Raw genomic sequence first — 57,671 nt, forward strand, 5'->3', positions numbered from 1 at the left:
AAATGGCGAAAGTTTTTGTTTTGGCGACGAAACTCGGGAATCTGGGCTAAATGCGTCTGTAAGGACATCGGCGAAACGAGGGAAAACCCGAATTTACCCCACCTGCCTCATAGTGCGGTTAATCTGCAACATCTACGATGTTTCGCCCGATACGCCTTTTTCCATTCGGGACTTGGTGCTGCACTTCCTTGGGGCCGGCCAGGAGAATGAGCTACCCTTACCGCCCGAGTTGCATGTGTAAGGCGGGCATCGTTGGCGCTGGAAGCAACCTGCTACTCGCCTTCTGCCGTACCACTAGTTTCCTCCGGCTTCCACTAACCCCACTTTTATGCAGCGTACTTCCGCTTCCACGCAATCATCCTGGCTGGGCACGGGTCCGGCACTCCCCACGTTTCCAGCCCTCACCCAAAACACCCAGACCGATGTAGTAGTGGTGGGTGGCGGTATTGCCGGCCTCACCACGGCCTACCTGCTGCTGCGCGAAGGCAAAAAGGTAATAGTGCTGGAAAGCGGCGAGCTGGGCAGCGGCGAAACCGGCCGCACGACGGCCCACCTTTCCAACGCCCTCGATGATGGCTACACGCGCCTGGAGCAGCTCTTTGGCGAGAAGGGAGCCCGGCTGGCCGCCGAAAGCCACGGCAGCGCCATCGAGCAGATCGAAAAAATAGTGCGGGAGGAAAAAATTAACTGCGACTTCACCCGCCTCGACGGCTACCTGTTTCTGCCCAAAGACGGCAAGCCCAAAGAGCTGGACGACGAGCTGGCGGCGGCCCACCGCGCCGGTCTCACCGGAGTGCAGCGCCTGGCCGACTCGCCGACCAAAGGTTTCCGGACCGGTGAATGCCTGGTATTTCCCAATCAGGGCCAGTTCCACATTCTCAAATACCTGCATGGTTTGACGGAGGCCATACTTGGGCGGAAAGGGCAGATTTTCACCAACTCCCACGTAACGGAGGTGAAAGGCGGGGCCGAAGCCACGGTGACGGTGGCTACCGGGGCCACCGTAACGGCCAAAGCCATTGTGATGGCGACCAATACGCCCGTCAACGACCGGGTGGTGATGCACACCAAGCAGGCCTCGTACCGCAGCTATGTTATCGGGGCCCGGATTCCGAAAGGCTCGGTTACGCTGGCGCTGTACTGGGATACGCCCGAGCCGTACCACTACATCCGGTTGCAGGAAGTGAAAGAAGGGCCGCGCGGCGGCACGACCAATTATGACTTGCTGCTGGTAGGCGGCGAAGACCACAAAACCGGCCAGGGGAACCCCGAGGAAAGTCTGCGTTGCCTGGAAGAATGGACGCGGGAGCATTTCCCCATGATTCAGAGCGTGGACTACCGCTGGTCGGGGCAGGTGCAGGAACCGGCCGACAGCCTGGGTTACGCCGGCCCCAACCCGCTCGACCAGGAAAATGTGTACATCATCACCGGCGACTCGGGCCACGGCATGACCCACGGCACGCTCGGGGCCCTGATTATTACCGACCTGATTACAGGCCGCCAAAACCCCTGGGCGGAGCTCTACGACCCCGGCCGCGTGACCCTGAAACCGGCTTCAGCCTACGAATTCGTGCGCGAAAACCTGAACGTGGTGCTTGAATACACCGAGCTGCTGACCGGTGGCGACGTAGCGAGGGAGGAGGAAATCAAGCCCGGCAGCGGGGCCGTGCTGCGCGAGGGCATCACGAAGGTGGCCGTGTACCGCGACGAGCAGGGCCAGACCCACAAGTGCTCGGCCATCTGCCCCCATCTGGGCTGCGTGGTGCATTGGAACGAGCTGGAAAAAAGCTGGGATTGTCCCTGCCACGGCTCCCGCTTCGACGCGTTGGGCAAGCTGCTCATCGGCCCTGCCAATAGCGACCTGACTCCGTTACAGGCACCGGCCGGGTAACTTTCGGGGCCAAAAAGCCTTACAACACGCCAGCCAGCCCGCTGATGCTGAGGGCCACCACGGCCGTATTGAAGCCAAACCACAGGATGCCGTGCAGCAGCGCCAGCCGCCGCAGCGGCCGCCCGCTGATGCTGATATCGGCCGTTTGGGCCGTCATGCTCACCACGAAGGAGAAGTAGGCGAAATCGAGGTAATCGGGCGGCTCCGGCCCCGGAAACTCCAGGCCACCGGTATCGCCGTGGGTAGCGGCATCGTAGTAGAGGTGGGCGTAGCGGAGCGTGAATACATACCGTGTGGACCAGCAGCCAGGCAATGGCCACGGCCGCCACGGCCAGGCCAATGGGCAGCTTCAGCTCGGCCTGGCCCAGCGCGTGTACCGAACTGAGCAGCAGCACCGCCAGCAGGCTGCCCAGCGCGGCCACTACCACAAAGACGAAGGAGAGCAACCGGCTGGCATCTTCCCGCCGGGCCGTGTCACGGATATGGCCGACATCGGCCGTGGTAATGGCCGCCCAGATCAGCAGCAGCGAGGTGAGCCCGAAGGCACCCAGGCAGCTACTACGCGGGCAGCGGGCGGCATAGCAGCGGAGAGCAGCCCCCAGGCCGCCGCGCCCAGCCCAAGCGCCAGCCCCAGGCGGGTGAGGGCCGAAAGCTGGCCGGTGCGGTGGATAAGGCGAAAAACAACGGACGACATAGGCAGCAGCTAAGCCCCAAAAGTGCGCAATTAAACAGGGAATGCGCGGGAGCTACGGCACCGGAAACCGTTCCGGGTGGGGCAGCTTTTTTGTTACTCTGCCTTACTGGCTGCCCCAAACCAGATGATGAAGGCCGTGGTGCCGGCCGGGGTGGTTTCGAGGCTGAAGGTGAAGTCGTGTTGCAAGAGAATGTCGCGAATCATGGTGAGACCGATGCCCTGCCCGTCGCGCTTGGTGCTGAAAAACGGTGTAAACAGCCGGCGCTGCACCTCGGGCGCGATGCCCGCCCCGTCGTCTTCGATGCGCAGCAGGGGCGGGTCGAGGCTGGTACGAATGGTTAGGTTGCCATCCTCGCCGATGGCCTCCAGCGCATTCTTGACGATGTTGAGCACGGCCTGCTCGATCTGCTGAACGTCCAGATTCACCCGCAGCGGCTCGGGGGCCAGGTGCCAGTGCCAGGCAATGCGACGTTTCTCACTCTGCACCAGCATGAGGCGGTGAATGGAGCGCACCAACTCATGCACGTCGCAGGGGCGGCGCGTGGGCGGCGGCAGGCGTACCAGGTCGGCGAAGTTGGCAATGAAGTTGGCTAGGTGAGTATTGCGATTGATGGAGACTTCCAGGGCCTCCGCGAAGTCGGTTTGGTCATCGGGGCGCAGCTGCGGGGTGTAGTGGCCGAAGCTTTGCAGAATGGAGTTGATGGCCCCGATGGAGTTGTTGATTTCGTGCGACATCATCCGGATCAGCTTCTCGTAGGCCTGCTTTTCCTGCCGAATCAACTCCTGGGTCAGCTCCTCCAGCATAATGAAGTTGCGGGTGAAGCCCCGGTCGAGGAAATGGGAGCAGTGCGCCCGGTAGGTCTGGATGCCCGAGAGCTGCACCACCTGGGGCTGGCCGGCCCGCAGCGTGCCCAGCACCGTGCCCCACTCACCGGGCAGCGCGGCGGGCAGCTGCTTCAGCAGCTGGGCCTGGGGCAGGCGCAGGCACCGCTCCGCGGCGGGGTTGGCGGCCTCAATACGGCCATCAAAATCGAGCAGCAGGATGCCCGCCGGTGAGGCCTGAATCAGCCGTTCGAGCAGGTAGCTTTTCTCGTGCTGGGTGATGCGCTCCTGCCGCAGCTCGTCAATCATGTGGTTGTAGACAGTGATGAGCTGGTCCATTTCGCGCTGGCCCACGGGCACGAACTTCATGGAGAAGTCCTTGGCCCGAATGGCTTCCGTACCCGCCGCTATCAACTGAAACGGCCGCACGAAGCCCCGGTAGAGCTGCACGGTGAGCACAATGGAAACGAGCAGCAGCATTTCGGTGGCCACAAACAGCACCGCATTGGAGCGCATCATCTGTGCGGCCAGCGCAATGAGCACGCCGTGAATGATGATGACAAACAGCAGGAATTTGACGCGTAGGGTCATAGAGGAAGACTGGGCAGCTAGAGCTACAAAGCTAGTTCCCCTCCTTAGTTTCAAGGAGGGGTTAGGAGTGGTTTACTAGAGCTACAGCATCCGGCCCCGAATTAAACACCACCGCAATTGCCGTCAAAACTCCGTCCAGCTGTTCCAGCACCAGCCTGTTCTCAAACCGCAGCACCCGCAGCCCCAGCCCATTCAAATAAGCCGTCCGCTCCACGTCATTGGCCTCGCCGCTGACGCTGAAATGCCCCGCGCCATCCAGCTCCACGACCAGCCTTTCGGCCGGGCAGTAGAAATCGACGATGTAGGAGCCGATGCCGTGCTGGCGGCGGAACTTGCTGCCAGCCAGCTGGCTCCGCTGCAACGCCCGCCAAAGGGTTGCTTCGGCTGGGGTGAGATGATTACGTAATTGTTGGCGGTGGTCTTTCTGGCTCGGGTGGTTATAGATGGGTTATGGCATTGTGGATAGTTTTAGGTGGTTCAGACTACTCGTTCTGTCGTTTCAACCACCCCCGACATGGGAGACCCGAAAAGCCTGACGCTACTTGTTCAATGAGTGAACCACCCCTAGCCCCTCCTTGAAAAAAGGAGGGAAACTAGCTTCCTAGCTCCTTGCAGCTTTCTAGCTTTCTGGCCCTCACTGCGCGGCGTCGAAGGGAATGGCATATTTCTCCAGCCGCCGGTACAGCGCCCCGCGGCTCAGGCCCAGGGCTTTGGCCACGCGGCTCACGTTGCCGGCGTAGAATTCCATCGACTTGCGGATCATCTGCACCTCTACTTCTTCCAGCGTCATCGAGCCCACGGGCGGCAGCTCGCCGGGCGCGGCCGTTTTCACGGACGCTTTGGTAAACTGGGCCTGGAAGTCGTCGGGGCTCAGCTCATCCTTACCGCTGACGAGCACGGCGCGCTCCACCAGGTTTTTCAGCTCCCGGATGTTGCCCGCCAGCGGCAGCTCGCGCAGCCAGTGCAGGGCCTTGGTGCCCACTTTCAGCGACGGGCGGTTGTAGGTGGTGCGCAGGTTGCTCACGAAGTGGTTTACCAGCAGCGGAATATCGTCGGGCCGCTCGCGCAGGGCGGGCAGGCGCACGGTTATCAGGTTGATGCGGTAGTAGAGGTCTTCGCGGAAACGGCCCTCGCGCACCAGCTCGGCCAGGTTGCGGTTGGTGGCGCAAATCACCCGGATATCGAGGCTGCGGGCGCGGCTGTCGCCGAGCACCTCGTAGGTGCGGTCCTGCAGCACGCGCAGCAGCTTCACCTGGCTACCCATATCCAGCTCCCCTATTTCATCCAGAAAAATGGTGCCTTTGTTGGCCAGCTCGAAGCGGCCCACCCGGTCGGCTTTGGCATCGGTGAAGGCGCCGCGCCGGTGGCCAAACATCTCACTCTCAAACAGCGAAGCCGAAATTCCGCCCAGGTTCACCTTCACAAACGGCCGGTCGCGGCGGTGGCTGTTCTGGTGAATGGCCTCGGCAATGAGCTCCTTGCCCGTGCCGCTTTCGCCTTCTATCAGCACCGAGGCATCGGTGGCAGCCACCTGGCCCACGTGGCGCAGCACGTGCAGCAGCTGGCCGTCGGCCCCGATGATGTTGCGAAAGTTGAACTGCCGGTCCAGGTCGCGGCGGCTGAGAGCGGTGCCGGTTTCGGCGGGGCGCTCCTGCAGGCTCAGGATGGTGCGGATGGTCTGGAGCAGGGAGTCATTGTTCCAGGGCTTGGTCACGAACTCGGCGGCCCCGGCCTTGATGCCTTCCACGGCCAGCGTGATGGAGCCCCAGCCGGTTATCAGAATCACGGGCACCTGCGGGGCTACCTCCTTCACCTGGCCCAGCAGGCGCAGGCCATCGTGGCCGGAGGTATCCAGCGAGTAATTCATGTCCATCAGCACCAGGGCCGGGGGCGCGGTGCGTACCAGGTGCAGCGCCTCCTCGGGGGTGGCCACGCCTTTGGTAGCGTAGCCGGCCTGCTTGAGCAGCAGCCCCAGCGACGTCCGGATGGCCAGGTCATCATCAACAATAAGAATCATAGGGCGAAAATCAGGCTTAAAGTAACGCATAGTCCCGCACCAACGCCGGACGCCGCCCAGCAAGCAGGCAGCAACCCGACACCGGTTCACCTCGGACCTAAACCAGTTTGGGGCGGACCCGAACTGGTTTAGGTCCGAGGTGAACCGGTTGGCAAATGACCCGAACTGGTTCGGGTTAGAGGCGAACCAGTTGGCAAATGACCCGAACTGGTTCGGATCAGAGGCGAACTGGTTGGCCAGTTTGGCTAACCAGTTTGGGTCGGACCCGAACTCAGTCTTCGCGCAGCGACACGGCCGGCAGAATACCAGCGGCAATCCGGCTGGGCTGAAACGCGCACACCGCCGTCAGGACGTACACGAGCATGGTGGCCAGGGCAATGGCCAGCAGGTATACTTCGGGGTCCAGGCCGAAAACGCCCAGCAGCGGAAACTGCACGGCCAGCAGCAGCCCTCCAAACACGCCCAGGGTGGTCACCACCAGCATTTCGCCCAGAAACTGCCCGCTGATGCTGTTGCCGGTAGCGCCCAGGGCCCGGCGCAGCCCAATCTCCGCTTTACGCTGGCTGATGTTGTACCACAACACGCCAAACAGCCCCAGAGCCACGTTGATAATCAGGAACAGGCCCACCAAAGCCAGGGCCACCAGTGGGGTCAGCATCACCTTCATTTTGTCTTGGCGGTTTTCTTCCAGCGTAGTCATGTTGGCCTTCCAGCCTTTGGTTACGCGGGCTATCTTGCGCACCAGCTGCTGTTCCAGCACCGCGCCACTGCCGGCCTGCACCTGAATCAGCAGCAGCGGATCTTCCCGGGAGCCGATGCGGGTGTCCCCCTGCAGCACGCGCCGGCAGAAGATGGCGGGCTCGTTGGCGGCAAAGTCGCTCCCGGAGCGGTAGGTATCCACGAGGCCCACAATCAGCCACTCCTCCGGGGTCCGGGTATTGGTCAGCACTTTGCCCACGGGCGACTCGCTACCGAACAGCGACTCGGCAAACTTGCGGTTGACGACCACGGGCGTGCGGCGCGCGCCATCGTCGCGCCTGTCGAACCACCGCCCCTCTACTGCCTTCAGGCCCAGCACCCGCGCCAGCTCATCGTCGGCATCGTAGCGCTCCGTCAGCGGCCCCTGCTTGCCCTTGTAGTGGTACTCGTCGGTATTCATGTTGTTGAAGGAAAAAGGCGTGTTGTCGCTGGTCTGGGTGACGGCCACCACGCCGGGCGTACCGCGCAGCTCCTGCAGCAGCAGCAGAAACGTACCGTTGCGGTCGGTGGTGTCTAGGCCGGGAGTCACCCGCGACTCCCACACGTTGGCCGATTCAAAGCCCATGGGCTGGCGGTAGTTATAGTAGTTGCTGACCAGCAGCACGCTCACCACGAACAGCACGAAAAACGACAGCAGAATTTCGGTGATGAGCAGAAAGTTGGACCGCTTCCGGTTCCAGATCAGAATGAAGATGTGACGTATCATGGCGTGGGGTATTACTCGGTTCAGGACTACTTGCTGCCGCCTTTCAGGGCCTGCACCGGCTGCAGGCGCGACATCTTAAAGGCCGGATACACCCCCGACAGCACGCCGAAAAACAACGTGGCCAGCAGGGCCCAGCCGAAGATCCGCCAGTTCAGCTCGAAGTGGGCGTAGGCCAGAATCTGGGCGCCATCGATAAGCTGCAGGGCCACGTAGGCCAGTAGCAGGCCCAGCAGGCCGCCAATGGCCGTGAGGAAGATGTTTTCGACCAGAAACTGCCCGATGAGCGTACCGCCGGTAGCCCCGAAAGCCTTGCGCACCCCGATTTCGGAGGAGCGGTCCATGATGCGGCTCACGTTGATGTTGACCAGGTTCAGGGCCGGCAGCAGCATAAACAGCAGGGCGATACCCGACAGGATGGCGTAGAGAATGGTGAGTCCGTCGGAAGCGTAATCGGTCAGCGGGTTCATCAGCTGCCGCGAGTAGGACGCCAGCAGCTGGTCGGCGTGCAGGTCGAGGCGCTCCATACCTTTGGGATCGTCCAGCGGCACCCGCCGGGCCATCTGGTCGAACTCGGCCTGCATGGCGGGCACGTCGCCGGCGGTTTTGGCCATAATGATGGCGGAGAAGTCGCCAGTGAGCTGCACGCGGCGCAGGTCGTCGGGGCTGGTCGTTATCGGCACCCACACGTCGGCGTAGGAGCTCAGGCGCATAGCGGGCACGTTGTCGACCACGCCCAGCACCCGGTAGTTGGTCTGGTTGATTTCGATGGTGCGGCCCACCACGCCCGTATCGGTGCCGAAATACTTGCGGGCCGTCGACTGGTTGATAACAGCCACGCGGGCCGCCGACTTTACCTCGGCCGGGGTGTAGGGCTTACCTTCCCGAAACGTGAAATCCAGGATCTGCCAGAATACCTCGTCCGTGTATTTCAGGTCGAGGTCGAGGCGGCTGTTGCCCACGTAGCTGGGCGTAGAGTGGAAGTTGGAATAGATGGTCACCTTCTCCGGCGTGCGCAGGGGGCGCACGTAGGTATCGAGCAGGTAGTAGCTGAGCGGCGAGTTCTGGTTGCCGCCATTTTTGTACTTAATGTGCAGCAGCTGCACGAATGTCATCCGGTCGAGGCGCGACTCGGGCGCGTGAGCCCCCACCGTGTGGTCGAACAGGGCCACTACCACCAGCAGCACCATCAGCGTGAAGCTGATGCCGAACAGGCTGATGAAGGTGAAAAACTTGCGGCGCAGTAGCACCTTCCAGGCAATTTTGAGGTAGCTAAGCAGCATAAGACTGGGGCTGAAAAGAGAAAGAATGAAGCACGGCCAGCTGCCGCTGCAACAGAGCGCGGGCTTTGCTGAGCTGGGATTTGGACGTGCCTTCCGAGATGCCGAGCAGCGCGGCAATTTCGGCGTGGCTATAGCCCTCCACGGCGTAGAGGTTGAACACGGTGCGGTAGCCGGCGGGCAGGGCCTGAATCAGGCGCAGCAGGTCAGCCGTATCCAGGTTGCTTTCGGCCGCGGCCGTAATGGTAGCCACCCCGTCGTGGCACTCGTCGATGTCGAGGTGCAGGGGCTGGCGGCGGCGCAGCTGGCCCAGGGCCTCGTTGATCATGACGCGGCGCACCCAGCCCCGGAAGCTGCCTTCGCCGCGGTATTGCGCCAGGGCCCGAAACACTTTCACGAAGCCCAGCACCAGGGCCTCTTCGGCATCTTCGGGGTGGCGCAGGTAGCGCAGGCACACGCTCAGCATACCGGGTGAGAGCCGGTCGTAAAGCACTTTCTGGGCCCGGGGGTTGCCGCGGCGGCACTCGGCCAGCAAGTCAGTTTCCGTAAGCTGAGACAAGGAAGGAAGCAACGTAGCCATGATGCGGGAAGCGAGGAAATGCGGTGGATAAGGGCTGAGCGGCGGGCTTTAGCTCACCTGGCTGCCGTCGAAGAAGCGGATGACGCGCTCCGTTTTCTGGGCCTGGTGCTCGTCGTGGGTTACCATCACGATGGTCACGCCCTCGTGGCGGTTCAGGTGCAGCAGCAGGTCCATTATTTCCTCCCCCATTACCGAGTCGAGGTTGCCGGTGGGCTCATCGGCCAGAATCAGCTCGGGGTTGCCGGCCAGGGCCCGGGCAATGGCCACGCGCTGGCGCTGCCCGCCCGACAGCTGACTGGGGAAGTGGCTGGTGCGGGCGCTGAGGCCTACTTTATCGAGGGCGGCGTGGGCGCGCTGCCGCCGCTCCTGGCCACTCACACTACGGCGGTAGAGCAGGGGCAGCTCCACGTTGTCGAGCACCGAGAGGTCGTTAATCAGGTGGTAGCTCTGAAAAACGAACCCGATTTTCTGGTTGCGCAGCCCGGCCAGTTCCTTGTCCGAGTACGACGTGACGGGGCGGCCCGCAATTTCTACCTGCCCCGACGAGGGCTCGTCCAGCAGCCCAATGATGCTGAGCAGCGTGGACTTCCCGCAGCCCGAGGGCCCCATAATCGACACGAACTCGCCCTTATTGATGGTCAGGTTCACGCGGTTCAGGGCCACGGTTTCGATGGTCTTGGTCTGGTATACTTTCTCGATATCGGTCAGCTTGATCATAGCCGGGGCCGGGGCCACAGCTACGCCTGTAGCAGCGGGGTCAAACAGGTTGCTTTGCGCAGTCGTGAAGTTCATGAGTCGGAGCGGTTAGTGGTCGAAGAAAGTTCAGGCGAGGCAGCCGGCTGTCCGTGTCCGTTTTTATGCGGTGGGGTGGCTGGGTAAGATCTGTACAGCCAAGGGCTGTGCCAATTTTGTAAATACCTGTTTTTCAGTTTTCTACAAACAAAACGCACTCAAAATCCCATTGAAACTGTGTCCAAAACCGGACAGAGTGTTCAGAAATGGAAGGCTGGGCGGGCGACTTTGACTTGTAGGTGCACCCGTAGTAGAGCAGCCTAAAGCGGGGCCGTAAAATCTGACGAACACGCCTGGTAGCCAGCTTTTTATTGGCTTAAAATATCTATCTTACTATTTGCATATTCTTCACCCTCTAACCCCATTTTCTATGCCGACCACAGCCACCAGCGTCCGCGACGAAATTCGGCGCGCCAACGATACGTTTGAAGCCAGCTTCGAGCGGGGCGATGCCGCCGCTATTGCCGACCTTTACACCAGCGCCGGCGTGCTGCTACCCACGGGCCTGGAGCCCATAGAAGGCGCGGCCGGCATTCAGGCCTTTTGGCAGGGAGCCATGGCAATGGGCGTTAAGCAAGTGAAGCTCAAAACCCGCGACATTGAGGAGCTGGAAGACACGGCCATCGAGCTGGGCACCTACACGCTTTTCGATGCCAACCGGCAGCAGATGGACCAGGGCAAATACCTGGTGGTATGGAAAGAGCAGCAAGGCCAGTGGCGGCTACACCAGGACATCTGGAACACCAATATGCCCGCACAGAACGTGGCGTAGAAATCACGTCTGTCATTGCGAAGCGGAGCCGAAGCAATCCGTCCTCTGAAATATAGAAAGCTGCCTGAAGTGAAAAGCCCTTTACTACTCGGTAGTAAAGGGCTTTCTGGCAAAAGGGTACTTGGTGCTGCGCAGCGGACGGATTGCTTCGCGTTGCTCGCAATGACCGGAATATCCGCTTACCGCGCAGCAGTGGCTACCAACGATTCCTGGCGCTCAAAATCGTAGAGCGTGAGGGCCCGCAACCGGTAGCGGGCCACCCAACAGGCCCGCAGCGCGGCAATGTAGGCGCGCTTCGACTGGTCTTTTTCCGCCAGCGCAATGTTCAGGTCGGTGAGGCTGATACGGCCCACCTGATAGGTGGCGCGGGCAATGGCGTAGCGCTGCTGGGCCAGCGAATCGGCCTGGGTCGACAGCGCCAGCTGCTCGTGGAGGCTGCCGAGCTGGGCTGCCTGCGTCACCACGGTTTGCTCGAAGGCGTTTTGCTCCTGAGCCACGGTGTGCTGTACCTGCTGGCGGTTTAGCTCGGCGGTTTTTACGATGGATTTCTGCCGACCCCAGTCCACCAGCGGCATCGAAAACGCCAGGCTCACCTGCTGCTGGTTCTGCGGGTTGGCGTAGGTTGCCCACAAATCCGGGGCGCTATTTACGTAGCCCAGGTTGGCCGTGAATGTGGCCTGCAAGCCGGTGGTACCTTTGGCCTGGGCCACGGCACTTTCGGCCTGCAGCACACGGCGGCGAAAGGCCAGCGTTTCGCGCCGGTTTTGGCGGGCCAGGGCCAAGGCGTGCTCCGTGGCAATGCGCAGGGCGGGCGTTGCGGCCGGCACGGTCAGGCGCAAGGAGTCGGTGGCCAGGCCCGTGTAGCTTTGCAGGTTCACCGCCGCATTTTGGGCCTCAAGCTGGGCTTGGCCAAGGGCTTTTCGGGAGTTCAGCAAGTTCAGCAGCAGCAGCAGCAGGTCGCTTTGGCTCAGGCGCCCCAGCCGAAACCGCTCCTTGCCCAAGCGCAGCATTTCCTCATTGGCCTGCACGTTTTGGCGAGCCACCTGGGCATTTACCTGCTGCAAGAGCACATCAAAATACAGCTCCGTAATGCGCTGGGCAATCGTCTCGCGCTCCTCCACATATTGCCGCCCCGACTCTTCGTAGCGCAGGGGCTCAATTTTGCGCGCCCAGCGCAGGCTATTGTAGCGGCCCAAAGGTTGGGTGAGGCCAAGGCTGAAGGGTTGGTTGTTGTACATGCGGGCGCTGCGGTTGAAATCGTCGAAGCGCTGCACTTCGGAGCGCACAAACAGCTGGGCCCCGGTAAGGCCAATATTCTGGCTCATAGTCACAGCCAAGTTGGAGTTATTGATGCGCACGGCCCGGAAGTCGGTAGTACCATCGGGTTGCACCACCGGGGCAATTACGCGGCTAAAGTCGGGCAGCGTACCCTGCAAGCCCAGCTGCGGGCGGTAGTTCGACTGGTAAGTGTGGTATTGCCAGTAGCTGGTTTCACGGTCAGTAAGAGCTTGCTTGGCAATGGAAGACTGGGCCAGCGCCTGTTCTATCACCTGCTGTAGGCTCAGCTCGCCACCGGTCTGGGCCAGGGCTGGGGGGCCGACCAGCAGCAGGCTGCCCACACAGCTCAGTAGCTTCACCCAACGTGTAAAAGTCGTTTTCATGGCGCGGCGGCTTAGTTCTTAAGGATAAGGGAAGGCGTGTCCGCGTACTGCTTCAACTCGCTGAGCACGATTTCGTCGCCGGGCTGCAAGCCACTGATTATCTGCACGTAGTCGAAGTTGCTGACGCCGAAGCGTACGGTGCGCTGCTGCGCTTTGCCCTCGTGCACCACGAATACCGGCTGCTCTTTGCCCCCCTGGTAAAATGGCCCATTTTTGACCCGTATCACGTGGTGCTGGGCCTTGGTCACCACAAACACATCGGCCCGCAAGTTGGAGCGCAGTACCGGGCTGTGGTCTTCGGTCAGCTTGGCATAAAAGGTCACGACGCCCTTTTCTACCGCCGGGCTCACCGTCGTGATGGTGCCGCGCAGGTCGGTGCTGTTCACGCGCACCACCACCGCGTCGCCCAGGTGCAGGGCGTCGGCATAGGTATCGGAGATGGTAGCGCGCACCCGAAAGCTGCTCAGGTCAGCCACGCGGGCCAGCGGGTCGCCCTGGTTCACGGTGCTTCCGATGCCCTCATTCACCCAAGTGAGCACGCCGGGTTGCTGGGTGCTGATGTTGGCCTGGGCCAGCTTGCCGGCCAGCTCCGCAATGCTGCGGTCCTGAATCTGCATGGTGAAACCCAGCTCGCGCACATCGGCGGCGTTGGCCGCGCGCTGATTGCGAATCTGCTCGTGCAGGCGCTGCAACTCCAATTGGGCTATTCTCAGATTCAGCTCGCCCTGGCGCACACTCTCGGCCGTGCCGCCGCCCACTTTCAGCAGGTACTGCTCGTCGCGCAGCGCCGACTGCAAGCTGCGCACTTTCACCTGCTGCACTTTTTCCTGCGACTGGAGGTCGTTCAGGGCTTTTTCCAGGCTGAGCTGCAGCTGGCCGTTCTTGTTGCGGTTTTGCTGCTGTTCGTCCTGCAGCTTGGCCAGCGCCGTGCTGGTCACTTCCTTATCCAGCTCCAGAATGGTCTGGCCGGCGCTTACCTTCTCCCCCACCTGCAAGGCCACCCGACGAATAGAGCTTTGGATCGGGCTGGTGATAACCGCTTCACGGCCGGGAATAATGAGGCCCGAGGCCGTAAGCGAAGCCTCCACATCACCGATTTCGGCTGTGGTAAGCAACAGCTGGTCGCGGCCAATACTGGGCTGCAACACCGAGCGAAACGCCAATAAGCCCACCACCACCAGGGCCAGGGTAGCCGCAGCTAGCAGCCAGCGGCGGCGCTGCCGGCGAGTGTGCGTGGCGGAGGAAATGGGTCTGTCCATTTTCGTGCAGGAAGAGGATGATTTCCCACAGAAGAAGCCAAGGCCCGTGCCAACCACGTAACCATCTGAATTATTGATAAATACATAAAAATTCACATCTACTGTGATGCAGAATATTGTCCAAAACCGGACAGATTGTTCGGAAGTGAAAGGCCTGATATCCGCTGCTGGCAGCCCCCAAAAAAACACCGCCCGCTGTGCGAAGCACAACGGGCGGTGGATGGCTACAGCTAGCAAAGTGGTTGGACTCTGATAGCTAGGGTCGGATGTTAGCGGCGGCGTAGGCGGCGCAAGGCAAACGCTACGCCCCCGGCCAGCAGCAAGCTGGCTCCACCATCAATAGGGGCCGTGGTGGCCGAGGGCCGGGGGCCGCCGTTGCCGGGGCCTTGTGCCAACACGGGCAACTGGCTAACGGCTAATACGACCACACACAAGGAAACGCGACAAATTAACAGCTTGATCATTCTCTCAGATTTCTAGTATTGTTCTATCAGTTTAGGTCTACTGCACCACCAGCTTGCGGGTGAGGACTCCGGCGGCACTACGCACTTGCAGCGTGTAGATGCCAGCAGCCAGGCCCGTTGTGGGCACGCTCGCGCGCAACTCCCGACCAGCGGCCGTTGCGGTTTGCTGCCACACCCGCTGACCCACGCTGTTCACCAAAACCAGCTCGGCCTGCCCGGTCACGCCGCTAGCTACCACCGTTACCGGGGCTTTGCTGGCAGCTGGGTTAGGATAGAGCTGTAGCTCGCCAGTCCAGGCGGCTGCCTTGCCACCGGCCAATACCGTGGCCTGGTGCAGGTGCAGCACAAAACGAGTAGTGCTCAGGCCCGCGCCGAGCGGCACGGTGTAGGCGCCCTGGCGCAGGTCGTGCCACTGGCCGCTGAGCTTATCTTCCAGCCACACCGGCTCCGTAGCCGCAAAGTTCAGCAGCTGAGCGGGAGCGAAAGTGTAGGTACCGGCCACTGCCACATGCACGCCCAAAGCCAGGCTGCGGGGAGTAGCGCCGGCGGGCAAGCCCTGGATAGCCAGGCCTTCGGTGCCAACTGACTGATAGAGCGTTGGCTGGTCGCCGCCGTTGAGTTGCACTTTTAGCGCGTCATACTGCGAGTCGAAGCCCGGAGTCGCGCCGTTTTCCTCATACACGTAGAAATCGTCCTGGTTGGCAGCGCCGGTAGCGCCCGCGCGCTGCAGCGTGAGCTGGAGCAAGGGCCGCGTTTCGGTCTGGGCCGGACGAGCGTAGGTAGGGTCACTGAAAGTTGTTTCGCGCGACGCGTTGGCAAATGCTACGCTGCCCGAAGCCCCGGCCGTGCTTACGCGCACGAAGAAGGCCTGGCCCATGGGCAGGATGTTGGTACCCACGCCGTTGACGTAGGCCGTGTATCCCCCGTCGTACTGGCCAGTGGAGCGGTACACGTACGCGGCGGCATCCACGTTGGTGCGGCTCACCCGGTTCCAGTCAATCGGCGACGGATACGGATTACCGATCAGCTGCCAGCCCGCGTCGGCCTCCGTGCTGCGCGTCAGGCCGCCAACGGCTACGGCGCCCGTAATCAGCGTAGGGCCCGTCAGCTCGAAGAAGTTGCCCGCCGGCTGGTTGATCGTCAATCCTCGGCTGAGGGTCAGAGACTGGTTGGCCGCGGCCGGCGAAGCCCAGCCCTGGTCGAAGCTGGAACTACCGGCTACAGTACCCACCCGCGTCTGGTCGTAGGCAAACACGGTGGGGAAAGGCGTGACTGCGCCCGGCGCGGCGGCCGAGTTGTACGTGGCGTTGATCTGCATCGGGCCGGGGTTCTGCGCCCCGGGAAGAACCGGGAAAATGGCCAGGTTATTAAGCGTCGCGCCGCCAACCGCCGGCGAGAAGTGGCGGTATCCAAAACCGGAGTTACTGGCCACGTCGATGTAGCGCTGCACGACGGTGGCTCCTGTAACAATGCCGCCGTTGTTGTACACCATGGCCGTGCCCACGTTGTTCGACAAGATCAGGAAGCGTTGGCTATTGGTGTTCAGATTGCCGGTCAGCGTCAGCAAACGCTGAATTTCTACCTGCCCGCCTAGTGTAGCACCAGCGCCACCCACGGTCAGGTTGCGGAACTGGGTGATGGTAGTGCCGCCCACGGTTTGCGTGGTAGCGCCCGTTAGTACTACGCTGGCGTTGTCAACGGCGGTGAAGGTGCCGTTGTTCACAAAGTCACCGGTTACGGTGAGGCTGCCGCCATTGCTGATGGTGAGCTGACCACCATTTTTTATCGTGATGGTGCGGGCCGTAGGCGTGGTGCCGGTCACCACGGGGTAGCGCGTGAGGCCCGTCGTAATAGTTACGTCGTCGGCGGCCGTGGGCACTACGCCGCCCGACCAGTTAGAGCCCAGCGTCCAGCTCGTGGAGATGTTGCCGGTCCAGGTGAAGTTGCCGACCACCGGGCTACGGTATGCCACGGTCTGCTGCACGCCATTGGCCCCAGCCAGAGTGTAGAGATCCGTGCCGAGCGTCACCGTCTTGGTTTCGCTTAGCAGAATGGGCAGGCTGGTACCCGTGCTCCAGGTATTGGCAGTCGGGTTGTAGACATACACCGTGTTGAAAAACGTCGGGTTGTTATTGAAGTAGTTGTCTTTGCCGCCTACTACATAGATGTTGCCATCGGCTCCGAGGGTGGCACCGGCTTGGTTGACGCCCACCGGCAACGGTGCCAGCGTGGTCCAGGTATTGGTGGTGGGGTTGTAAGCTACGTGTGAGGTGATGGCCGTGGCCCCGGCATTGCTACTTTGCGTGCCTCCGATGATGTGCATGGTGCCGCTGGCATCCTTCACAGCTACGTGGCCGTGCCGCCCAACCGGCATGGGCGCGCCAGTACTCCAGGTGTTGGTGGCGGGGGTGTAAATCTGGGTTCCGGTATAGGAAAGGTTCCCGCCAGCGTCATAGCCGCCGAAAACATATATTCTGCCGTCGGCTCCCGTTGCCGCGCCAGCCAGCCACACCGCCACGGGAATGGCGGCAAGCGGTGCCCACACATTGGTGGTTGGATTATAGCGGTAGCAACTGCTGGTAAAACCATTGATATCTACCCCGCTGAAGCTATATACCAGCTCATCCGTGCCCACGGCCGAGGCGTGCCCACGGACTGCGCTGGGGTTATTAGCCCCAGCACTCCAGGAGTTTGTGGTGGGGTTGTAGATTTCCAGGCTGCTGTTCAGGGCAGGGGCGCTGTTAAGATCACCGATGTAGCCACCCCACACGTAGAGCTTGCCGCCCGTGGCGGTGGCGGCGTGCTGGCTGCGGGCGAGGCTCATGCTGGCCACGGCCGTCCAGGCGGCCGTGGTGCGCGATGGAGCAACGCTGCCATCGGCCGCGCGCCGGCTTATGGCGCGCATGGCAGGCATATTGCTCGTTAGGCCGGGGTAATATTGCCCGGGAACAAGTTGGCGGCTAGTATTTTGCTGGGCAAACGCCGACTGATAGGCGGGTGCTGCCAGCACAATAAGTGCCAGTGCGGGTAAAATCTTTCTCATAAGCTGCGGTGTGGAAAAAGAGATAAGAAGACGGGTATAAAAGCGGGGAAAACAGAACAGGACGAAATTGAATTTTTCAAACCCAGATGCAATAATATCACGATATTATCGAAATCTCATCATTCATTCCCGAAGATTTATCCACCCGGCTACTTCATCAGATAATGACCCGCTATCGATAGGAATAGTAGCGCTACCGGCGCAGGCTTCTGCCGAAAAAACTACTCCGCTTAGCCTATTATTACCGAGCACCCACGGGTGGCCTACCCCCAGAACAGGGCCGGAGTGTTGGCAGACTTTTGCCTGGTTTCAAGGTATACTCAGAGTGTGTTCGGGAATTGGTGAAAACCACCTTTGTGTCCTGCTCATCCGGCGTCTGCGGAGCGCAGCAGAGTCGAACAATCGTTACCGCTTCGGCAAAAAGCCGCTAACGGCGCGGTGGAAATGCTTCGATAAGCGGACGCCAGATCGGGCAGGACACGAAAAGTAAAATCCCAAACAGGCTCTTACCGGTGAGGTGCTACCTACGCTCGGGCGAGCAGGGCTAGCCCAGCAGCTGATAAAGCACGCAGTAAGCGGCCCCATTACTCGCCCCAACACGCACCCTCCCGGCCGGGCTGCGGGCCGACAGCCGCTTCCCAGGCATACCACGGTACGGAAAGTCTGCCCGGCGGCGCACTCTGTAATATTTCTTCAACCTTTGTGCTCTGCCCGCTCCCAGTACTCGGCCCACGACCCGCCCATCGCCACCGGGTCCGCAGCCGGGTGGTCGTGCCATTTGCCAAATTCAGCCCCAATGACTATGTCTAGCTCCCAGGAAAACGCGCCTCTTTCGGGCCTCTACGCCTCTTCCCTCAGCCTAGTCACCGACCTCTACCAGCTCACGATGAGCTATGGCTACTGGAAGCAAGGCCTGCAAGACCGGGAGGCAGTTTTTCACCTGTATTTCCGGCGCCCCCCGTTTGGCGGGGGCTACGCCGTGTGCGCCGGTCTGGCCTACGCCGCCGACTGGCTCAATAACCTGCGCTTCGCGGAGGCCGACCTGACCTACCTGGCCAGCTTACGCGGCAAAAACGCGCCGTTGTTTCCGCCGGAGTTTCTTGCCTACCTGCGCGACCTGCGCTTCACCTGCGACGTGGATGCTATGGCGGAAGGAACGGTGGTGTTTGCCAACGAGCCGCTGCTGCGCATTAAAGGCCCTTTGCTCCAGGCCCAGCTCCTGGAAACGGCTCTGCTCACGCTGCTCAATTTCCAGACGCTGATTGCCACCAAGGCGGCCCGAATTCGCGAGGCGGCCGGCGACGACCAGGTATTCGAGTTTGGCCTGCGCCGCGCCCAAGGCTTCGACGGGGGCCTGGGAGCCAGCCGCGCCGCCTACCTCGGCGGGGCCGATGGCACCTCCAACCTGCTGGCGGGCCAGCACTTCGGCATTCCGGTGCGCGGTACCCACGCCCACAGCTGGGTGATGTCGTTCGAGGATGAAGAAGCAGCGTTTGAAGCCTACGCCGACGCCTTCCCCGACGATGCCGTGTTCCTCGTCGACACCTACGACACGCTGGAAGGCGTGCGCCGGGCCATCAGTGTGGCGCGCCGCATGCGGGCCAAGGGGCACGAACTGGGCGGCATCCGCCTCGACTCCGGCGACCTGGCCTACCTCAGCCGCGAGGCCCGCGCCCTGCTCAACGAGGCCGGATTTCCCCATACGCGCATCGTGGCCAGCAACGACCTCGACGAGAACCTCATCACCAGCCTCAAGCAGCAAGGCGCCCAGATTGACACCTGGGGCATCGGCACCAAGCTCGTCACGGCCTACGACCAGCCGGCGCTGGGAGGCGTGTATAAGCTGGCAGCCCTGCGCCGGGCCGACGATTCGGGCTGGGAGTACACGGTCAAAATATCGGAGCAGCTGGCCAAAACGAGCATTCCGGGCATTTTGCAGGTGCGGCGCTACGAAACTGAGAAGGGCCAGCCCCGCGCCGATATGCTCTACAACTCGGCCGAGCCGCTGCCGGAAAATCTCACCATCGTGGACCCCGTGGACCCTACGCGCCGCCGGCCCATCCGCAGCACGCAGTACCGGGAGCTGCTGGAGCCCGTGTTCCGGGCCGGCAAGCTGGTGGCACCGCTGCCCACCTTGCAGGAAAGCCGCGCCAAAGCCCAGCGCGAAATAGCCAGCCTCGACCTCAGCATCCGGCGCTTCCTGAACCCGCACGTGTACCCCGTGGGCCTGGAGGAAAGCCTGAACACGTTCCGGATGAACCTGATTTTGGAGAAGCGGCCGCAACGGCCGGCGTAGGTAACCTAAACGAGAGTTGCCAAACCAGCCAGCGCTGGCTAGCAAGGCTACACTTGCCTCTCCTTATGAGTATGAAGTACTGGTTTTTGCTGGTGGCTGGTGGCGCTCTGCTTTTTCTGCCCGGCTGTGACTACGACGACGACCGCCTCACCATTAAGAACCGAGGCAGCTCGAGTATCTGCGTGGAAACAGCGCAGGACACAGTACCGGACCACCCGGCTCTTAACCAGCCGGAGTACTACTTAAGCAATACCATTCAGCCGGGCGCTTCAGTGCGCCAAACGCAGATTGGAAGCAATGGATGGCCTTTCGCAGTAGACCGGAGTAAGGATAAGCGGCTCAACTTATTTATTTACACCGCCGATTCGGTACGTGCTTACCACAACATGAACAGCTTGAATGAGAAGCGGGTGTATCGACAGTTGTCCTTTTCGCTTGAGCAGTTGGAAGCCAGCAACTGGACAATCGTAGTGAAGTAAGACGAACTCATACATAGCACATGCAGGCAACAACCGTTGCGGCTATTCCAGTCCGTCCTTGTTCGCATAGAAATTTCAGCCCCAAACTCTGCACACTATCGGATAAAGCCTGTACCACTACCCGCTATTCCTACCGCTACTTTTGCATTGTATTCTTTGTAAAAACTCATGCGCCGCTGCTTCTATAGAAGTTTCTGTGCCTAACCATTTTCTTTTCATGCCTACGCTCCTCTTCAAAACCAGCATCAACTGCGCCAACTGCCTGCGCGCCGTCACTCCTTTCCTCGATGCCGAGGCCAGCATCCAAAAGTGGCAGGTTGACACCACCGACCCTGCCAAAATTCTGACCGTGGAAGGGGAGAATCCCATTCCTGAGCTTATCATGAAAGCCGTGGCCCAGGCCGGGTTTGATATTGAGCCCTTGGCCGCTTAGCAGTATCACGCCGGGCACCAGCTGAAACCAGCCAAACCACAGACGACCAGAAAGCCCCAACGTGTACATACGGCGGGGCTTGCTGGTTTAACGGAGCTTGACTCGTTTCAGAGGACGGATTGCTTCGCTTCGCTCGCAATGACATAGGACTTACGCAAAATGCTTTCACGCAGTGTTTCGCAGGGTTAAACCGCAGTGTTTCGCAGTATTTAACGTCCTCGCACTGCGAAACACTGCGGTTTAACCCTGCGAAACACTGCGTGAAATGGCACCAGGCGGGTTTTGCGTAAGTCCTATGACAATTAAGCGTAACGTAATTCTCCCGCACCTACTTTCAGCACAATACCCGGTTCGGCGGTGATGTGGCCGGCTACCCGGGCTTCGTAGCCACTGGCCTGCAGGTGAGCGGCTACCGCGGCGGCCTGGGTTTCTTCCGTGACGAGCAGCATGCCGTTGCCCATATTCCAGTACAGATAAGCGTCGGCGGGGGTGATGCCGGCCAGCTCGGTGAGCTGCTGCATGGCGGGCAGGGGCTCGAACAGGTTGGTCAGCTCGGCACCCAGGCCGTTTTTGAGGACGCGCTTGAAGTTGTCGGCCAGGCCGCCGCCGGTGATGTGGGCCGCCGCGTGCAGGGGCAGGCCCGCATCCAGCACCCGCGCCACGCCGGGCGAGTAGATGAGCGACGGGGCTAGCAGCACCTCGCCCCAGGTCGTCAGTTGGTTATTGGTTTTTGGTTCCTGGTTTTTGGCTCCATCACCACCAATTCTTAATTCTTCATTCTTAATTATTAACTCCTCCTGATAAGGCGCCAAATGCCAGTTGTCGCCGAACAGGTTTTGGAGGGTGCGGCGGGCCAGGGAAAAGCCGTTGGAGCGGAAACTGGGCGAACGAAGCGCAACTACGGCCATACCGGCTTTCACGGCCGCGCCGCTCAGCGGCCGCTCCAGACTCGGGTGCAGACTGCCGATGGCCGTGGAGCACCAGTTGAAGTTCATTTTCGCGCCCGGCCAGCCACCGATGCGGTTGCCCAGCTCGGCAATTTCGCCGCCTGTAATAGCCATTTCCGCGAAGTTGCAGGCGTCGTGCAGGCCGCGCATCAGCGCGTCAATCACGCCGTAGTCGAGCGTGTTCACGTCGATGATGTTCGACAGGTTCGTGGGCACGAAGCCGCCCACGATAAGGTCGTCGGCGGTCATGGCCACCAGGTCGTAGCCCAGGGTATCGAACCTGCCTACCCGCTCCGCCACCTCAATCTTGGTCCCGATGCCGTCGGAGGAGATGCCCAGCCGGGCGTTGCCGAAGCGGATTTCGTTGGCGAAGCCGCCTTCCAGATCCTGGGCCGCCTCGCCGGGCTTGCCGGCCCGGTTGGCGAAGGTCTTCTTCGACCAGGCGTAGGCGTTGCGGGAGCATTCGTTGCCGAGGTCGATATCGTAGCCGGCGGGTTTCTGGGAAGAGGACATGCGTCGTAAGTGTGTTTACTTTTTTGAACGTCATGCTGAGCTTGCCGAAGCATCTCGCGTGCTGACGTATGATTACTTTGGCAACATCAGCACGCGAGATTCCTCGGCTTCGCTTGGAATGACGTTCTTTTTGGAGTTCAATTCCACTTTAGTGCTCCGTGGGTTCCGGGGCTTTGGCGCTGACGGAGGGGACTACGTCGCCGCGGTCCTTCTTGTCTTTGGTGCGGTGGCTGGTACGCTCCTCCTGGATGTGACGCAGGTACTTGGTCACGTCGCCGGTGGGGTAGTGGCCGGTGAAGCAGGCGAAGCAGCTGCCGCCGTTGCCCTTATCCTCGGCAAACAGCTCCTGCAGATCCTCCACCGACTGATAAATCACCCGGTCGGCACCGATATAAGCGCAGATTTCCGCCTCCGTGTGGTTGGCCGCAATCAGGTCGATGCTCATGGCCATGTCGATGCCGTAGATGCAGGGACTGACGATGGGCGGGGCGCTGGAAATGAAGTAGACCTCGGACGCGCCGGCATCGCGCAGAATCTGCACGATGCGCCGCGACGTGGTGCCGCGCACAATGCTGTCGTCGACCACGGCAATCTTCTTGCCCTCCACGAACTCGCGGATCGGGTTGAGCTTTTTCTTGACGATATCCTCCCGGCCCGCCTGGCTGCTCACGATAAAGGAGCGGCCCATGTGGTTGTTCTTCACCAACGCCCGCCGGTAGGGCACGCCAATGGCTTCGGCCAGCCCGGACGCCGCGAAGTAGCCCGACGAAGGCACGTCAATTACCATATCGGGCTGAATACCCGACTCGATAACCTTACGGGCCAGCAGCTTACCCAGCCGCACCCGCTCCCGCGCCACCAGCCGGCCGTGAATTACGGAGTCTTCGCGGGCGAAGTAGATGTGCTCGAACACGCAGAAGTGCTTGGGCAGGTTGTACGGATTCTTGTAGTGAACCTGGAAATTCTTGTCGATGAACACCGCCTGGCCCGGCCCCACGTTCTTGATGAAGTCGAAGCCGAGGTAGTCGAAGCAGGTGCTTTCGGAGGCGAAGGCGTAGATGGGGCCTTTCGGCGTTTCGCGGCGGCCCAGCACCAGCGGCCGGATGCCCAGCGGGTCGTTGAAAGCCAGCAGGCCGTGGCCGGCAATAACGGTGATGGTGGCATAGGCGCCTTTCACCAGCTCCTGGGTGGTTTCCACGGCGTCGAAGATGTCGACCACCGAAATATGGTCGAGGTCCTTGAGGCGCAGCTCCGAGGCGAAGGTGTACATGATCAGCTCCAGGTCGTTGCTCGTCTTGGGCAGCACGTGGTACTTCTCATGCAGGCGCTTGGCCACCTGGCGGAAGTTGATGACGTTGCCGTTGTGCACCATCGAGAGGCCAAACGGGTAGCTGGTGGTGAAGGGCTGGGCCAGCTCGGAGTCGCCGGAGCCCTGGGTGGTGTAGCGGGCGTGGCCGATGCCGATGTTGCCTTTGAGCTTCTTGAGCTGCTTGGGCTTGAAGACGTCGGAAATCAGGCCGTTGCCCTTGCAGAGGTGGAAGTTGTCGTCGAAGGTGGCAATGCCGGCGGCGTCCTGCCCGCGGTGCTGCAACGCGGTGAGGCCGAACACGATGTCGTGGGCAACATCATCGGGACCGTAAAAACCTACTATTCCGCACATGAGCTTCGCAATTAAGAATTAGGAATTAAGAATTAGGAATTGCAGGCGGGAAACGGGCAGCCGTTTCGTTAGCCTCACTTCTTAATTCACTGTTTATCAGCCAGGCTAACGTCTGGGCGTACAGCTGATGCTCCACGGCCAGGCCGCGGCGCTCCACTTCGGCCAGCGTGGCGGCCCCGCGCAAATCCACGGCCTGCTGGGCGAGGATGGGTCCGGTGTCGAGTCCTTCGTCAACCAGATGCACGGTGATTTTGGTTTCCGGCAGCTGATTATCGAAGGCCCACTCGTAGGCGTGCAGGCCCTGGTGCTGGTGGGTGTCGGCGGGGTGAATGTTGAGAATGCGCCCGGCAAAGGCCCGGATGAAGGTGGGCGACAGAATCCGCATGTAGCCCGCCAGCACGATGTAGTCGGGAGCGTAGCGGTTCAGCAGCTCCACCACTTCAGCATCAAACTCGGCCCGCTTCTTCCCCTGACTGGCCAGGCTGGCCGTGGCACAGCCCAGCGCCGCGGCCGTAGCGAGGCCGGGGGCGGCGGGTTTGTTGCTGAACACCACCGCTACCGCGGCCAGATCCTGGAGTATTCCCTTCTGCACGGCCTCGACCAGCGCCACCATATTGGAGCCCCGGCCCGAGAGCAGGATAGCTACACGCGCCGCCCTACCCTCTCGGGCCAGCATCGGAGCGGCGCTATGTTCCCCTTCCTGCTTCACCGTACTTCGCTGAAAATACCCATTGGCTCCGGCCGCTGGCCGATATCGGTACGGAGGTACGCATCCTGAAACGTAACCTTTTCGGCTTCCCGGTACACGTGCGCCACCGCATCTTCCAGCTCGGGCGCGTGCCCGACCAGCACCAACACCCGCCCGCCGCTGGTCACCAGCTGGCCATTTTGCTCCCGGGTAGCGCCGTGGAAGGCGAGGATACTCGGATGCAACTGGTCGAGGCCGGTGATGGGGAAGCCGGTGGGGAAGCCCGCGGCGGGGTAGCCGCCCGAAGCCAGCACCACGCCTACGTACTGTCCGGGCCGCTGGCGCACCACGGTCTGGCTCAGCCGGCCGTCCAGCGTAGCTTCGATGAGTTCGAGCAGACTGCTTTCCATAGCCGGCAGCAGCACTTCCGCTTCCGGGTCGCCGAGGCGGACGTTGTATTCGAGCAGCTTCGGGCCCTGGGGCGTGAGCATGATGCCGAAGTAGAGGAAGCCGCGGAAGTCAAACTGCTCGTTCTGCAGGCCCCGCAGCGTGGGGTCGATGATATCAGTGCGGATGGCGGCCAGCACGTTGTCGTCGGCGAACGGGACGGGGCAGTAGGCGCCCATGCCGCCGGTGTTGGGGCCCTGGTCGCCGGCCAGCAGCTGCTTGTGGTCCTGCGACGGGGCCAGCAGCCGGATACGGTTACCGTCGGTAACGCCGATGATGCTGATTTCGGGGCCGGTGAGCTTTTCTTCGAGCAGGAAGCTGAACCAGCCGGTGTGCTCGGCCTGCAAGTCATCCAGCGCGGCCTGGGCTTCGGCTACCGACGAGCACACGTACACGCCCTTGCCGGCGGCCAGCCCGTCGTATTTCACCACCACCTGCCCATTCAGCTCGGTGGCTTTGGCGCGGGCATCGGCCAGCTTATCACTCCGGTACTGCCACGACAGGGCCGTGGCTACGCCGTGCCGCCGCATAAAGTCCTTGCTCCACACCTTGGAGCTTTCCAGTATCGCCCCGGCCCGGCCCGGCCCAAACACGCGGATGTCGGAGCCGGCGAAATAGTCGACCACGCCCGCCGCCAGCGGGGCCTCGGGCCCGACCACAATGAGCTGCACGCCGTGCTGCCGACAGAAGCTCTGGATGGCGGGAAAGTCGGTGGCGCTGATGTCGGGGTGGCTATTAGGGATGCCGCCGTTGCCGGGCAGCACGTGTACCGTGGCCCCGTCGCGGGTCAGCTTCCACGCCATGGCGTGTTCACGGGCTCCGCCGCCGAGGAGAACTATGGATTTGGGACTGGTGCTCATGTGATGTTCTCGTGTTGGTTCCCGCAGAGGGCGCAGAGGGTTTCGCGGAGGTTCGCAGAGTCGTTCTTGATTACAGCACCCGCAGCTCGGCGTCGGCCGCTCTCAGCTTGGCTTTGGTGACCAGGATTTCCTTGGAGAGCTGCTCGCGCAGGCGGGGCAGGTTCAGAGCGCGCACGGCCGCTTGCGCCGCATTATCGGGGCGTACTACGGTCAGGTTGGGCGTGCCACTGGACATGATCACCGATGAGTTCAGGTTCATGGCCAGCTCGGCGTAGTCCTTCCACGGCGGGCAGCTGATGACGGGCACGTTCACGTTGGCGGCCAGCGCCCCGCCGAGGCCGTTGGAGAGGCCGGCCACGGCGATGATGACACCGGGCTCCACCGAGTTGTTCCATACTTCGGCCATACCAGCTATTTCCTCGCCGTTCTTGTGGGCCGAGGTCACGCGCAGCTGGGTGAAGATGTTGTAGGCTTCGAAGTTCTGGCGGATCTTCAGGCAGTGCTCCTTGTCGGCGGCCGAGCCCATGACGATGTTCACCCAGGCGTCCTTCATGATGCCGGCGCGCACGAGGTTGCCCACGAGACGGGCCCGCACGTCGCCGCCGGTGGGCAGCGGGGCACCGGTGATGCGCTCAAAGATGTCGAGGTAGCGTCGGCTGGCTTCCTGAGCCACTTCCGGAGTGAGGGCGCGGGGGTACTGCCCATCCTGCTTGTTCTGAATCAGCCACTGGCGCACGTACTCCTTGTCCATCTGCTCGGCCGTTTCGGGGTTGCGGGCGTAGTGCTCGGCGCTCCAGAACCGCGACGAGTCGGGCGTGTGGATTTCGTCAATCAGGATCAGCTCCCCGTTCAGCAACCCGAACTCGTACTTGGTATCGACCAGGATGATGCCGCGCTCGGCCATCCAGGCGGAGGCAAAGTTGAACAGTTCCAGCGACTTCACCCGCATCTGCTCGTACAGCTCGGCCGCTACCCAGCCCTCCCTCACCAGATTCTCGGGCGTGATTTCACGGTCCGAATCCTCCTTGGTGGTTGGCGTCACGATGGGTGCCGGGAACTGCTGGTGCTTGGTCAGCCCGTCGGGCACCGACACGCCCGAGAAGGTGCGCTGGCCTTTCTGGTAGCCGCGCAGCATGGAGCCGGTGATGTAGTTGCGCACAATCATCTCCACCCGAATCGGCTCGGCCTCTTTGGCCAGGGTCACGTTCGGGTCGAGCAGCTCGATGACGTGGTTGGGAATGATGTGCTGGGTTTTGTCGAACCAGAAAGCGGCCAGCCCGTTGAGCACCGCGCCCTTGTGGGCAATGGGCGTTTCCAGCACCGAGTCGAAGGCCGACAGCCGGTCCGTCACCACGATGAGCCGCTCGCCGGAAGGTGCGCGGTAGGAGTCGCGGACTTTGCCGCGGTGCAGAAGTTCGAGCTGGGGAGTAGCGAAGTGGTTGAGAGTGTTCATATCGGGACCCCTCCCCCCGGCCCCCTCCCCAAAAGGGAGGGGGTGCCAGACGAGGATGTGCGGAGCTGGTTTTGGTGGTGAAGGAACTTAGGTTTGACGCTAGTTGAGATTTTGCAATCAGGCCTGGATGTGAGCCAGACGGCTTTGAATCTGTTGCAGCACTTTTCCCGGGTGATCCAGAATGTCCTGGTTGCTGAAGCGGAGCACCTCGTAGCCCAGCTCCTGCAACACAGTGGTGCGGTCCTTATCATAAGCGGCCTGTTCAGCATCGGAATGGATTTCTCCGTCCGCTTCCACAATCAGCTTCGCCGACAAACAGACGAAATCCACGATGTAGGAGTCAATGGCGTGCTGCCGCCGAAACTGCGCACCCAGCTTCTCGCGCCGCAGCTCCTCCCAGAGCTTTGCTTCAGCCCCGGTGGGCTGTTTGCGATTCTCCCGCGCCCAAGGCCCCAGCGTTTTCCACTTCCCCGCGGTGGTAGTGAAAACATGCTCCTGCGCCGTCTGAAACGCAGCAACGTCGCCTTCAACAGCCTCGCCAGCCGTCTGGCTCCCCCTCTCCTTTGGGGAGGGGGCCGGGGGGAGGGGTCCACGGATGTGCGCCACAATATTCCGGAACAGCTTGAGCCCGTCGCCTTCCTCACTCAGGGTGGGGTTCTGCCGCTTGCGCCGGGCCCAGTCGGGGTGGTTGTAGAGCGAGAGGAACGCCTCGGGATGCGGCATCAGCCCGAACACCCGGCCGGTGGGATCGGTCAGGCCGGCGCAGTTCAGGTCGGCGCCGTTGGGGTTGTGCGGGTACACGTCGGTGGGCGAGCCGTCGAAATCAACGTAGGCCAGGCAGTTCAAAGCCTGGGCTTCGATGGCGGCCAGCGTGTCGGCGCCCCGGATAATCAGGCGGCCCTCGCCGTGGCGCACGGGCACTTCCAGCGTGTCGATGCCTTTCAGGAAGGGCGAGTTCGACTCGGGGTTTACTTTGAGCCGCACCCACCGATCCTCGTATCGTCCCGAAGCATTATGGGTCAACGTCACTTCCGGCGTCACGGTGCCGCTCAGGTTGGGCAGCAGCCCGAGCTTGACCAGCACCTGGAAGCCGTTGCAGATGCCCATGACGAAGTTGCCGTCGGCAATGAAGTCACGGATGTCGTCGAGCAGGGTGCGGCCCTCGGCGTTTTTGCGGTAGCGCAGCTTGTTGGCCAGCACCACGCCCGAGCCCAGATCATCGCCGAATGAGAAGCCCCCGGGGAAGTTCAGGATGTCGTAGTCGTGGATGCTGACGTGGCCGTGCAGCACCTGATTCAAGTGTACGATGGTGGCTTCCGCGCCGGCCAGCGTATAGGCCGCGGCAAATTCCTCCTCGCAGTTGATGCCGAACCCGGTCAGAATTAGCGCTTTTACTGGTTTTTGGTTATTGGTTTTTGGTTTTTGGTCGGACGAATGGTCCTCCGCACTTTGTAGTGGCTCGGTGGATTCGTGGCCACCGTCCACGCTCTTAAAGCCGGGCAGCTTGATGTTGCCTTCGGCATCCACGACCTCATAGCCCGGATCTTCGTGCTGGGGCCGTGGGGGCGTATTCTGGTCGGGCAGTTTAGGTTTCTCTTCCATCTGTTCTACTACGCGTTACTGCGCGGCTGCGTGCTGGCCGAAGCCGATAATTCGATTCACCGGGCCGTTGGTCCACTCGTGCCGCAGGGCCGCCGTACTAGCCGCAATAACAGTCTGGCCGCCGTGGCGCACTGTGAGCTGGCCGTCCGCCGTCACCACGCCCAGGTGGGTGGCGCGAGCACCGAAATGCTGCTCAAACGCCACCACGTCTTCCGGCGCCACCGTAGCCACAAACCGGGAATGAGACTCGGCAAACAGCTGCACGGGCACGGGTAGCGCCCCATTCACCAAAAGAGCGTCAGGCTCCCCCTCCCCACCGGATGTCGCGAATGAAGCGAGTGGGGGGCTGGGGGGTGGGGCTGGCAGCTCCACCGCCGCCCCGCAGCCGTACCCAAACGTAGCCTCCGCCAGCGCCACGGCCAGGCCGCCATCCGACAGGTCGTGGCAGGACTGGATCAGCCCTTTATCATTGGCTTGGCCCAGCAGAACATAAAGGGCTTTGGCCGGCCCGAAGCGCACCTGGGGCACGTTGGCGCCCAGCTCGCCGAAGAGCTGGTAGAACTCCGAGCCGCCCAGCTCGTCGTAGGTTTCACCGAGTAAGTAGATAACGTCGTCGGCCTGCTTGAAGTCGGAGGTGATGGTGCGGCGCACGTCCTCAATTTTGGCGGTCATCGAGTACAGCACCGTGGGCGGCACCGAAATCTTGACGCCGTCGGCCTTGAAGTCGTTTTTCATCGAGTCCTTGCCCGAGGTGAGCGGGATGCAATAGGCCGCCGTGGCGTCGCGCAGGGCTTCGCACATCCGCACCAGCTTGGCCAGCTTGAGCTTACCGTCGGGGTTGCTCACGGGGTCGTACACCGAGTCGGGCACGCAGAAGTTGTCGTTGACGGACCAGAAGTTGCCGTCGCCGTACGTGAGGTTGGGCAGCTTGCCGCCCACGGCCACAATCTGGCGCACGGCCTCGTCGAACGCGCCGGCCGACATGTGGTAGGCGTCCAAATCCCCGAAGCGGGGCAGAATGCCGTTGCTCACGGCCACGCCTTCCCAGCTCTCGAAGTTGAAGCGCACCACGGCCGCATCCTGCGGGGCCTGGCCCGTGGCGCCCATCAGCGGCTTGATGATGGTGCGGCCCTTCACCTCGTGGTCGTACTGCCGGATCACCGACTCGCGGGAGCAGATGTTGAGGCTGCCGAGCAGGCGGGTGAGGACGTCAGTGTAATTCAGGTCAGCCGCCAGTTTTGGCTCGGTGGCCTCCGGCTTGCGCCACTCGGCTTCCAGCACTTTGCGCGGCACGCCTTCGTGCAGAAACTCCATATTCAAGTGAGCCACCGGCGCACCGTCGAAGCGCACGTCGAGGTAGCCGTCGGCGGTGAAGTAGCCGATGTCGGTCAGCTCCACTTCCATTTCCCGGCCCAAAGTCAGCAGGTCGTCCAGCTTAGCAGGTTCCACGGCCAGCGAAAACCGCTCCTGCGACTCCGACACGAATATCTCCCAGGGCCGCAGCCCCGGATACTTCAGCGGCACCTTTTCCAGCTCTACCACCGCCCCGCCGCTGATGGTGGCCAGCTCCCCAACGCTGGAGGACAGGCCGCCGGCGCCGTTGTCGGTACTGCACCTGATCAGACCGCGCCGCGTAGCCAGGATCAGAAAGTCCATGGCCAGCTTCTGCGTGATGGGCGAGCCAATCTGCACGGCCGTGGCGGGCGAAGTTTCGTCGAGCTCGATGCTGCTGAACGTCGCGCCGTGGATGCCGTCCTTGCCCACCCGGCCCCCGGCCATGATGATGCGGTCCTGGGGGTCAATCTTCTTTTCCCACGAATCGAGCCCGGCCAGCTGCATCGGCATCACGGCGCCGGTGCCGCAGTACACCAGCGGCTTGCCGGCGTAGCGGTCGTCGAATACAATGGCCCCGTTCACCGTCGGCACCCCCGACTTGTTGCCGCCGTCTTCGATGCCCTTGCGCACACCTTCGAAAATGCGGCGCGGGTGGAGCTGATTGGTCAGCAGAGTACCCGAAAACTCGGGGTTGCCAAAGCACAGCACGTTGGTATTGAACAGCAGCCGGGCGCCGCCGATGCCGGTGGCCAGCGGGTCGCGGTTGTTGCCCAGAATGCCGGTAATGGCCCCGCCGTAGGGGTCGATGGCCGAAGGGGAGTTGTGGGTTTCCACCTTCCACACAAACAGCGACTCCGGGTTGATGCGCACGGCCCCGGCGTTGTCGCTGAACACCTTGATGAGCCAGTCGTTGCCGTTGGCCCGCAGCTGGCGGTCTACTTCGGCGGTGGCGTCTTTGATGTAGGTCTTGAACAGGCCGTCTACTTCGTGCGTCGCGCCGGTGTCGGCGTCGGTGTACTTGATGAGGGCCGAAAACTCCTTGTGCTTGCAGTGCTCCGACCAGGTTTGGGCAATGATTTCCAGCTCGCAGTCCGTCGGGTCCTGGGGCAAGCCGGCGGCCTGGCGCTGGGCGCTGATGGCCGCGTAATGGTCGCGCACGGCCCGCATTTCCGCCAGGTTCAGGGCGTAGAGGTTGTCTTTCGACAGCTTCACCAGCTCCTCATCGGTGAGGCTGGTCAGCGGGACGAGGTCCGTAATGGATTCGGCCCCGCCACCGGGCCGCGGCGTGTAGTCGCGGATGTCGGTGATGGGGCCGGTTTCGAAGCGGTGGATGAGCTTGTTGCCGAGCAGCTCCTGGGCCAGCTGGCGCAGGCTGCTTTCGGGCAGGGCCGCTTCCAGGAAGTAGAGCCGCTTGCTGAAGATATGCTGGGTGTGGATGTCGAGCGGCTCGTTCAGGAAGTCGCCGAGGGCGTTCTGGGCCGAGATGCCTTCGTCGTCGGTTACGCCGGGCAGCTTGGCGACGAGGATGTAGCTCTGGTAGTCGGGGCCGTGGCGGAACTCATTCAGGACCACGTCGTGCAGCACCGGGTCCTGGAGGCAGTGGGTGGCGAAGGCCTGAAGCTGAGCGCGGCTCAGGGGGTAGCGCACCGTGTAGAGCGCCGTGCTTTGCACCCGGCCGGTGGTCAGGCCGAGGTGGCGCTGGGCGGCTTCGGCGATGCGCTGGCCCTCGCCATCGTGTTGGCCGGGCTTAAGCAAAAGCTGAATGGTTCTTGGGGTCGATTCCAAAAGGAGGTGTTTGTCTATTTTTCGGGTTTCCCACGCGTGGCACCAGCGCCACCGTGAGGAAGCATACTCTGGACTGAGTACGCCGAAAATGCCTTGCTCCGACGCCGGTTGCGCCGCAGTAGGTTTAAGAAAACGCTTTGTCGGGCCGACTGCCCGGCTTTACCACCGGAATACCTGCCCGGCACAGCGGGCACTCATCGGGTGCGTAGGTAGCCGCCGTTACCGGCAGCAGGGCAAAGTTCGGAAAACTTAGCTCAGCATTGCCCCCCGTGCGGTCAATTAAACTCACGACGGCCAAAATTTCTGCGCCCAGGCTGGTCAGCAGGCGGGCTACTTCGTTGGTGCTCTTGCCGGTAGTCACCACGTCTTCGGCAATGACAATTTTCTGCCCCGGCTCCACCGTGAAGCCGCGCCGTAGCGTCATCTGGCCCGTGTCGTCGCGCTCCGTAAAAATACCCGGGACGCCCAGCTGCCGGGCCAGCTCGTAGCCAATCACCACGCCGCCCATGGCCGGCCCCACCACCACGTCGGGCTGCAGGCCCGCGGCCCGTAGCTGCCGGGCCAGCTCCGCCGCGGCCGGCGCGGCCAGATCGGGGCGGCGCAGAAACCGGGCGCACTGCACGTAGGTATCGGAATGCAGACCAGACGACAGGCGGAAGTGCCCGCGCAGCAGCGCGTCTTCCTGCAGCAGCTGCTGCTCCAGGGTGGCGGGGGAGAAGGTGGTTGGGATGGAAGGCAAGGAGTAGGGAGTTCCTGGTTTGGTTGAAAAAGGACGTCATGCTGAGCGCAGTGAAGCATCTCGCGTGCTGACGGCAGATTAGTAATTCAACGAAGCGGGCGAGATGCTTCGACAAGCTCAGCATGACGCCATTTCAGCATGACCTTATGCATAGTACTACACCGCTACCGGCCGAAACTGGTTGATCTGCGCGACCAGCTCCCGCGCCGTGGCGCCGGCATCCGCCGCCTGCCACAACGCCCGCGACGTATTGATGAGCAGCCCTGAACCATCCGGCCGCAGGCCGGCGCGGAGAGTTGCGGCCAGATCACCGCCCTGGGCACCCACGCCGGGCACCAGAAACCACTGCTCCGGGCTCAGGCTGCGCAGCCGGGCTACGGCCGCGGCATTCGTCGCGCCTACCACCAGCCCGATGCCGCCGTGCTCCTCGTCGAGCTGGCGGGCCACGCCCGCGGCGCAGTCGGAAAGGTAGCCGCCCCGGGTCAGGGCCACATCCTGGAGGGAGTGCACGGGTTGGTTGGAGGTTTTGGCCAGCACGAACACCATCTTGCCGGGCCGGGCGAAGGGCACGATGGCGTCGTCGCCCATGTAGGGGTTCACCGTCACGCCATCGGCCCCTACCACGTCGTAGGCGAAGCGGGCGTAGTGGTCGGCGGTGTTGGCAATGTCGCCGAACTTGCCGTCCAGAATCACCGGAATACCGGCGGGAACACGCCGCACGGTTTCGCGCAGCAGCTTTACGCCGTCTTCCCGGCTCAGGAAAAAGGCCAGGTTGGGCTTAAAGGCCGCGGCATACCCGCTGGTCTGGTCAATAACTTCGGCCAGCCGGTGGGCGGCCTGGGTGTCGTCACCCACGGGGTCGAGGCCCACGCACAACAGCGTATTGGCGTCCTGCACCCGGTGAATCAGCTTTTCCATCGCGTCGATATAATTTCAGGTTTGAGGTTGGCGCATTCGGCCGCCAGCCGGGCCGTCAGGCCGGGTTCCAGCCATTCGCCGCTGGCAATCTGCACGGCGCTGGCGCCCACGCGCAGGTAGTCGGCGACGTGGCCGGCCGTGAAGATGCCGCCCGTACCGAAAATCGGGAGCGTAATCTGCTCGTCGTGGGCCAGCTCATACACGCAGCGCAGCGCCACCGGGCGCAGCGCCTCCCCCGACAGGCCACCTACCAGCGGCTCGGCCGTGGCATCGTCGGGCAGGTGGAGCGACTTCAAAATATTGGTAGCGGCCAGCGCCGTGGCACCGCCCTGCTGGGCCCCCAGAGCCAGGCCCCGGATATGGTCGGGCCACGGTGGCAGCTTCACCACGATACTGGCCGCCGGACCCAGCTCATTACGCACGGCCTCGGTAGCCTCGCGCACAAACCGGGGCGTGATGTCGGCCCCCTGGCCCGTCTCCGAGCAGGTGATGTACACTTCCACGCCCGCAATCTGGCGGCCGACTTCGCGCTGCAGGAAGCGGGCAATCTTGCGGAAGCCGGGGATACCCGGGGCCGTGATGCTGACCAGCACCGGCACACCGTAGCGCAGCAGGTGAGGCAAATGCTCCTGCACCAGAATTTCGGCGCTTTCGGTGCGCATGTTGGTGGCGTTGAGCAGGGTTTGCTCGTTCACCTGCCAGATGCCTTCCTCATAAAGTCCTGGTCGGGGCTCCATGGTGACGGTACGGGTGAAAATAGCGCCTAGCCGCTCGTAGCCGGCCCCTTCCAGCTGCCACGAGGCGGCCGCCAGACACACGGGATTTTGCAGCGTGAGAGTTCCTAGTTGCATGATTTCGCTCGTTAACTACCGGTGCCATCCAGAGCTGACGAATACTGCTAAGCGTGAGACGGCAGCCTCTTTTTTCACCAAAATTCTACCGCAATACGTCTCAGAACAGCCTCCGTCAGCTCAGGACAGCATGTTTTATTGCCTCACAATCAGCGCCCAGCCCAAAGCGGGCTACTGTAAAAGCAAAGCGCCCGGTGGTGGCCGGGCGCCCTGTTAACCAGTTCGTTAGATAACGTTGTCGCGGTTGATCAGGAACGGTACGCAGTCCCGGATGTCCGTCTGGCCGAGGATGAACTGGGCTACCCGGGCCATCCCCACGCCGGCACCCGAGTGCAGCTTCACATCATGCTCTTTGTGGAAATCGATGTACCAGTCGAAGTCCGACAGCTTCATGCCCTGCCGCAGCAGGCCTTCCAGCATGGAGGACGTCACCAGCTTGTGGCGCAGCTTCTCGGCGTCGAACTCGCGCTCGGCGGAGCCGGCCGATTCGCCGGCCAGGGGCAGCAGCAGGTCGGAGGAGTTTACCACGCGCGGGTCGTCGTCGTTGTTGCGCATATTGAAGAACTTGATGTCGGCGGGGTAGTGCGTCACGAACATCGGGCCCATCAGCTCGGTCAGGCGACCTTCGTGCGGTGCCTCGAGGTCGTCGCCCCACACCAGCTCGGGGAAGCCTTCGGTTTTGAGCAGCTCCACGGCATCAGCGTAGGTCATGCGCTCAAAGGTCAGGTTGGCCAGGTCGGCAGCGTCGCGGCCGAACAGGGCCAGCTCCTTGGCGCAATCCTGGGCTACCTGCTTCGAAGCCGTGGCGACGATACCGGCCAAGTGACCGAGCAGCTCGTCGAGACCACCGACGTGCTCGATTTCAAACAGGCTGAACTGCGCCAGGCGGCGGTTGTCGGCGTTCAGCTCCTTGCGGAAGCTCTGGATTTCGCCGTACACGCGGCCACCTTCCACGGCCTGGGTCAGCATCTCGATGTAGAGCTGGTTGGACTGGGGCAGAAACATCTTCTTGCCGTCGTACCAGTCGATAGTGAACAGCGTGTCGGTGTTTTCGCAGGCGCCGGTTACGCCCACAATATGGGGCATGTTGTGGATAGCCAGGAAGCCTTCCGACTCGACATACTTACGGGCGCCGCGGATCATGGCATCCCATACTTTAATCACGGCCATACGCTTGGGGTCCGTGCTCAGGTTCACGTTGCGAGTGGCGACGGGAGCGGCGGCTACCATCTGCTGGGCGAGGGTGGTGGTGTCGTTCATGAAGTTACCGGGTGTGAATGTGAGAAATTAGAAAATGCTGGGCCGCACGGTTGCCGATGCCCGAACCGAACGGGCATAAAAAAACCGCTTCGGAAACCGGAGCGGTGAACGGGGCAAAAACCGAGAAAATGGAAAAATTAACGGGGGAAAAGACCTTCCGGTCTTCTCGCAGGACGTCGATGTGGAGAGTCCCGCGCTTCATTACTTCTGGATAGAGAGGTGGAGCACGGTGCAAAAGTACTAATTGTTACCACTGACACTAACTTGGTAACATTAAGTTTATGTTACCAAAATGTTACGTTGCTCGCAACCACCCACTGCTGTCTCGTGAAAGCAAGGCACAGCATCAAGCATATGTAAAATACTGACTGGCAAATTTTTGCATACAAATAAATATTTCAGACCCGGTTTTTCAGATCCTTCCCTATCTTTGCTTCATCTAAGCAAAAGACAAATTCAACGCCATAACAGAGCAATAAAATTATTTAAAATAATACAATTTTATCATTTTGACGTCAAGAATGTTGCGAGCAACTGGTTTCCCCTTCCCCAACAGCAATCATTTCGGCTTTTCAACAGCGATGCTTCCATTTTTCAAGAGTTTGGGTGAGTCTCTCAGCTTCATCGTAGCGTAACAAATTCACAACAGACTGTTAATAGTTCAACCTGCCAGTAACCCGGTACTTTTGCTTCCGTCATATTTGCACCACCACTTTGCTTCCGTACTGTCATGAAAAAAGTGCTGTTTATTCTCTTGTTTGCTGGCTGGGCCAGCACCGCCGCGCAGGCTCAGAATAGCGCCGCCGCCGCTGTAGCCTACGCCGAGAACGTGCTGGCTGATGGTGCGGGCAAGGAAGCACTGTATAATCGGGCGGCGGAGTGGAGCACCAGCCACTTTGCGTACGGCCCCAAGACGGGAGCAAAAACCGATGCGGCCACGGGAATGGTGCGGGTAACGGGCACCGGCAAGGTGAAGCCCGTAACGCCAGCGGGCAAGGAACAGGAGATGCTGGTACGGTTCGACTTTGTATTTCGGGCCAGCGAAACCGGCTACGAATACAGCGTCGGCTCCTTTCGGCTCGTAGCTGACCCCAACAAGCCCGAAGAATCGGTGATGCTGAGCGACTACATCACCCAGCTCGCCGCCGAGCGCTCCAACACCCGCACTTTCAACGACCGCCGTGTGACGGCCCAGGCCACTGCGCTGGCCAGCGAAGTGGCCATGAGCTTCCGCTCCTATATGAACACGCTGCCTTCGGCGGAGGAAGGCATGGTTGGTGTGCCAGGCGCAGGCAAAGAGTAAGCTACACAGTCACATGTAGATCAAAACCACCTCTGGCTACGGCTGGAGGTGGTTTTGATCTACATACACTTATCTATTCCCCAACCGGCACCGGATAGCGCTCCAGTAGATGCAGGGTGCGCTCGGGCAGCTCGCGGGCGTCGAGCACGATAAATCCGTCGAGGGTATTGGAGAAGTTAGGGTCCAGATTGAAGCCCAGTAAATGAGCATTCTGCTTCAGGTAATGCCGTAGCAATACCGGAATGCCCGCGCCGCCGGGCTCGAAGGTGGCAATGAGCTTATGCAGATCCTGCACGGTAGTCAAGCCCGTTTGGAGCGTGGCGGGTATTTCCGTTGCGTCGAGCGGCCGGTAGCGGAACTGCTTCCGAGGCTTGACGAGGCACGCCAGATCGGCTCGGAAGTAGTGAGCGGTCAGAAAGTTGACCATCACGGCCCGCGACACGGTCGAGAAGCGGTTGCTGATGCTCACGGGGCCGATCAGGTAGCGGTATTCAGGGTGGCGGCTCAGGTATTCGGCTATGCCTTTCCACAGTAGCGCCAAGGGCTGGGGCTGCTTCTGGTACTCGGCCCGCACAAAGGAGCGGCCCAGCTCCAACGACTCGGCCAGGAAGGGCTCCAGCGCTTTGGCCATCCGAAACAAGGAGTGCAGGTAGAACCCGCGCCGCCCGTGGTGCCGCAGGATGGTGCGGCCCCGTCCTATCCGATACGCACCCACGATACGGCGGGTGGCGCGGTCATAGAGAAACAAGTGCCGGTAGTAGTCGTCGTAGCCATCCAGGTCGAGCGGCTGCTGGGTGCCTTCGCCTTCCCGGCGAAACGTCAGCTCGCGCAGCCGACCGATTTCCCGCAGCACGTGGGGCAGCTCGGCCTTGCTGGCAATATAGACCTCCCAGCTGCCCGTGCGCACCAGGCACCGCGTGGGCCGCAGCGCGTTGATGTCGGCTTCCACCAGAGCGGCGTCGGTTTCGGCCACTACGGGCACCGGGGCCGTGGCCGCCTCGGTGCTGCCGGGCGACGGGCTGGCACCCAGGGCAAATACCCGGGCCCGCACGTACGCCAACCCCTCGGGAGCCGCTATCTGAGCCAGCTCCCGGGGCATAATGGGACGGCCTACCCGCACTCGTATCGTTTGCCCGCGCTTGTTGAGCAGCTCGGCGGGCAGGCGGGCCGTTCGGAGCCACGGGTGCATGAGTCCCAACAGGCTGAAGGTTTCGCTGTTGTGCCCACTCAGCCAGACTGGCACGACCGGCACCCGCGCCACGCTGAGCAGCCGCCCGGCCGTGGGATGCCACTGGGCCTCCGCAGCCGCCTGAAACGGCCGCGGCCGACTTGCTACCTCACCAGCCGGAAACAGACCAATAGGAACTTCATTGTGCAGATAATGCAGCAGGCGGCGCACCCCTGGCACATTGCGGCCCGCTTTGGCCCGTTCGGGGTTCACCAAGATCAGATGATTGCTCAGCTGGGGCAGCAGCGGAGCCAGGGCTTCGTTGGCCACGATTCGAAAGTCGGGCCGTACCTCCGTCAGCACGTACAGCAACACCAAACCATCGACCAAGCCACACGGGTGATTGCCGACGGCCACAAAGCTGCCGGTGCGGGCCAGCTGCCGCAGCTCCGCCGCATCGTACTCGATGGTGATGCCCAGGCTCCGGAGCAGGCTCCCGATAAACTCCCGGCCCTGCAGGTGGGCGCTTTGCTTATACAGCAGCTCCAATTCCCGCACGCGGGCTAGTTGGTCCAGCATGGGCCGGAGCAGTTCCTGGGAACGCCGCCCCAGGAAGGACGGATAGGGAAAGCTAGAAGCAGACAGTAGATCCATCGGTGGGAAGCCATACCGGCCCGGGACACTCGGGCAGCGGCGGATCAACAAATTTCACGAGCGGGTATTGACTGAGCGTTACCACCGTATTACGAATCCGTTAAGAGCGAGCTGCTTACCCCTTATAAAACGCGAAAAGCCGCGTTGCAGCGCGGCTTTTCGGTATTCACCACCTTTCACTATAAGTATGGAGCACAACGAGCAATACAACAGTTACATAGAGAAGCATCCGGCACCACTCTGCGCCGGAGGAATTCGCCTGCTACAATATAGCAAAAAGGCCCTGACGACCAAGCAGGTAATCAGGGCCTTTTCAGGCTAGCTCATCAGCAGAAATCAGCTCGTGGGGCCGCTGTCTACGCGGGCTTCGATGGTGGCCTGCACCGTAGCGGACACGGCCGACAGAATGTTGTAGCCCGTAGCCTGCTCGATGGCATCTACCGACGTGCGGTATACGCCCCAGCTCGTGTTCAGCGCGTTGTCGTTGGGCGTGTTGATGGCAATAATGCGGGTGCTGGTCGTGACGCGGCTGGCATCGGAGCTACCCTCGGGCAATACCACGATTACCTTCCAGCAGCGGTTCGGCACCGTTACGCGGCCCGCGTCGAGCGTCGTTTTGTAGCCAGCCGAACCCGTGCCGCCCGTGCCGTAGCTACCGCAGATAACGTACAGCTCGTTGCCCTGACTTACGAGGGTACGGCAATAGTTTTCCAGATTGGCCCAGGTCCGTTGGTTGTTATTGGGGGCCTGGGGCATCATGTTGGTCATCAGAAAGGTAGCCGAGTTGTCGGCTACCGAGCCCGTACGGTCGGCTGAAGGGCAGTTGTGGCCCCGGTCGAAGCCCGAGCCAGTGTAGCTGGAGCTCGTGGGCCGGTACCAGCCGGAAGGCAAGGTAGCGTCGGCGGCAAAGTTATCCTGGCGCGGCGTGCTACCCAGCCAGGCGCTGCTCAAATGCCAGCTCACCCAGTTCGGAATGCCCCGGTCGCGGTGATACGACAGCGCAAACTGCGACTTCGACAATAGGTAGTTGGTGTAGCTAGTGGTGCTGGTGGTGGCTCCGCTGGGGTTACCCATAGTCAGGTGGCTGTCGCGGGTGGCATCAAAGCTCTGGGCAACTGTAGTAGGAGCGTTTGGCGCTACGGTTTCATCCTTGGAACACGAAATAGCCAGGGTGCCGAGCAGGCCAAAGCTAAGCAAGCGGTAGAGGGTACGCTTCATGTAGGAGGAGTTTGGTTGGGTGAAAAAAAGGAGAGAAAAGAAAGAATTGGTATAGGTCAGAAATCGGGTGCAAAGATGCCGGAAATGGCATGTAAATATGTTACCCAAATATTACCATTTTTATTCTCTATAAGGAATACAGCAGTGCATAAGCAGGTGCTAAGCAGATAAAATATTGCACTAACCGGCCCAAAACACCCTATTCAGCTTGTGAGACGCATTTTAACTAGACTAATTACAGAACAGGTGACATAATTATGCACATACTATATCCTGCATATATCCTACCAACACGAAGACGGATACCACAAGTTGATAGAATTAATTCCTGACTACATTTTATGTACTGCTGGACCGCCAGATAGAGTTATTGCGAGATATAGCTCACCAAAAAGTCACGCTACCACTGGTAGCGGGACCTGGGCTGCGTATGCTGCTAAGACGCTTAAAACAGCTGGCTGCTACCGCCCCGTTATGAGCAGGCGCTGGCTGGCTACCCGACGGCCGACGGCATCCGTCAATACTACATGATATACTCCCGGGCCGAGCTTGTCGGGCGGCAGTAGTAGCACCTGCTGGCTGGCTGGCGCGGCCCACACTTTAGTGCCCAGGTTGCCATACACACTCACCACCGAGCCCTGGGTGGGAGCCGAAACCAGTTGGACCCTGATTTCCTGCGCTACGGCCGCCGGGTTTGGGTACACATCCATTGCCGTTGCAGACTGGTTCCTCCAGCTCACGACCACTACCGGCGACAGGTGTTCGGCACCATCCACATCGACCTGGCGCAGGCGGTAATATAGCGACGTAGGGCTCTGGCTGGCGGCTGCTTCGTCGCGGAACCGGTAGGCCACGCCCCGAGCGCTGGTGCCGGCCCCAGCCACCTGCCCGATGGCCAAGAAGGCCGTTGTGGTGCCTACCGCGCGCTCAATAGCGAAGTGTTTGTTTTGCTTTTCCGAAGCAGTTTGCCACGTAAGCTCCACGCCACCTTCTGTTACTCGGCCCTGAAAAGCGCGTAGCTCCACGGGCAGCGGCACAGCCGGCGGGCCCACTTCGGTCGGGAAAGCCGGATTTGGATCATCGGCGAAGGCGTAGAAGATCTGAGCGGCGGAGAACAGGCCCACACCGCCGGTTATTTCTACCTCTACCCACTCAAAATCCTGGGTGGTCAGAAAGGCCAGCTCGTGTCGGTTGTCGCCTACCAAACCCAGATCGGCGAGGGTGGTGGTAGTCGAGCTTTCGATGAGGCGGCTACCGTTAGCCCCGCCGTAGGTGTTGATGCGGATATTTTGGAGCAGCGTCGCATTGAGGAGCGCATCGTTGGTACGCAGCACGATACCGGCGCGGTTGCCGGCTTTGCCGCCGCCATTCAGGCGCAACTTGAGCTTATAGGTACCCAGCGCCAACACGGGGAAACGAACCTCGGCGAAATCAGACTCGGAGAAGACGTTGTCGGCGGCTCTCTGGGGGTTGCTGGAGCTACAGCCCAGGCACGCAAGGCCGTTGGCAGCTTCCTGGTATTCGGTGTTGCGCTTGGGCTGGATGAAGTCCGAGAGTACTGGCATGTCATCTTCGAAAGCCCGAGGCTCGATGCCAAAACCGTAATACACTTGCAGCGTGTTCAGGGCGCTGGCCAGTGCATGTTGCTTGATTTCGACCCGGTCGAAGGCAGTGCCCGACTTGAAGCTGACCTGGTAGCGGTTGTCCGGCAGCAAGGTCAGCTCGAGCAGGTCGGCTCCGATGCGGCTTTCCTGGGCCACGCCATTCAGGTAGGTCGTTACTTGCAGCGAGTTGAGGACGTTCAAATCCAGTACCCCGCCGTTGCCAATCACGAAGCCTGCCTGATAGCCGGACGGCGCCTGTCCTTCCAGCTTCACCTGGAGCGCGGCCGAGCAATTGCCGACGCCCGCTACCGTCGTCAGCGTAGCAAAGTTGGTCAGGCCACGGTCTACCGCGTTGCCCGGGTTCGTCACGCCCGTTCCGACGCAGACTGCCACCGGGCCGCCGCCGGTGTTCACGGCATAGTCGCTGGCCAGCGGCTCCGTGCTGCGCGACAGATAGCCCAAGGCTGTGGTAAACTGCGTGTTGGCCGGCACTCCGTAGGCATAGAGCACCCGAATGGTATTCACGCCATTCACACTACCACTCACGATAATTTCCAGCTGATCGAACGGCTTTGCGGCCACGAACTCCAGCCGAACGCGGCTATCCGACAACGCCGTGCTGCTGACGGCGGCATCGTTGGCCACCAGCTCCTGCTGCTGACTTCCGTTCAGATAGGTACGCAGCGTGAGCGTAGCCAGGGCACCGGCATTGAGCTCATTACCGCTGCTGATTACCAGCCCAGCCCGGTAGTTAGCCGGGGCAGTGCCCGAGAGGCGCAAGGCCAGCCCTACGCCCCCTCCCAGCACGCCGAGCGTGTTCTGAATGGTAGCATAATTGTCGAGGTCGGTATCGGCGGCCCGCTCGGGATTAGCCACCAGGCACGTGATACAGATGCCGGAGTTTGTGGAACTGGTGCGGTAGTTTTGGGGGGAAGTCGGTACCGCAAACGAAGAATAATAGGGCTGCCCGGTTTGCGCCAGCGTGCTGTGGCCCTGCAGCAACCCCGCTAAGCACACACCTAGCACTTGGAAGTAAAATAGCCTTTTCATAATCGTGAGGTGAGCAGCCGCACATACGGGCTGATGCCTCGCACAAGTACAATGGTTCGGCCAAGCCGCAAGCCAATGCACAATTCATTGTATATCAATTATTTATAAACATTGTTAATAGTTTATATTATCCCGTTGCTGGATAATCATTCCAACTTTGAGAATATCTATACAAACGCTTATTATGAAGCTGTAGCGCAATTGTAAGCACTTGTGACCTGCTTTCTGAGCGGTACTTTTTCCCGGAAATATTGAGCATTTCAGCTGTAGCAGCTTTTTCCCGTTTTGGAATACTCTATTTCGTTTACCCGGCGGTAGATTACATCCCACTAGACCAAACAGTTGAGCATAATTTTCCTCCGAAATCTAATTTTCCTCCGCAATCTAAACCACCATTCTCCACGTATTACTACCCGGTGTTGGCTGGCTTTGCGGGGCTGTTCGGCGGGGTCACGCACCTACCGACGATACTGTTCCTTGCGGGCAACCCACCACGCATAGCATCCTATCTATCAATCGTCAAATCATAAACATTCACATTGCCTTATATTCCTCAGCATACGCTTTTACTTTTACATCTCAGAACCACCTCGTCGCACCTAGCCAAACTTCCACAGCTACCCTATAGCTACATATATCAAGCGGTTAGCTCTTCTTCTCCCTCACCTCTTACTAGCAGTGAAGTACCTATTTCTGCGCCGACAAAAGTCGTGAAGCGCTAGATTTCTCCCTAAGTAGCCCTCATTTATATGCCTATTTCTACTCCTGTTCATATATTTATTGTTGAGGATAACGCCTGGTACGGCGAGCTGCTCGAGTACCGGCTTTCTCAGAATCCTGACCACCATATTCGGCGTTTCACTACCGTCCAGGCCTGCCTCGACAACCTTGGCGACAAGCCCGACCTCATCACCCTGGACTTCTCCCTGCCCGATGGCCAAGGCGACCAGGTCCTGCGCCTGATTAAGGAACGGCACCCGGAGGTGGCGGTTATTGTTATTTCGGGCCAGGAAGACGTGCGCACTGCCATCAGCCTCTTGCACCAGGGTGCCTACGACTACCTGGTGAAGGACGACGAAACCCTGGACCGACTCTGGAACTCGGTCGGCAACGTGCAGAAACAACTGCAGCTGCGCCGCGAAAACGAGCAGCTGCGGGCCCAGATCGGCCAGAAATATGATCCGCAACGCGCTATTCTGGGTGAAAGTCAGCAGATCAAACACCTTTTTGCCTTAATCGATAAAGCGGGCCGCGCCAATATTTCCGTGTCCTTGAGCGGCGAAACCGGCACGGGCAAGGAGCTGGTGGCCAAAGCTATTCACTTCCGCTCCGAGCGGCGCGACCGGCCTTTTGTGGCCGTCAACGTGGCCGCTATTCCGGGTGAGCTACTGGAAAGTGAGCTGTTTGGGCACGAAAAAGGCGCTTTCACTGGCGCCGTCAACCGCCGGATCGGCCGGTTTGAGGAAGCAAACAAAGGCACCATCTTCCTGGACGAAATCTCGGAGCTGGACCTGAGCCTGCAAGCCAAGCTGCTGCGGGTGCTGCAAGAGCGGGAAGTGGTGCGCGTGGGCAGCAATGCTCCCATTGCCTTCGATGCCCGCCTGATGGTGGCCACCCACCGCAATCTGGAGCAGGAAGTGCGGGAGGGCCGCTTCCGCGAAGACCTGTACTACCGCCTGTTGGGCCTGCCCATCATGCTGCCGCCCTTGCGCGAGCGGGGAGCCGACATTCTGCTGCTGGCCAACTCGTTCCTGCAGGATTTTTGCCGCCAGAACAGCATGGTAGCCTGCACGCTCTCAGACCAGGCTCAGGCGTTACTGCTGCAGTATAACTTCCCGGGCAACGTGCGGGAGCTGAAGGCGGTGATGGAGCTAGCGGCGGTGCTGGCCGAGGGCGAGGTCATCCAGCCCCAAGACTTGTCGCTACGGGGCGAGCGGCCGCAGGGCGTGGCCCTGGCCGACTCCGGAGCCGATGAGTCGCTGCGCCACCAGACGGCGGCCATCGTGCAGCGCTATCTGCAGGCATATAATGGAAATATTCTGCAAGTAGCGGCCCGCCTGCAAATCGGGAAGTCTACTATTTACCGTATGCTTCAGAACAAGGAGATTACCCTCTCATAATCTGAATCGTAGCGCCCCGCAGTATGGATTCAATAGTGTATCGGCAGCTGCGGCGACGCCTGCACCAGGCGCAGCGCCACCAAGCCGCCGCCCAGCTTGAACTGCAAACGCTACGCACCCACACTGAGCAGCAGAAAGCGGCGGCAGCTCAGCAGACCGATGCCCTGCTCCAAACCGTCAGCACGGGTCTGCTGGTTGAAAACCCGCAGGGAGTGGTAAGCCTCAATATCCGGCTGTGCCAGCTCCTACACTTACCCGAACCGCCCCACGCGTACCTCGGGCAAACGAGCCAGAAAGTATTTGGGCAGGCCCAACACAGCTTTGCGGACCCCCGCCAAGCCCAGGCCCAAATGGCCGCCGCCGTAGCGGGCCAAACCCAGGTGAAGGGAATGCTGCAGCACCTGGCTAATGGCACCATCCTCCAAGTCGATTATTTGCCCGTGGTGCAGCGTGGCGAAACGGTGCTTCACCTCTGGAGCTATGAGGAAGTAACCCAGCAGCAGCGCACGCTGCTGCATGTGCAGGAACTCTCGCGGCTGGCGGAAGAGTGCCCCAACCCAATTGTCTGCTTCGCGCCCGATGGCCGGGCCCGGTATGCCAACTCGGCCGCCCAGCCTGTTCTGACGGCTCTCGAAAACCCAGTGGAAGCTGAGTGCCACAGCTTTCTGCGCACTGAGATTCGGGCAGCGCTGGCAGCCGGGCAGCCCCGCGTGTACGAGCATAGCCTGGGCACGGTACTTTATCTGTGGACGATAGCGCCTCTACCCCAGGAAATGGGTGTGAATGTGTACCTGACCGACATTACGGCCCGCCACCGGGCGGAGCGGGAGCTGGAGCACAGCCAGCTTTTTGCCCGGCGCATCACCGATACGATTCCGAACCTAGTATTTCTGTTCGATCTGGATGAGGGGCGGCTGCTGTACTGCAACGGCCAAAGCCAGCCGCTGCTGGGCTACACCGACGTGGAGATGATGACCCTGGGCTCGCGCCTGCTGCCCACGCTGCTCACCCCGGCCAGCTTACGGGCCGTGCAGCAGCGCGGCTCCGAGCTGGCCCAGACGGCCGACGGACAAACCTTGGAGTCGGAGTACCAGGTGCGGCACCGGGACGGCAGCTGGCGCTGGATGAAAATCAAAAGCACGCCCTTCACGCGCCACACCGATGGCCGGGTGCAGCAGATGGTGGCCAGCGCCGAGGATATTACGGCCCGCAGAATCATGGAAGCGGAGCTGCGCCAAAGCCAGCTATTTGTGGAGCGGCTGGCCAGCATGGTGCCCAACCTGATTTACATCTTCGACATTGAGCAGGACCGCAATGTGTACTGCAACCAGTTCGTTGAAAAAGTGCTGGGCTATTCGGTCGCCGACTTGCAGTCGATGGGCACCAGCCTACTGGCTCAGTTTGCGCCCCCCGACCAGCTAGTGCTGCTACAGGACCACTTTGCGCAGGTAGCCCAGTGCGCCGACAGCGAAACCCGCTCGCTGGAGCTCTATTTGCTTCACCGCGACGGTAGCCTGCGGTGGCTGCGCCTGACCAACACGCCCTTCGAGCGAGATTCGACCGGAGCCGTGCGGCTGGTAGTGGGTGCCGGGGAGGATATTACCTATTGGAAGGTATCGGAGCAGCAGCGGCGGGCCGCCAACCAGCGGCTGGCCGAGCAAAACCATTTGTTCCGCCAAGTTATTGACACCACGCCCCACCTGATTTACCTCAAAGACGGCGACGGCAACTATCTGCTAGCCAACCAGGCCACGGCCGACCTCTACGGCCTGAGCGTGGAGCGCATCGTGCAAACCAACGCGGCCCGGCTACCGCTGCTCCCCGAGGAATCGGCTCGCTACCTGCGCACCGACCGGCAGGTTATTGCAGACCAGCGCGAGCTGGTAATGGAAGAAACCTTTACCCGCCCTACGGGTGAAACCGTGTGGTTTCACAGCATTAAGCGCCCTTTTCAGTTAGCTGATGGCACTATTCAGGTGCTGGGCGTCGACAGCAATATCACGGCCCTGAAGCAGACCCAGCAGGCCCTGCGCCTAGCCAAGGAGGTAGCCGAGGAGAATGCCCGGGTGAAACAGGACTTTCTGGCCAACATGAGCCACGAAATTCGCACGCCCATGAACGGCATTCTGGGGCTGGCCGGGCTGCTGCACAAAACTCCACTCGATGAGCGCCAGAGCCAGTACCTGGAACACATTCGCCACTCGGCCGAGCACCTTTTGGTGGTTATCAACGATATTTTGGCCATGGCTCAGCTCGGCTCGGGCAAAGTCAGGCTGGAAACTACCGCTTTCGACCTGCGCGAAGTGCTGATTGCCTGCCGCCAGCTGCTGCTGCCCAAAGCCGCCGAGCGAGGCATCGACCTGGAGCTCGAGCTGCCGCCCGCCGAAGTACCGACGCTGGTTATCGGTGACCCCTACCGGCTCCGGCAAATCCTGCTGAATCTGCTCAGCAACGCAGTCAAGTTCACTGAGCGGGGCCAGGTGCTGCTCACCTGTCGGCGACTGAGCGGCCCGGCAGAGCCGCCCGCATTTCAGTTTGCCGTCCTCGACACGGGTATCGGCATTGCGGCGCACCAGCTGGAGCAGGTGTTCGAATCGTTTGCGCAGGCTACCGCCAGCACGGCCCGCGAGTATGGCGGCTCCGGGCTGGGGCTCAGCATTTCGCGCGGCTTGGTAGAGTTGCTGGGCGGCACCCTCACCGTAGAAAGCCGATTGCACGAAGGCAGCACATTTCGGTTTACGCTGCCGTTTGAGCGGGCCGAGCTGCTTACGCAGCCGCAGCCCCTGCCACTGGCCACCGAGCCCGACTACCGTAGCCTAGGCCCACGGCGGATTCTGCTGGCCGAAGACAACGCGGTAAATCAGTTTTTGGTGGAGGCCCAGCTGCGCGACTGGGGCTGCCACGTCGATATTGCTGCCAACGGCCGGGAAGCCCAGCTACTTTTTCAGCAACACCGCTACGATGCCGTGCTTATGGACATTCAGATGCCGGGCCTCGACGGCGTCGCTACCACACGGCTGCTGCGCGACCACCCGGCCCCCGAGCGCGCCGCTACGCCCGTCATTGCCCTAACAGCTCACGCCATGCGCGGCGAGGCCGAGCGCTACCGAGCAGCAGGGTTCAATGGCTACATTGCCAAACCGTTCCGCGAGGAAGACTTATATCGGACCCTGGCCCACGTGCTGTCCCACCCAGCCCCGGCTCTCATTCAACTCCCAGCCGCCGCCGCCGCAACATTGTATGATTTGCGCAGCATCAGAGAGCTGACTCATGGCAACGAGGAGTTTGTGGGCCGTTTGGTACAAATTTTCATTCAGACAACACCACCTATTATTGCCACACTGGAGCAAGCCCTGCACCAGCGCGACTGGCAGGCATTGAGGGCCACTGCCCACCACCTCAAAAGCTCCTTTAGCGGCCTGCATATTCACGTCCTGTGTGAGGCCGTGCGCCATCTGGAAGCCGTAGCGGAACCCTCCGACTCCGACTTGACCACCATTCAAGGACTCGTACAGCAGATCCGGACTGTCACGGAACAGGTAATTGTTCAGCTCCAACAGGAGTTTCCTGCTTTAGGCCGCGTACCTTTGTAGCCTTCGTAACTAGGACTTTTCCTGTTCGGCTATGTCAGACTCACTTTCTCCATCCATTACCGTTGATGCCGTCGTCATTGGGGCCGGGCAGGCCGGACTGGCGGCGGCTTACTACCTACAGCAGCACCAGCAGCGGTTTGTCATTCTGGATGAGCGGACGGCAGTCGGCGACGTGTGGGCCGCGCGATTTGATACTTTGAAGCTATTTTCTCCAGCTTGGGTGAGTGGCTTGCCGGGCTACGCGTGGTCGGGCAACCCGCTACGCTACCCCAGCAAGGAGGATGCGGCGGCTTATCTGCGCCAGTACGCCGCGCATTTTCACTTTCCGCTGGCGCTCGGGCAGCGCGTGGTGCGGGTAGCCCCGGCGGCGCACCAGCCCGGCTATGAAGTGCACACAGCGGCCGGCCAGCGGTACCAGGCTCGCCATGTCATTGTCTGCACGGGAGCCTACAATGCGCCTTGCCTGCCCGAATTCGCCCCTCAGCTGGATTCCTCGGTGCTTCAGCTGCACAGCAGTGCCTACCGCAGAGCCTCGCTGCTCGCCGGGCAGGGCCCGGTAGCCGTAGTGGGCAGCGGCAACTCAGCCCTGCAGATTGCCGCCGACCTAGCCTCTACGGGCCGGCCGGTGTATGCCGCTTACAAAGAGCGGACGCCCCACTTGCCAAACAACACGGCCATGTGGGTTTTCTTACGGTCGACGGGCCTGCTGAAAGCTTCTCGCCACTCCCACATCGGCCAGCGCCTGTTCGAGCGCCCCGAGCCAGTCGTGAGTTCTGACCTGGCGCGGCTGCGCCGCTTTCCCAATGTTCATTTTATCGGCAAAGCCCTGGCCGTTGAGGCGGGCACCCAGCTACGCGGCCGCCACGCGCTGACGCCGCCACTCGAAGCAGTGGTGTGGGCTACCGGCTACGGCCCGGCTTTCGACTGGATCGACGTTCCGGTATTCGACGCCGCCGGCGAGCCTCAGCACCATCGGGGCCTCACGGCCGCGCCGGGAATAGCCTTTCTGGGGTTGCCATGGCTCAACACCCGCAGCTCGGCGTTGATGGGCGGCGTGGGAGCCGATGCCCAGTATGTCGTCGACACATTGCTGAAAAGCACATAATTATGGTGAAACCCAACGCGGGCTTTTCAGGTTAACAATTCAGTAACCAATTGCAGGTCATCAACCATACTGTTTGTTTGACACCGCTGCGGGTCATACTTGGTTTTGCCTTACTCATTTCCCCTTATGTCGTTGCTCATCTTCAGCGGGCTCTTGTTAGCCACCGCTCTGCTCGCCCTGAATACGCTTGACAACCTGAAGGAACTGCTCAAGCCCGCTCCCATTCGTATCCGGTCGCGCAACGAGCGCTAAGCCGACGCCTTTACCGGCAATGGTAGTGGGGGGCCGAAGACGATTTTCAGGAGTCGCTTCGCTTCGACAACAGGAGCCGTAAAAACAAAAAAGCAGTCCTTTCGGGCTGCTTTTTTGTTTGGTATGATGAGGTAATGTTCCTAACGGATCACCAGCTTACGCATTTCGCTGGCTCTTTCACCTTCCAGCTTCACGTAGTACAAGCCGCTGGCAAACTTGCTCAGGTCCAATGTTTTGGGGCCATTCAGCTCGGTAATGGTTTCTCGGTAGATAACGGTGCCAATAACATTGAGAATGCGCAGCTCCAACCGGCGACCTTCAAAGCCGTTGATAGCAATATGCACGATGCCGTTGCTGGGGTTTGGATACACCAGAAATGACTTTTCATCGGTTCCTTTGGGGGCGGGCAGCGGGCGCCCGGCGGGCTGAGCTACGGCCATGGGCACGGCGCTCCGGACGAAGCCGAAACCGAGCACGAGTAGCAGACAAAAAAAGCGTAAACGTTGCATCATAGCGAACTGTAGAGTGGAAGCGGGCGCGAGTACAATAGTACCTACAATAACGACTGGCGCTTGATTAGGTTGGCAAAGATAATACGGAATATGCATTAGAGTTACGAAATATAACTACGCGCTGATAAAAGATTTACTTACAGCTTCTCTCTCACCCTGTTACTACCCTAATTAAGTTGGACGTTCTCATTATTGGCGGCGGTTTGGGCGGACTTACCGCTGCCCTGGATTTGCGACAGCGCGGCCACGCCGTGACGGTGGTCGAGCGCAAGCGCTACCCCTTTCATAAAGTGTGCGGCGAATATGTATCCAACGAGGTGCTGCCGTATCTGCGGCGGCTGGGCGTTGACCCCGCCCCGCTGCGGCCGGCGGCCATTTCGCGCTTTCTACTCAGCTCGCCCGCTGGTCGCACGCTCTCCTGCCCGCTCGATCTGGGCGGCTTCGGGGTGAGCCGCTACGCGCTGGACTACTTCCTGTTTCAGCAGGCCGAGGCGCGCGGGGTGGTGTTTCAGCAGCAGGCTACCGTGACCGACGTAACGTTTGATGCCGCTACAAACCAGCACCAGGTAGCGCTGGCTGATGGCCGCCTGTTGACGGCGCGCGTGGTGCTGGGTGCCTATGGCAAGCGCGCCAACCTGGACCGGCAGCTGCAACGAGCATTTTTTCAGCAACGCTCGCCCTACATTGGGGTCAAGTACCACCTGCGGCTCGATTTTGCGCGTGATACCATCGCGCTCCACAATTTCGCCGACGGCTACGCGGGTCTTTCAGCCATCGAGGACGATAAGTATTGCTTTTGCTACCTCACTACCCGCCAGAATCTGAAAGCGCACGGCACCATCGAAGCCATGCAGGAGCAGGTGCTGGCCCGCAACCCCTACCTGCGGGCCGTGCTGCGCGACGCGGAGTTTCTCTACGACCAGCCCGAGGTTATCAATGAGATATCCTTTTCCCCAAAAAACCCAGTGGAAAGCCACGTTCTGATGTGCGGCGACGCGGCTGGCCTGATTACGCCGCTCTGTGGCAACGGCATGGCGATGGCCATGCACGGGGCCGAGCGGGCCTCTTTTCACATCGATGCGTTTCTGCGAAGCCGCTACACCCGCCCGGGCCTGGAAGCCGCCTACGCCCAGGATTGGCAGCAGCACTTCGGGCCGCGCCTGTGGGTGGGGCGGGCGGTGCAGCGCCTGTTTGGGCGGCCCCTGGTAAGCGAAGCCGTAATCGGGGGCATGCGCTACTGGCCCGCCGGGGTGCAGGCCCTGATGCGCCGCACCCACGGAGTCGCCTTTTGAGCTCTAAACCGCCCGCCAATTAGTTTGTCGGACCGCTAAGCCGAACCGACGGTAATTCCGTATACTGCCCTCAATGACGAGCTACCTCTGTGCCATTGGCACTGCTACCCCGCCCCATCTTATTCCTCAGTCACAGATTGCCACCTTTATGGCTGAGGGCCTCCAACTCGATACCAACGAAACGCGCAAGTTGCGGGCGTTGTACCGCGTTACCGGCATTGCGCAGCGCTACTCAGTGCTGGCCGACTATGGCCGCACAAACGGTGATTTTGACTTTTTCCCCAACACCCCCGATCTGGAGCCTTTCCCGACGGTGGGCCAGCGCATGGGCGCTTACCGCCAGTACGCGCTGCCGCTGTCGGTGGAGGCGGTGAAGAACTGTATGCAGCAGGTTCCGGAGGTGCAGATGAGTGCTATTACGCACCTTATCACGGTTAGCTGCACGGGCATGTACGCACCGGGGCTCGATATTGAGTTGGTGGCCAGCCTGGGACTGAACTCCAGCGTGCGGCGTACCTGCGTTAATTTCATGGGCTGCTACGCGGCTTTTAATGCCCTGAAGCTGGCCCAGGCCTTCTGCCTGGCCGATCCGGCGGCGAAGGTGCTGCTGGTGTGCACGGAGCTGTGTACCATTCACTTTCAGAAGAACAAGGAAGAAGATCATCTGGTGTCCAATGCCTTATTCGGCGACGGCTCGGCGGCGGCCTTGGTGCAGGCTCAGCCCGCCCAAAGCGGCTACAGCCTGAGCCTGGAAGCCTTCCATTGCGCGCTGGAGCCCGACGGCCACGCCGACATGGCCTGGCACATTAATGACTTTGGGTTCGAAATGACGCTTTCGTCCTACGTTCCCCGCATGATCCAGAAAGGAATCCGGCAGCTTACCGATGGGTTGCTGCGCAAGCTGCCCGTGCAGCTCCAAGATATTCATGCCTTTGCCATTCATCCGGGCGGGCGCAAAATTCTGGAAACCATTGAGAAAGAGCTTAATATAACAACCCACGACAACCGATTCGCCTACCAGGTATTGCGCGACTACGGCAATATGTCGTCGGCGACGGTGCTGTTTGTGCTGCGCGAGCTGTTACAGTCGCTCACGCCAGCCGAGGCCAATGCGCCAGTGCTTAGCTTCGCCTTCGGACCGGGGCTCACGCTGGAAGCCATGCTGCTTCAGGTTCATTCTGCGTAGCTGCACCATGCCCGACCTAAGCTGCCGCGCCACCGAGGAGGAGTTGATGGACGATTTGTCGCTGGCTTCCGACGCGCTGCGGCAGAACCTCGACGAGCTGGAAACCATCAATACCTGGCTGGGCGGCTACCGGGTGGTGCTCAATGGCCTGAACCGGCTACGACCCCGTTTCCCGCAGGGCCGCGCCGTGCGGGTGGCCGACCTAGGCAGCGGCGGCGGCGACACCCTACGCCACATTGCTGGCTGGGCCCGCCGGCAGGCGGTAGCCGTAGAGCTGGTAGGCGTTGATGCCAATGCCTTTATGATTTCCTATGCGAAGGATAAGGCCACCGGGTTTCCCGAAATCAGCTTTCAGCAGCAGGATATCTTCGCCCAGGAATTTCGGCAACAGCCTTTCGATATTATTACCTGTAGCCTGTTTTGCCACCATTTTTCCAGCGAGGCGCTGGCCGTGCTGCTCCGGCAGCTGAAAGAGCAGGCCAGCGTAGGCATTATCATCAATGACTTGCACCGGCAGCCGCTGGCCTACTATAGTATTAAGTGGCTGACGCGCTTGTTTCGGGGCTCCTATCTGGTGCAAAACGATGCGCCGCTGTCGGTGGCGCGGGCTTTCACGCGCCGGGAGTGGCAGGATATTCTGCGGGCGGCGGGCATCGGGCGCTACTCGCTGCGCTGGCGCTGGGCTTTCCGCTGGCAGGTTATTTTTTAGCTCGCGCCCGCCGCTTGTGGCTACCCGAACAGCTCGGCCGCCAGCCGGAAGGTGTTGGCGTGCGCCTCTACGATATCGGCGATGCGCACCGAGTAGCCGCCACCCATGCACACCACCACCGGCAGCCGATGCTGCTGGCAAAGGCGCAGCACCAACTGGTCGCGCTGGCGGCAGCCCTCGCGCGTGAGGCCCAGGTGGCCCAGCTTATCGGTGGCCAGTACATCGACACCAGCCAGGTAAAACACGAAGTCGGGCTGTACTTCGTCGAGTAGGCGTGGCAGCGTGTCGCCCAGCAGCCGCAGGTACGTGGCATCGTCGGTGCCGTCGGCCAGCGGCAAGTCCAGGTCCGACTGCTCTTTGCGATGCGGGTAGTTGCGAGCCCCGTGCATGCTGAATGTAAACACGCGCGGCTGGTGCCGAAACAGAGCCGCCGTACCATTACCCTGGTGCACGTCGAGGTCTACGATGAGGATTTTACCAACCCCTGGCTCATGCGCCAGCAGGTAGTTGGCAGCAATGGCTTGGTCGTTTAGCAAACAGAATCCTTCGCCCCGGTCGGCAAACGCGTGGTGGGTGCCGCCGGCAATATTGAGCGCAATACCGTGTTGCAGCGCCCGCAAAGCACATTCTATGGTACCGCCCAGAATGGTAACCTCGCGCTCAATAAGCTGCTCCGACCACGGAAAACCCGTGGCTCGCTCTTCCTGGCGCGTGAGCTGCCCGGCCAGGAGCCGCTGGTAATACGCCACCGCGTGGGTGCGCAGTATTTCAGCTTCGGGCGGCGGCGTTGGAACAAAAAAGCTGGCTTCCGACACGATACCTTCCCGTAGGAGCTGCTCAGGCAACAGCTCATACTTGAGCATCGGAAAGCGGTGATTTTCGGGCAGTGGATGCGCGTAGAGCGGAGCCCAAGCAATAGAGAGCATAGAAACCGGGGAGGTAGGTAGAGAATTGCCCAAAAACAACAATACCCACCGGATGAGGGTGGGTATTGGAGGCGTGATGTGGGACATACTGGGCTCGAACCAGTGACCCCTACCTTGTCGAGGTAGTGCTCTGAACCAACTGAGCTAATATCCCATCAAACACTCTGGCGGCGGCCGGAAAGCGCCAAAGATACGGGCTCCGGGCATTCATCCTACTCGGGAGAGCAAGAATTTTTTCAGTGGAACAGCGCTGCGGCGTAACCTTCTCCCCAAGGGCAAGTATAGTCGCATACACCTGCTCGCCTGCAGCTTCGAAACGGCAGCTGTGTACCCACACCACCAGATATTTCTTGCTCCCATGAAAAAAGTTACTGCTCTGCTCGCGCTTTCTTTGGCCAGCCTTTCCACCTTCGCCCAAACGACCGGCCCGGTTGGGGTGCGTACCTCCACCGACTACGATGCCGGCACCTCCGACTCCCGCAACACTGGCTTCGGCATTAAGGGCGGCTTCAACCTGGCTGACGTATACGGCGACGATAAAAAGAACTTCACCGGCAGCTCTAACTCCAAGACCTTCCACGCCGGCCTGTACTTGCAATACGGCTTCAACAGCCGCCTCTCCATTCAGCCCGAGCTACTCTATAGCCGTCAGGGCTTCCAGGGCAAGTCGACCAACACGCCCACTGCCGGCACGCCCACCACGGTGAACGACCGCCGCCTCGACTATCTGCAGGTGCCCGTGCTGCTGGTGTTCAATATCCTGGACAACGTCAGCGTCCACGCCGGCCCGCAGGTTTCGCTGCTGACCAAGGTTACGGAAGACGGCAGGGAGCGTAAGATTGCTAATGAAGGCAACATCTACGGCTACAGCTATACCAGCTTCGACTACGGTCTTTCGGCTGGTGCCGAAGCCCGCGTAGGACCCGCCCGCGTGGGTGCCCGCTACACGGCTGGCTTCAACGAAATCATTAAGGATCAGCTGGCCACCTCGGGCAGCAAGACCTTGACTGACATTAAGAACAGCGTGTTTCAGGTGTACGTCGGCGTTGGTTTCACCCGATAAACCCCTGTCCTACTTACAAAAAAGGGAAGCCTCACCGGCTTCCCTTTTTTGTGCCCTACCTTTCCTCTTATGCTAGCATTTTTGCCCTTTACGGCTGCTCTACTGCCCACCGCTCTGCCTTTGCTGAACCAGAGCCGGGAGCTGCTGGCCGAACACGGCATGGCGGTGCTCGGCACTTGGGCCCTGCTCAACCTGCTGGTGAGCGGATACCTCGTTACGCAGGCCGATGCCCGCACGGAAGGGCAGTATTTCCACCAGATGAATGTGGGCTGGAATTTTGTGAACGTACTGCTGGCCGTGTTGGGCATGCTGCGGGCGCACCCCAACCAAGTAGCAGGCCTCACCCTGGCCGCTAGTCTGGACGCTCAATTCGATTTTGAGAAGATTCTGCTGCTCAACGCGGGTCTCGATGTAGCCTATGTGATGACGGGCAGCTGGCTGCGGGCGCGGGGCGCTACCACGCCGAAACGGCCGGAGCGGCTACTGGGGTTTGGGCGCTCGTTGTGGCTGCAGGGCGGTTTTCTGCTGGTGTTTGATATTGGGTTTTACTTCGTTTACCACCAACATGCCCGCGCACTTCTCCAGCTGGTGCAGCCCTGACGCAAGGGTTTATGGTACAAAAAGGCCTCCCTGCTAGCCGCCTGTCCTTATCCCAATTTCTACAGCGCCCCAACTGATGACTGGAACGCTTTTTTTGGTCTTGTGGGCGTGCTTCCAGAAGACGGAAATCAGAGTACGTTGAGCAGCACACGCCGCTCATTGTAACGAAAACAACCCTTTAACTGAACAGCGGCCTGATTATGTTTTCTTGCAGCATGGATAGCATCAGAATTGAACAAGTGCGGATGTCAATAGTACCTACCCGTGCTTGGAGGTCTTTCAAGATGGCACCACGTCCCCCTTCTTAGAAATCAGCATAACTGAGGCGAAGACCCTGTGTTTTACGTTTTATCCTCTACCCGAGAAGGTAATGCTTACCCAAGCCCAGTGGGAACAGCTACTAGCCGTGTCCAAAGACTTTCTGCCAGAAAGTCTTGCCAATGAAGACGCATTCCGGAAATACTACCTAAACGAAGATCAAGTTGAAGGCAGCGATAATCAATAGGCTCCTTTTCCTGAACCGCGAAACTAGACGCCGGCCCACGTGGGCAAAGTCCGCTGTGTGCTGTCAGCTGCGGTGCAGGAGTTTACGAAACTCCTGTACCTTTCAAAGTTCACGAAACTCGAATGAAAGATGAGTGTCGTGAACTACTTCCGAAGGCATTTCTTCAGCTCCCTTCGCTGCCCCATTGAGTAGTACAGGCGCTGTAAGTCCACAGTTGTTAGATTAGCCAAACGAGGGTAAGTTTGTCCGAAGGTGATTTTTAGCTTTTGAGTACACCTTGTCGCGTCATGAACATTCCTGAATTACAACAGTTGCTGGACGCCGTACCGATCAACCACGCCTGCTATTCGCTGAGCGGAAACTCCTCACCAGATGCCTTGGTTTTAGACCATCAGGGCGCGTGGTGGTTGGTTTGCTATGTCGACGAGCGCGGCGGCAAACATCCAATGGGGCGCTTTGCCACCGAGGACTTAGCCTGCCAATTCCTCTACCAGGAATTCCTCGAATCCGAGCGAATCAGCACGCAGTTCGGCTTAAACATGTAAGGCCCGTTCAGCCAAACGGTCGGTTTTTTAAGCCATATCGGATGACCGCATCTGCGCTTCGGCTCAGGAACTCCCAGTGCTTGGCTTGTGCATGGCCCAGTTCCCCGCGTGCAGACGTTTGACAGGGTTAAAACTGCGCCTGAAAATAGGGCAACATGAAATAAAGAACTACCCCTTGCAGCAGCGTCAGCACTAGCGTAACGCCCCAGAAAGCGGCTTTGCGGTTTTTATGGTGCAGCAGCAAAATAGCCGCCCACGCGCCGAGCGCCGCGCCAGGCAGCGTAGCTAGGTGCAGCGTTTTTTCGGCAATGCGCCGCTGGTCCCGTTGGGCTTTACGTTTATCCCAGGCGAAGAGCAGGAAACACAGGAGATTGAAAAACAACAGGCAACTCAAGAGTATTTTCATGGTGCGGGAGGCGGGCCTTTCTGAGTAGTCTGTTCTGGGGTTCGGCCTGGGTGGTCGCTGCACTGGCCTGAACCGGTTGGGCGGGTTCAACATGGGCGAGGAAGACGGGATACCAGTGGGTTGGCAGACGAAGAATGCACCACTAGGGCCGCAAGTTATGGAGCTGCGTTCAAGGAAAAGGCAGTTTTCGTTAAAATGAGCGGAGTGTGCCGCTCAATGTGCTCTGATTTCCGTCTTCTGGAAGCACGCCCACAATACTAAAAAAG

General features: G+C 60.7%; 46 protein-coding genes, 1 tRNA gene and 1 pseudogene. 17 read left to right on the forward strand and 31 right to left on the reverse strand.

What is annotated here, in order from left to right:
- The first annotated feature begins 112 nt into the window (after positions 1-112).
- Both E5J99_RS22055 and E5J99_RS14635 read left to right on the forward strand, forming a co-directional pair.
- Positions 113-241 (forward strand): hypothetical protein, encoded by a 129-nt coding sequence (locus E5J99_RS22055; RefSeq protein ID WP_262713019.1) that lies wholly within the window; start codon positions 113-115, stop codon positions 239-241.
- 87 nt (positions 242-328) lie between these two features.
- Entirely contained in the window at positions 329-1,891 is a 1,563-nt protein-coding gene (locus E5J99_RS14635) for an FAD-dependent oxidoreductase (protein WP_135498563.1), read from the forward strand.
- Between the two features lie 19 nt (positions 1,892-1,910).
- Here the strand turns inward: E5J99_RS14635 and E5J99_RS14640 are convergent, their stop codons facing one another.
- The 9 genes and pseudogenes from E5J99_RS14640 to E5J99_RS14680 form a co-directional block, all read right to left on the reverse strand.
- Positions 1,911-2,204, reverse strand: a complete 294-nt coding sequence (locus E5J99_RS14640; RefSeq protein ID WP_167852152.1) for a DUF1345 domain-containing protein — start codon at positions 2,202-2,204, stop codon at positions 1,911-1,913.
- Between the two features lie 34 nt (positions 2,205-2,238).
- Positions 2,239-2,628, reverse strand: a pseudogene (locus E5J99_RS22290) (hypothetical protein); the annotation flags it as partial.
- 50 nt (positions 2,629-2,678) lie between these two features.
- The gene (locus E5J99_RS14650) at positions 2,679-3,998 is read right to left on the reverse strand and encodes a sensor histidine kinase (protein WP_135498565.1); all 1,320 of its coding nucleotides are present in this window, start codon (positions 3,996-3,998) and stop codon (positions 2,679-2,681) included.
- Between the two features lie 61 nt (positions 3,999-4,059).
- Entirely contained in the window at positions 4,060-4,443 is a 384-nt protein-coding gene (locus E5J99_RS14655; protein ID WP_135498566.1) for an endonuclease domain-containing protein, read from the reverse strand.
- A gap of 189 nt (positions 4,444-4,632) precedes the next feature.
- Positions 4,633-6,015 (reverse strand): sigma-54-dependent transcriptional regulator, encoded by a 1,383-nt coding sequence (locus tag E5J99_RS14660; RefSeq protein ID WP_135498567.1) that lies wholly within the window; start codon positions 6,013-6,015, stop codon positions 4,633-4,635.
- A gap of 271 nt (positions 6,016-6,286) precedes the next feature.
- Positions 6,287-7,480, reverse strand: a complete 1,194-nt coding sequence (locus tag E5J99_RS14665) for an ABC transporter permease (protein ID WP_135498568.1) — start codon at positions 7,478-7,480, stop codon at positions 6,287-6,289.
- Positions 7,481-7,506: 26 nt separating this feature from the next.
- On the reverse strand, positions 7,507-8,760 hold the full coding sequence (locus E5J99_RS14670; RefSeq protein ID WP_135498569.1) for an ABC transporter permease: 1,254 nt from the start codon (positions 8,758-8,760) through the stop codon (positions 7,507-7,509).
- The gene (locus E5J99_RS14675; RefSeq protein WP_135498570.1) at positions 8,750-9,337 is read right to left on the reverse strand and encodes an RNA polymerase sigma factor; all 588 of its coding nucleotides are present in this window, start codon (positions 9,335-9,337) and stop codon (positions 8,750-8,752) included. Before E5J99_RS14675 ends, E5J99_RS14670 begins: the two co-directional genes overlap by 11 nt.
- A gap of 48 nt (positions 9,338-9,385) precedes the next feature.
- Entirely contained in the window at positions 9,386-10,054 is a 669-nt protein-coding gene (locus E5J99_RS14680) for an ABC transporter ATP-binding protein (RefSeq protein WP_135498612.1), read from the reverse strand.
- A 445-nt stretch (positions 10,055-10,499) separates the two neighbouring features.
- Here E5J99_RS14680 and E5J99_RS14685 point away from each other — a divergent pair, with 445 nt between their 5' ends.
- Positions 10,500-10,901 (forward strand): YybH family protein, encoded by a 402-nt coding sequence (locus tag E5J99_RS14685; RefSeq protein ID WP_135498571.1) that lies wholly within the window; start codon positions 10,500-10,502, stop codon positions 10,899-10,901.
- 179 nt (positions 10,902-11,080) lie between these two features.
- Here the strand turns inward: E5J99_RS14685 and E5J99_RS14690 are convergent, their stop codons facing one another.
- The 4 genes from E5J99_RS14690 to E5J99_RS14705 form a co-directional block, all read right to left on the reverse strand.
- On the reverse strand, positions 11,081-12,562 hold the full coding sequence (locus E5J99_RS14690; protein WP_135498572.1) for a TolC family protein: 1,482 nt from the start codon (positions 12,560-12,562) through the stop codon (positions 11,081-11,083).
- 11 nt (positions 12,563-12,573) lie between these two features.
- A complete protein-coding gene (locus tag E5J99_RS14695) occupies positions 12,574-13,821 on the reverse strand; it encodes an efflux RND transporter periplasmic adaptor subunit (protein ID WP_135498573.1) in 1,248 nt (415 codons plus the stop codon).
- A 269-nt stretch (positions 13,822-14,090) separates the two neighbouring features.
- Entirely contained in the window at positions 14,091-14,249 is a 159-nt protein-coding gene (locus E5J99_RS14700) for a PID-CTERM protein-sorting domain-containing protein (RefSeq protein ID WP_167852151.1), read from the reverse strand.
- Positions 14,250-14,322: 73 nt separating this feature from the next.
- On the reverse strand, positions 14,323-17,328 hold the full coding sequence (locus tag E5J99_RS14705; protein WP_135498575.1) for a Kelch repeat-containing protein: 3,006 nt from the start codon (positions 17,326-17,328) through the stop codon (positions 14,323-14,325).
- Positions 17,329-18,130: 802 nt separating this feature from the next.
- Between E5J99_RS14705 and E5J99_RS14710 the strand changes: the two genes are divergently transcribed.
- The 3 genes from E5J99_RS14710 to E5J99_RS14720 all read left to right on the forward strand — a co-directional run bounded on the left by E5J99_RS14710 (position 18,131) and on the right by E5J99_RS14720 (position 20,536).
- Positions 18,131-19,624, forward strand: a complete 1,494-nt coding sequence (locus tag E5J99_RS14710; protein WP_135498576.1) for a nicotinate phosphoribosyltransferase — start codon at positions 18,131-18,133, stop codon at positions 19,622-19,624.
- 71 nt (positions 19,625-19,695) lie between these two features.
- Positions 19,696-20,103 carry a hypothetical protein gene (locus E5J99_RS14715; RefSeq protein ID WP_135498577.1) on the forward strand — a complete coding sequence of 136 codons (408 nt, stop codon included), beginning with the start codon at positions 19,696-19,698 and terminating at the stop codon, positions 20,101-20,103.
- A 217-nt stretch (positions 20,104-20,320) separates the two neighbouring features.
- The gene (locus E5J99_RS14720) at positions 20,321-20,536 is read left to right on the forward strand and encodes a heavy-metal-associated domain-containing protein (protein ID WP_135498578.1); all 216 of its coding nucleotides are present in this window, start codon (positions 20,321-20,323) and stop codon (positions 20,534-20,536) included.
- A 302-nt stretch (positions 20,537-20,838) separates the two neighbouring features.
- Here the strand turns inward: E5J99_RS14720 and E5J99_RS14725 are convergent, their stop codons facing one another.
- The 11 genes from E5J99_RS14725 to E5J99_RS14775 all read right to left on the reverse strand — a co-directional run bounded on the left by E5J99_RS14725 (position 20,839) and on the right by E5J99_RS14775 (position 35,594).
- Positions 20,839-21,996, reverse strand: coding sequence for an AIR synthase-related protein (locus E5J99_RS14725; protein WP_135498579.1), 1,158 nt, complete (start codon positions 21,994-21,996; stop codon positions 20,839-20,841).
- A 148-nt stretch (positions 21,997-22,144) separates the two neighbouring features.
- The gene (purF, locus tag E5J99_RS14730; RefSeq protein ID WP_135498580.1) at positions 22,145-23,656 is read right to left on the reverse strand and encodes an amidophosphoribosyltransferase; all 1,512 of its coding nucleotides are present in this window, start codon (positions 23,654-23,656) and stop codon (positions 22,145-22,147) included.
- A gap of 25 nt (positions 23,657-23,681) precedes the next feature.
- Positions 23,682-24,332: a phosphoribosylglycinamide formyltransferase gene (gene purN, locus E5J99_RS14735; protein ID WP_135498581.1), complete on the reverse strand. Its 651-nt coding sequence runs from the start codon at positions 24,330-24,332 to the stop codon at positions 23,682-23,684.
- 29 nt (positions 24,333-24,361) lie between these two features.
- Positions 24,362-25,651: a phosphoribosylamine--glycine ligase gene (gene purD, locus E5J99_RS14740; protein ID WP_135498582.1), complete on the reverse strand. Its 1,290-nt coding sequence runs from the start codon at positions 25,649-25,651 to the stop codon at positions 24,362-24,364.
- A gap of 70 nt (positions 25,652-25,721) precedes the next feature.
- The gene (locus E5J99_RS14745) at positions 25,722-27,104 is read right to left on the reverse strand and encodes a phosphoribosylaminoimidazolesuccinocarboxamide synthase (protein ID WP_135498583.1); all 1,383 of its coding nucleotides are present in this window, start codon (positions 27,102-27,104) and stop codon (positions 25,722-25,724) included.
- 117 nt (positions 27,105-27,221) lie between these two features.
- The gene (locus E5J99_RS14750) at positions 27,222-28,706 is read right to left on the reverse strand and encodes a phosphoribosylformylglycinamidine synthase subunit PurQ (protein ID WP_135498584.1); all 1,485 of its coding nucleotides are present in this window, start codon (positions 28,704-28,706) and stop codon (positions 27,222-27,224) included.
- Between the two features lie 15 nt (positions 28,707-28,721).
- Positions 28,722-31,796 (reverse strand): phosphoribosylformylglycinamidine synthase subunit PurL, encoded by a 3,075-nt coding sequence (locus tag E5J99_RS14755; RefSeq protein WP_245319013.1) that lies wholly within the window; start codon positions 31,794-31,796, stop codon positions 28,722-28,724.
- A 154-nt stretch (positions 31,797-31,950) separates the two neighbouring features.
- Positions 31,951-32,565 (reverse strand): orotate phosphoribosyltransferase, encoded by a 615-nt coding sequence (gene pyrE / locus E5J99_RS14760; RefSeq protein WP_135498586.1) that lies wholly within the window; start codon positions 32,563-32,565, stop codon positions 31,951-31,953.
- Positions 32,566-32,721: 156 nt separating this feature from the next.
- Complete coding sequence (gene pyrF / locus E5J99_RS14765) at positions 32,722-33,483, reverse strand: orotidine-5'-phosphate decarboxylase (RefSeq protein WP_135498587.1); 762 nt, start codon at positions 33,481-33,483, stop codon at positions 32,722-32,724.
- Positions 33,471-34,334 (reverse strand): dihydroorotate dehydrogenase, encoded by an 864-nt coding sequence (locus tag E5J99_RS14770; protein WP_135498588.1) that lies wholly within the window; start codon positions 34,332-34,334, stop codon positions 33,471-33,473. Before E5J99_RS14770 ends, pyrF begins: the two co-directional genes overlap by 13 nt.
- Before the next feature lie 225 nt (positions 34,335-34,559).
- The gene (locus E5J99_RS14775) at positions 34,560-35,594 is read right to left on the reverse strand and encodes an amino acid--tRNA ligase-related protein (RefSeq protein WP_135498589.1); all 1,035 of its coding nucleotides are present in this window, start codon (positions 35,592-35,594) and stop codon (positions 34,560-34,562) included.
- A 730-nt stretch (positions 35,595-36,324) separates the two neighbouring features.
- On the opposite strand from E5J99_RS14775, the gene E5J99_RS14780 reads away from it, so the two are divergent.
- Positions 36,325-36,897, forward strand: coding sequence for a DUF4468 domain-containing protein (locus E5J99_RS14780; protein ID WP_135498590.1), 573 nt, complete (start codon positions 36,325-36,327; stop codon positions 36,895-36,897).
- 73 nt (positions 36,898-36,970) lie between these two features.
- On the opposite strand, the gene E5J99_RS14785 is transcribed toward E5J99_RS14780, so the two are convergent.
- The 3 genes from E5J99_RS14785 to E5J99_RS14795 form a co-directional block, all read right to left on the reverse strand.
- A complete protein-coding gene (locus E5J99_RS14785; RefSeq protein ID WP_167852153.1) occupies positions 36,971-38,644 on the reverse strand; it encodes a lysophospholipid acyltransferase family protein in 1,674 nt (557 codons plus the stop codon).
- Positions 38,645-39,055: 411 nt separating this feature from the next.
- A complete protein-coding gene (locus E5J99_RS14790) occupies positions 39,056-39,937 on the reverse strand; it encodes a DNA/RNA non-specific endonuclease (protein ID WP_135498592.1) in 882 nt (293 codons plus the stop codon).
- 461 nt (positions 39,938-40,398) lie between these two features.
- Positions 40,399-42,591, reverse strand: coding sequence for a fibronectin type III domain-containing protein (locus E5J99_RS14795; protein ID WP_135498593.1), 2,193 nt, complete (start codon positions 42,589-42,591; stop codon positions 40,399-40,401).
- Positions 42,592-43,340: 749 nt separating this feature from the next.
- Here E5J99_RS14795 and E5J99_RS14800 point away from each other — a divergent pair.
- The 4 genes from E5J99_RS14800 to E5J99_RS22060 all read left to right on the forward strand — a co-directional run bounded on the left by E5J99_RS14800 (position 43,341) and on the right by E5J99_RS22060 (position 49,661).
- Positions 43,341-44,711 carry a sigma-54-dependent transcriptional regulator gene (locus E5J99_RS14800; protein ID WP_135498594.1) on the forward strand — a complete coding sequence of 457 codons (1,371 nt, stop codon included), beginning with the start codon at positions 43,341-43,343 and terminating at the stop codon, positions 44,709-44,711.
- A 23-nt stretch (positions 44,712-44,734) separates the two neighbouring features.
- Positions 44,735-48,304 (forward strand): PAS domain-containing hybrid sensor histidine kinase/response regulator, encoded by a 3,570-nt coding sequence (locus tag E5J99_RS14805; RefSeq protein WP_135498595.1) that lies wholly within the window; start codon positions 44,735-44,737, stop codon positions 48,302-48,304.
- A 31-nt stretch (positions 48,305-48,335) separates the two neighbouring features.
- Positions 48,336-49,409, forward strand: coding sequence for a flavin-containing monooxygenase (locus E5J99_RS14810; protein ID WP_135498596.1), 1,074 nt, complete (start codon positions 48,336-48,338; stop codon positions 49,407-49,409).
- 126 nt (positions 49,410-49,535) lie between these two features.
- Complete coding sequence (locus E5J99_RS22060; protein WP_262713021.1) at positions 49,536-49,661, forward strand: hypothetical protein; 126 nt, start codon at positions 49,536-49,538, stop codon at positions 49,659-49,661.
- Between the two features lie 140 nt (positions 49,662-49,801).
- Here E5J99_RS22060 and E5J99_RS14815 read toward each other — a convergent pair whose 3' ends face one another.
- A complete protein-coding gene (locus tag E5J99_RS14815; RefSeq protein WP_167852154.1) occupies positions 49,802-50,173 on the reverse strand; it encodes a T9SS type A sorting domain-containing protein in 372 nt (123 codons plus the stop codon).
- 176 nt (positions 50,174-50,349) lie between these two features.
- Between E5J99_RS14815 and E5J99_RS14820 the strand changes: the two genes are divergently transcribed.
- The 3 genes from E5J99_RS14820 (at position 50,350) to E5J99_RS14830 (ending at position 53,360) form a co-directional block, all read left to right on the forward strand.
- Complete coding sequence (locus E5J99_RS14820) at positions 50,350-51,465, forward strand: NAD(P)/FAD-dependent oxidoreductase (RefSeq protein ID WP_135498598.1); 1,116 nt, start codon at positions 50,350-50,352, stop codon at positions 51,463-51,465.
- A 73-nt stretch (positions 51,466-51,538) separates the two neighbouring features.
- Positions 51,539-52,651, forward strand: coding sequence for a type III polyketide synthase (locus E5J99_RS14825; RefSeq protein ID WP_135498599.1), 1,113 nt, complete (start codon positions 51,539-51,541; stop codon positions 52,649-52,651).
- Positions 52,652-52,658: 7 nt separating this feature from the next.
- A complete protein-coding gene (locus E5J99_RS14830; RefSeq protein WP_135498600.1) occupies positions 52,659-53,360 on the forward strand; it encodes a methyltransferase domain-containing protein in 702 nt (233 codons plus the stop codon).
- A gap of 20 nt (positions 53,361-53,380) precedes the next feature.
- Here the strand turns inward: E5J99_RS14830 and E5J99_RS14835 are convergent, their stop codons facing one another.
- Both E5J99_RS14835 and E5J99_RS14840 read right to left on the reverse strand, forming a co-directional pair.
- Entirely contained in the window at positions 53,381-54,286 is a 906-nt protein-coding gene (locus E5J99_RS14835; protein WP_135498601.1) for a histone deacetylase family protein, read from the reverse strand.
- 79 nt (positions 54,287-54,365) lie between these two features.
- A tRNA-Val gene (locus E5J99_RS14840) sits at positions 54,366-54,440 on the reverse strand.
- Between the two features lie 204 nt (positions 54,441-54,644).
- Here E5J99_RS14840 and E5J99_RS14845 point away from each other — a divergent pair.
- From E5J99_RS14845 to E5J99_RS14855, 3 genes are all read left to right on the forward strand, one after another.
- On the forward strand, positions 54,645-55,349 hold the full coding sequence (locus E5J99_RS14845; protein ID WP_135498602.1) for a porin family protein: 705 nt from the start codon (positions 54,645-54,647) through the stop codon (positions 55,347-55,349).
- A 69-nt stretch (positions 55,350-55,418) separates the two neighbouring features.
- Positions 55,419-55,949 carry a DUF6992 family protein gene (locus E5J99_RS14850; protein ID WP_135498603.1) on the forward strand — a complete coding sequence of 177 codons (531 nt, stop codon included), beginning with the start codon at positions 55,419-55,421 and terminating at the stop codon, positions 55,947-55,949.
- A gap of 792 nt (positions 55,950-56,741) precedes the next feature.
- Complete coding sequence (locus E5J99_RS14855) at positions 56,742-56,999, forward strand: hypothetical protein (RefSeq protein WP_135498604.1); 258 nt, start codon at positions 56,742-56,744, stop codon at positions 56,997-56,999.
- Between the two features lie 127 nt (positions 57,000-57,126).
- Here the strand turns inward: E5J99_RS14855 and E5J99_RS14860 are convergent, their stop codons facing one another.
- The gene (locus tag E5J99_RS14860) at positions 57,127-57,498 is read right to left on the reverse strand and encodes a DUF1294 domain-containing protein (RefSeq protein WP_135498605.1); all 372 of its coding nucleotides are present in this window, start codon (positions 57,496-57,498) and stop codon (positions 57,127-57,129) included.
- Positions 57,499-57,671 lie beyond the last annotated feature (173 nt).

This window comes from Hymenobacter elongatus (assembly GCF_004745955.1).
GTDB classification, from domain to species: Bacteria; Bacteroidota; Bacteroidia; order Cytophagales; family Hymenobacteraceae; genus Hymenobacter; species Hymenobacter elongatus.

What these genes read in the sequence shown, in the direction of transcription:
- E5J99_RS14710 (WP_135498576.1), top strand. Translation starts at nt 18,131, where the DNA reads ATGTCTAGCTCCCAGGAAAACGCGCCTCTTTCGGGCCTCTACGCCTCT.
- E5J99_RS14635 (WP_135498563.1), top strand. Translation starts at nt 329, where the DNA reads ATGCAGCGTACTTCCGCTTCCACGCAATCATCCTGGCTGGGCACGGGT.
- E5J99_RS14790 (WP_135498592.1), bottom strand. Translation starts at nt 39,937, where the DNA reads ATGAAGCGTACCCTCTACCGCTTGCTTAGCTTTGGCCTGCTCGGCACC.
- E5J99_RS14800 (WP_135498594.1), top strand. Translation starts at nt 43,341, where the DNA reads ATGCCTATTTCTACTCCTGTTCATATATTTATTGTTGAGGATAACGCC.
- E5J99_RS14690 (WP_135498572.1), bottom strand. Translation starts at nt 12,562, where the DNA reads ATGAAAACGACTTTTACACGTTGGGTGAAGCTACTGAGCTGTGTGGGC.
- E5J99_RS14770 (WP_135498588.1), bottom strand. Translation starts at nt 34,334, where the DNA reads ATGCAACTAGGAACTCTCACGCTGCAAAATCCCGTGTGTCTGGCGGCC.
- pyrF (WP_135498587.1), bottom strand. Translation starts at nt 33,483, where the DNA reads ATGGAAAAGCTGATTCACCGGGTGCAGGACGCCAATACGCTGTTGTGC.
- E5J99_RS14705 (WP_135498575.1), bottom strand. Translation starts at nt 17,328, where the DNA reads ATGAGAAAGATTTTACCCGCACTGGCACTTATTGTGCTGGCAGCACCC.
- E5J99_RS14845 (WP_135498602.1), top strand. Translation starts at nt 54,645, where the DNA reads ATGAAAAAAGTTACTGCTCTGCTCGCGCTTTCTTTGGCCAGCCTTTCC.
- E5J99_RS14650 (WP_135498565.1), bottom strand. Translation starts at nt 3,998, where the DNA reads ATGACCCTACGCGTCAAATTCCTGCTGTTTGTCATCATCATTCACGGC.
- E5J99_RS14810 (WP_135498596.1), top strand. Translation starts at nt 48,336, where the DNA reads ATGTCAGACTCACTTTCTCCATCCATTACCGTTGATGCCGTCGTCATT.
- E5J99_RS14860 (WP_135498605.1), bottom strand. Translation starts at nt 57,498, where the DNA reads ATGTTGAACCCGCCCAACCGGTTCAGGCCAGTGCAGCGACCACCCAGG.
- E5J99_RS14850 (WP_135498603.1), top strand. Translation starts at nt 55,419, where the DNA reads ATGCTAGCATTTTTGCCCTTTACGGCTGCTCTACTGCCCACCGCTCTG.
- E5J99_RS14830 (WP_135498600.1), top strand. Translation starts at nt 52,659, where the DNA reads ATGCCCGACCTAAGCTGCCGCGCCACCGAGGAGGAGTTGATGGACGAT.
- E5J99_RS14805 (WP_135498595.1), top strand. Translation starts at nt 44,735, where the DNA reads ATGGATTCAATAGTGTATCGGCAGCTGCGGCGACGCCTGCACCAGGCG.
- E5J99_RS14835 (WP_135498601.1), bottom strand. Translation starts at nt 54,286, where the DNA reads ATGCTCTCTATTGCTTGGGCTCCGCTCTACGCGCATCCACTGCCCGAA.
- E5J99_RS14750 (WP_135498584.1), bottom strand. Translation starts at nt 28,706, where the DNA reads ATGGAAGAGAAACCTAAACTGCCCGACCAGAATACGCCCCCACGGCCC.
- E5J99_RS14745 (WP_135498583.1), bottom strand. Translation starts at nt 27,104, where the DNA reads ATGAACACTCTCAACCACTTCGCTACTCCCCAGCTCGAACTTCTGCAC.
- E5J99_RS14785 (WP_167852153.1), bottom strand. Translation starts at nt 38,644, where the DNA reads ATGCTGGACCAACTAGCCCGCGTGCGGGAATTGGAGCTGCTGTATAAG.
- E5J99_RS14855 (WP_135498604.1), top strand. Translation starts at nt 56,742, where the DNA reads ATGAACATTCCTGAATTACAACAGTTGCTGGACGCCGTACCGATCAAC.
- E5J99_RS14715 (WP_135498577.1), top strand. Translation starts at nt 19,696, where the DNA reads ATGAAGTACTGGTTTTTGCTGGTGGCTGGTGGCGCTCTGCTTTTTCTG.
- E5J99_RS14725 (WP_135498579.1), bottom strand. Translation starts at nt 21,996, where the DNA reads ATGTCCTCTTCCCAGAAACCCGCCGGCTACGATATCGACCTCGGCAAC.
- E5J99_RS14720 (WP_135498578.1), top strand. Translation starts at nt 20,321, where the DNA reads ATGCCTACGCTCCTCTTCAAAACCAGCATCAACTGCGCCAACTGCCTG.
- E5J99_RS14675 (WP_135498570.1), bottom strand. Translation starts at nt 9,337, where the DNA reads ATGGCTACGTTGCTTCCTTCCTTGTCTCAGCTTACGGAAACTGACTTG.
- E5J99_RS22060 (WP_262713021.1), top strand. Translation starts at nt 49,536, where the DNA reads ATGTCGTTGCTCATCTTCAGCGGGCTCTTGTTAGCCACCGCTCTGCTC.
- E5J99_RS14825 (WP_135498599.1), top strand. Translation starts at nt 51,539, where the DNA reads ATGACGAGCTACCTCTGTGCCATTGGCACTGCTACCCCGCCCCATCTT.
- purN (WP_135498581.1), bottom strand. Translation starts at nt 24,332, where the DNA reads ATGCTGGCCCGAGAGGGTAGGGCGGCGCGTGTAGCTATCCTGCTCTCG.
- E5J99_RS14780 (WP_135498590.1), top strand. Translation starts at nt 36,325, where the DNA reads ATGAAAAAAGTGCTGTTTATTCTCTTGTTTGCTGGCTGGGCCAGCACC.
- E5J99_RS14665 (WP_135498568.1), bottom strand. Translation starts at nt 7,480, where the DNA reads ATGATACGTCACATCTTCATTCTGATCTGGAACCGGAAGCGGTCCAAC.
- purF (WP_135498580.1), bottom strand. Translation starts at nt 23,656, where the DNA reads ATGTGCGGAATAGTAGGTTTTTACGGTCCCGATGATGTTGCCCACGAC.
- E5J99_RS14670 (WP_135498569.1), bottom strand. Translation starts at nt 8,760, where the DNA reads ATGCTGCTTAGCTACCTCAAAATTGCCTGGAAGGTGCTACTGCGCCGC.
- E5J99_RS14795 (WP_135498593.1), bottom strand. Translation starts at nt 42,591, where the DNA reads ATGAAAAGGCTATTTTACTTCCAAGTGCTAGGTGTGTGCTTAGCGGGG.
- E5J99_RS14695 (WP_135498573.1), bottom strand. Translation starts at nt 13,821, where the DNA reads ATGGACAGACCCATTTCCTCCGCCACGCACACTCGCCGGCAGCGCCGC.
- E5J99_RS14815 (WP_167852154.1), bottom strand. Translation starts at nt 50,173, where the DNA reads ATGATGCAACGTTTACGCTTTTTTTGTCTGCTACTCGTGCTCGGTTTC.
- E5J99_RS14775 (WP_135498589.1), bottom strand. Translation starts at nt 35,594, where the DNA reads ATGAACGACACCACCACCCTCGCCCAGCAGATGGTAGCCGCCGCTCCC.
- E5J99_RS14685 (WP_135498571.1), top strand. Translation starts at nt 10,500, where the DNA reads ATGCCGACCACAGCCACCAGCGTCCGCGACGAAATTCGGCGCGCCAAC.
- E5J99_RS14680 (WP_135498612.1), bottom strand. Translation starts at nt 10,054, where the DNA reads ATGATCAAGCTGACCGATATCGAGAAAGTATACCAGACCAAGACCATC.
- E5J99_RS14660 (WP_135498567.1), bottom strand. Translation starts at nt 6,015, where the DNA reads ATGATTCTTATTGTTGATGATGACCTGGCCATCCGGACGTCGCTGGGG.
- purD (WP_135498582.1), bottom strand. Translation starts at nt 25,651, where the DNA reads ATGAGCACCAGTCCCAAATCCATAGTTCTCCTCGGCGGCGGAGCCCGT.